Annotated in this window: 47 protein-coding genes; 12 read left to right on the forward strand and 35 right to left on the reverse strand. The window is 74.9% G+C overall.

Features of this window, described 5'->3' with window-relative positions; translation table 11 throughout:
- Positions 1–142: 142 nt before the first annotated feature.
- The 5 genes from ACZ6KO_RS18790 to ACZ6KO_RS18810 all read right to left on the reverse strand — a co-directional run bounded on the left by ACZ6KO_RS18790 (position 143) and on the right by ACZ6KO_RS18810 (position 4,842).
- The gene (locus tag ACZ6KO_RS18790) at positions 143–1,012 is read right to left on the reverse strand and encodes an IclR family transcriptional regulator (protein ID WP_469305704.1); all 870 of its coding nucleotides are present in this window, start codon (positions 1,010–1,012) and stop codon (positions 143–145) included.
- 860 nt (positions 1,013–1,872) lie between these two features.
- Positions 1,873–2,451, reverse strand: a complete 579-nt coding sequence (locus ACZ6KO_RS18795; RefSeq protein ID WP_401451671.1) for an RNA polymerase sigma factor — start codon at positions 2,449–2,451, stop codon at positions 1,873–1,875.
- 327 nt (positions 2,452–2,778) lie between these two features.
- Positions 2,779–3,288: a cupin domain-containing protein gene (locus ACZ6KO_RS18800; RefSeq protein WP_469305094.1), complete on the reverse strand. Its 510-nt coding sequence runs from the start codon at positions 3,286–3,288 to the stop codon at positions 2,779–2,781.
- A 185-nt stretch (positions 3,289–3,473) separates the two neighbouring features.
- Positions 3,474–3,962 carry a DoxX family protein gene (locus tag ACZ6KO_RS18805; RefSeq protein WP_469305095.1) on the reverse strand — a complete coding sequence of 163 codons (489 nt, stop codon included), beginning with the start codon at positions 3,960–3,962 and terminating at the stop codon, positions 3,474–3,476.
- Between the two features lie 250 nt (positions 3,963–4,212).
- Complete coding sequence (locus tag ACZ6KO_RS18810) at positions 4,213–4,842, reverse strand: alpha-ketoglutarate-dependent dioxygenase AlkB (RefSeq protein ID WP_469305096.1); 630 nt, start codon at positions 4,840–4,842, stop codon at positions 4,213–4,215.
- A 134-nt stretch (positions 4,843–4,976) separates the two neighbouring features.
- Between ACZ6KO_RS18810 and ACZ6KO_RS18815 the strand changes: the two genes are divergently transcribed.
- From ACZ6KO_RS18815 to ACZ6KO_RS18830, 4 genes are all read left to right on the forward strand, one after another.
- Complete coding sequence (locus ACZ6KO_RS18815) at positions 4,977–6,650, forward strand: FAD-dependent monooxygenase (protein WP_469305097.1); 1,674 nt, start codon at positions 4,977–4,979, stop codon at positions 6,648–6,650.
- A gap of 174 nt (positions 6,651–6,824) precedes the next feature.
- Positions 6,825–8,150, forward strand: a complete 1,326-nt coding sequence (locus tag ACZ6KO_RS18820) for a L,D-transpeptidase (protein ID WP_469305098.1) — start codon at positions 6,825–6,827, stop codon at positions 8,148–8,150.
- Positions 8,151–8,615: 465 nt separating this feature from the next.
- Positions 8,616–10,457, forward strand: coding sequence for a S8 family serine peptidase (locus ACZ6KO_RS18825; RefSeq protein WP_469305099.1), 1,842 nt, complete (start codon positions 8,616–8,618; stop codon positions 10,455–10,457).
- Between the two features lie 233 nt (positions 10,458–10,690).
- Positions 10,691–13,477, forward strand: a complete 2,787-nt coding sequence (locus tag ACZ6KO_RS18830; protein ID WP_469305100.1) for a helix-turn-helix transcriptional regulator — start codon at positions 10,691–10,693, stop codon at positions 13,475–13,477.
- 55 nt (positions 13,478–13,532) lie between these two features.
- Here ACZ6KO_RS18830 and ACZ6KO_RS18835 read toward each other — a convergent pair whose 3' ends face one another.
- From ACZ6KO_RS18835 to ACZ6KO_RS18865, 7 genes are all read right to left on the reverse strand, one after another.
- On the reverse strand, positions 13,533–15,218 hold the full coding sequence (locus tag ACZ6KO_RS18835; protein ID WP_469305101.1) for a serine/threonine-protein kinase: 1,686 nt from the start codon (positions 15,216–15,218) through the stop codon (positions 13,533–13,535).
- Positions 15,219–15,335: 117 nt separating this feature from the next.
- Positions 15,336–18,581, reverse strand: coding sequence for an amidohydrolase family protein (locus tag ACZ6KO_RS18840; protein ID WP_469305102.1), 3,246 nt, complete (start codon positions 18,579–18,581; stop codon positions 15,336–15,338).
- 111 nt (positions 18,582–18,692) lie between these two features.
- Positions 18,693–18,944: an EF-hand domain-containing protein gene (locus ACZ6KO_RS18845; RefSeq protein ID WP_469305103.1), complete on the reverse strand. Its 252-nt coding sequence runs from the start codon at positions 18,942–18,944 to the stop codon at positions 18,693–18,695.
- Between the two features lie 90 nt (positions 18,945–19,034).
- Entirely contained in the window at positions 19,035–20,453 is a 1,419-nt protein-coding gene (locus ACZ6KO_RS18850) for an amidohydrolase family protein (RefSeq protein ID WP_469305104.1), read from the reverse strand.
- 153 nt (positions 20,454–20,606) lie between these two features.
- Positions 20,607–21,482 carry a helix-turn-helix domain-containing protein gene (locus ACZ6KO_RS18855; RefSeq protein WP_469305105.1) on the reverse strand — a complete coding sequence of 292 codons (876 nt, stop codon included), beginning with the start codon at positions 21,480–21,482 and terminating at the stop codon, positions 20,607–20,609.
- A gap of 94 nt (positions 21,483–21,576) precedes the next feature.
- Entirely contained in the window at positions 21,577–21,966 is a 390-nt protein-coding gene (locus tag ACZ6KO_RS18860) for a hypothetical protein (protein ID WP_401451694.1), read from the reverse strand.
- A 311-nt stretch (positions 21,967–22,277) separates the two neighbouring features.
- Positions 22,278–23,195 (reverse strand): MurR/RpiR family transcriptional regulator, encoded by a 918-nt coding sequence (locus ACZ6KO_RS18865; protein WP_469305106.1) that lies wholly within the window; start codon positions 23,193–23,195, stop codon positions 22,278–22,280.
- A gap of 194 nt (positions 23,196–23,389) precedes the next feature.
- Here ACZ6KO_RS18865 and ACZ6KO_RS18870 point away from each other — a divergent pair, with 194 nt between their 5' ends.
- Positions 23,390–23,683, forward strand: a complete 294-nt coding sequence (locus ACZ6KO_RS18870) for a DUF6225 family protein (RefSeq protein WP_469305107.1) — start codon at positions 23,390–23,392, stop codon at positions 23,681–23,683.
- A gap of 241 nt (positions 23,684–23,924) precedes the next feature.
- Entirely contained in the window at positions 23,925–24,854 is a 930-nt protein-coding gene (locus ACZ6KO_RS18875; protein ID WP_469305108.1) for an ion transporter, read from the forward strand.
- A 21-nt stretch (positions 24,855–24,875) separates the two neighbouring features.
- Here the strand turns inward: ACZ6KO_RS18875 and ACZ6KO_RS18880 are convergent, their stop codons facing one another.
- The 7 genes from ACZ6KO_RS18880 to ACZ6KO_RS18910 form a co-directional block, all read right to left on the reverse strand.
- Positions 24,876–26,633: a thiopeptide-type bacteriocin biosynthesis protein gene (locus ACZ6KO_RS18880; RefSeq protein ID WP_469305109.1), complete on the reverse strand. Its 1,758-nt coding sequence runs from the start codon at positions 26,631–26,633 to the stop codon at positions 24,876–24,878.
- A gap of 18 nt (positions 26,634–26,651) precedes the next feature.
- Positions 26,652–28,550: a TOMM precursor leader peptide-binding protein gene (locus ACZ6KO_RS18885; protein ID WP_469305110.1), complete on the reverse strand. Its 1,899-nt coding sequence runs from the start codon at positions 28,548–28,550 to the stop codon at positions 26,652–26,654.
- Positions 28,547–30,676, reverse strand: a complete 2,130-nt coding sequence (locus tag ACZ6KO_RS18890; RefSeq protein WP_469305111.1) for a hypothetical protein — start codon at positions 30,674–30,676, stop codon at positions 28,547–28,549. The genes ACZ6KO_RS18885 and ACZ6KO_RS18890 overlap by 4 nt, the downstream gene beginning before the upstream one ends.
- The gene (locus ACZ6KO_RS18895; RefSeq protein WP_469305112.1) at positions 30,673–31,899 is read right to left on the reverse strand and encodes a lantibiotic dehydratase C-terminal domain-containing protein; all 1,227 of its coding nucleotides are present in this window, start codon (positions 31,897–31,899) and stop codon (positions 30,673–30,675) included. Before ACZ6KO_RS18895 ends, ACZ6KO_RS18890 begins: the two co-directional genes overlap by 4 nt.
- Positions 31,896–34,745, reverse strand: a complete 2,850-nt coding sequence (locus ACZ6KO_RS18900; RefSeq protein WP_469305113.1) for a lantibiotic dehydratase — start codon at positions 34,743–34,745, stop codon at positions 31,896–31,898. Before ACZ6KO_RS18900 ends, ACZ6KO_RS18895 begins: the two co-directional genes overlap by 4 nt.
- A 121-nt stretch (positions 34,746–34,866) precedes the next feature.
- Positions 34,867–35,043 (reverse strand): thiazolylpeptide-type bacteriocin, encoded by a 177-nt coding sequence (locus ACZ6KO_RS18905; protein ID WP_469305114.1) that lies wholly within the window; start codon positions 35,041–35,043, stop codon positions 34,867–34,869.
- Positions 35,044–35,449: 406 nt separating this feature from the next.
- Complete coding sequence (locus ACZ6KO_RS18910; protein ID WP_469305115.1) at positions 35,450–36,043, reverse strand: ArsR/SmtB family transcription factor; 594 nt, start codon at positions 36,041–36,043, stop codon at positions 35,450–35,452.
- Positions 36,044–36,100: 57 nt separating this feature from the next.
- Between ACZ6KO_RS18910 and ACZ6KO_RS18915 the strand changes: the two genes are divergently transcribed.
- Entirely contained in the window at positions 36,101–37,030 is a 930-nt protein-coding gene (locus ACZ6KO_RS18915; RefSeq protein ID WP_469305116.1) for a S41 family peptidase, read from the forward strand.
- Here ACZ6KO_RS18915 and ACZ6KO_RS18920 read toward each other — a convergent pair.
- Complete coding sequence (locus tag ACZ6KO_RS18920) at positions 37,011–38,792, reverse strand: galactose oxidase-like domain-containing protein (protein WP_469305117.1); 1,782 nt, start codon at positions 38,790–38,792, stop codon at positions 37,011–37,013. The genes ACZ6KO_RS18915 and ACZ6KO_RS18920 overlap by 20 nt on opposite strands.
- On the opposite strand from ACZ6KO_RS18920, the gene ACZ6KO_RS18925 reads away from it, so the two are divergent.
- Positions 38,791–39,015, forward strand: coding sequence for a hypothetical protein (locus ACZ6KO_RS18925; protein ID WP_469305118.1), 225 nt, complete (start codon positions 38,791–38,793; stop codon positions 39,013–39,015). The two genes, ACZ6KO_RS18920 and ACZ6KO_RS18925, sit on opposite strands and share 2 nt — an antisense overlap.
- 87 nt (positions 39,016–39,102) lie before the next feature.
- Here ACZ6KO_RS18925 and ACZ6KO_RS18930 read toward each other — a convergent pair whose 3' ends face one another.
- Positions 39,103–39,480, reverse strand: a complete 378-nt coding sequence (locus ACZ6KO_RS18930) for a hypothetical protein (RefSeq protein WP_469305119.1) — start codon at positions 39,478–39,480, stop codon at positions 39,103–39,105.
- 226 nt (positions 39,481–39,706) lie between these two features.
- Between ACZ6KO_RS18930 and ACZ6KO_RS18935 the strand changes: the two genes are divergently transcribed.
- A complete protein-coding gene (locus ACZ6KO_RS18935) occupies positions 39,707–41,893 on the forward strand; it encodes a SpoIIE family protein phosphatase (protein ID WP_469305120.1) in 2,187 nt (728 codons plus the stop codon).
- Positions 41,890–44,613: a SpoIIE family protein phosphatase gene (locus tag ACZ6KO_RS18940; protein ID WP_469305121.1), complete on the forward strand. Its 2,724-nt coding sequence runs from the start codon at positions 41,890–41,892 to the stop codon at positions 44,611–44,613. The genes ACZ6KO_RS18935 and ACZ6KO_RS18940 overlap by 4 nt, the downstream gene beginning before the upstream one ends.
- 71 nt (positions 44,614–44,684) lie before the next feature.
- Here the strand turns inward: ACZ6KO_RS18940 and ACZ6KO_RS18945 are convergent, their stop codons facing one another.
- Positions 44,685–46,754, reverse strand: coding sequence for a SpoIIE family protein phosphatase (locus tag ACZ6KO_RS18945; protein WP_469305122.1), 2,070 nt, complete (start codon positions 46,752–46,754; stop codon positions 44,685–44,687).
- Between the two features lie 272 nt (positions 46,755–47,026).
- Between ACZ6KO_RS18945 and ACZ6KO_RS18950 the strand changes: the two genes are divergently transcribed.
- A complete protein-coding gene (locus ACZ6KO_RS18950; RefSeq protein ID WP_469305123.1) occupies positions 47,027–47,650 on the forward strand; it encodes a histidine phosphatase family protein in 624 nt (207 codons plus the stop codon).
- Between the two features lie 61 nt (positions 47,651–47,711).
- On the opposite strand, the gene ACZ6KO_RS18955 is transcribed toward ACZ6KO_RS18950, so the two are convergent.
- From ACZ6KO_RS18955 to ACZ6KO_RS18995, 9 genes are all read right to left on the reverse strand, one after another.
- The gene (locus ACZ6KO_RS18955) at positions 47,712–48,338 is read right to left on the reverse strand and encodes a mycothiol-dependent nitroreductase Rv2466c family protein (RefSeq protein ID WP_469305124.1); all 627 of its coding nucleotides are present in this window, start codon (positions 48,336–48,338) and stop codon (positions 47,712–47,714) included.
- Positions 48,339–48,393: 55 nt separating this feature from the next.
- Positions 48,394–49,341 (reverse strand): class A beta-lactamase, encoded by a 948-nt coding sequence (gene bla / locus ACZ6KO_RS18960; RefSeq protein WP_469305125.1) that lies wholly within the window; start codon positions 49,339–49,341, stop codon positions 48,394–48,396.
- A 204-nt stretch (positions 49,342–49,545) separates the two neighbouring features.
- Positions 49,546–50,127, reverse strand: coding sequence for a GNAT family N-acetyltransferase (locus ACZ6KO_RS18965; protein WP_469305126.1), 582 nt, complete (start codon positions 50,125–50,127; stop codon positions 49,546–49,548).
- Positions 50,128–50,219: 92 nt separating this feature from the next.
- Positions 50,220–50,762 carry a hypothetical protein gene (locus ACZ6KO_RS18970; protein ID WP_469305127.1) on the reverse strand — a complete coding sequence of 181 codons (543 nt, stop codon included), beginning with the start codon at positions 50,760–50,762 and terminating at the stop codon, positions 50,220–50,222.
- 36 nt (positions 50,763–50,798) lie between these two features.
- Positions 50,799–51,239, reverse strand: coding sequence for a DUF6463 family protein (locus ACZ6KO_RS18975; RefSeq protein ID WP_469305128.1), 441 nt, complete (start codon positions 51,237–51,239; stop codon positions 50,799–50,801).
- Positions 51,236–51,793, reverse strand: a complete 558-nt coding sequence (locus ACZ6KO_RS18980; RefSeq protein ID WP_469305129.1) for a TetR/AcrR family transcriptional regulator — start codon at positions 51,791–51,793, stop codon at positions 51,236–51,238. Before ACZ6KO_RS18980 ends, ACZ6KO_RS18975 begins: the two co-directional genes overlap by 4 nt.
- Before the next feature lie 96 nt (positions 51,794–51,889).
- Positions 51,890–52,342, reverse strand: coding sequence for a DUF6069 family protein (locus tag ACZ6KO_RS18985; protein WP_469305130.1), 453 nt, complete (start codon positions 52,340–52,342; stop codon positions 51,890–51,892).
- A 212-nt stretch (positions 52,343–52,554) separates the two neighbouring features.
- Entirely contained in the window at positions 52,555–53,442 is an 888-nt protein-coding gene (locus tag ACZ6KO_RS18990) for a DUF2268 domain-containing putative Zn-dependent protease (RefSeq protein ID WP_469305131.1), read from the reverse strand.
- Between the two features lie 84 nt (positions 53,443–53,526).
- Entirely contained in the window at positions 53,527–53,967 is a 441-nt protein-coding gene (locus tag ACZ6KO_RS18995; protein ID WP_469305132.1) for a hypothetical protein, read from the reverse strand.
- Between the two features lie 196 nt (positions 53,968–54,163).
- Between ACZ6KO_RS18995 and ACZ6KO_RS19000 the strand changes: the two genes are divergently transcribed.
- Complete coding sequence (locus ACZ6KO_RS19000; protein ID WP_469305133.1) at positions 54,164–54,433, forward strand: hypothetical protein; 270 nt, start codon at positions 54,164–54,166, stop codon at positions 54,431–54,433.
- 67 nt (positions 54,434–54,500) lie between these two features.
- Here ACZ6KO_RS19000 and ACZ6KO_RS19005 read toward each other — a convergent pair whose 3' ends face one another.
- The 4 genes from ACZ6KO_RS19005 to ACZ6KO_RS19020 all read right to left on the reverse strand — a co-directional run bounded on the left by ACZ6KO_RS19005 (position 54,501) and on the right by ACZ6KO_RS19020 (position 57,410).
- Complete coding sequence (locus tag ACZ6KO_RS19005; protein ID WP_469305134.1) at positions 54,501–54,926, reverse strand: contact-dependent growth inhibition system immunity protein; 426 nt, start codon at positions 54,924–54,926, stop codon at positions 54,501–54,503.
- 57 nt (positions 54,927–54,983) lie between these two features.
- The gene (locus ACZ6KO_RS19010) at positions 54,984–56,087 is read right to left on the reverse strand and encodes a DUF2330 domain-containing protein (RefSeq protein ID WP_469305135.1); all 1,104 of its coding nucleotides are present in this window, start codon (positions 56,085–56,087) and stop codon (positions 54,984–54,986) included.
- 70 nt (positions 56,088–56,157) lie between these two features.
- Positions 56,158–56,691, reverse strand: coding sequence for a chloramphenicol phosphotransferase CPT (cpt, locus tag ACZ6KO_RS19015; RefSeq protein WP_469305136.1), 534 nt, complete (start codon positions 56,689–56,691; stop codon positions 56,158–56,160).
- A gap of 71 nt (positions 56,692–56,762) precedes the next feature.
- A complete protein-coding gene (locus tag ACZ6KO_RS19020; protein ID WP_469305137.1) occupies positions 56,763–57,410 on the reverse strand; it encodes a lysophospholipid acyltransferase family protein in 648 nt (215 codons plus the stop codon).
- Positions 57,411–57,671 lie beyond the last annotated feature (261 nt).

Genomic DNA, 57,671 nt, shown 5'->3' on the forward strand with positions numbered 1-57,671 from the left:
GCCCCCCCCTCATTCCCGGCCACCGGCCCCCCCACCCCCCCCCCCCCCCCCCCCCCCGCCCCCCCCCCCCCCCCCCCGCCGGGCGGGGGGGGGGGCCCCCCCGGGCCCCCCCGGCTCCCGCTCCCGAGCCGTCTGCTCCCCGCTACGACGTGGTCGTCAGCAGCGTGCTCCCCGTCCCCTCGGCGGCCCGGTCCGCCGCCTGCGGTGCCGCCGGCTCGGTGCTGCCGGCGACGAGCAGCGCGAGCAGCACCGCGGCCGCTTCGCTCTGCAGGATCCGGGCGGCCTCCCCCAGGCGGCGCGGATCGGGCGCCGGTACGGACAGCGCCACGCACTCCGGGTTCGGCCCGGCCGTGATGGGCACCGCCGCGCACACGGTGCCCAGCGCGTACTCCTGGAGGTCGAGGAGCGCCGCACCCGGCGCCCGCGCGTCGAGCTGGTGGAAGAGGACCTGCTCGCTGGTGAGGGTGTGGGCGGTGAACGGGGTCAGCGGGTGCCGGGCCAGATGGTCGCGGCGCCCGGCGTGGTCCAGCTGGGTCATCAGGGCCTTGCCGACGGCCGACGCGTGCGCGGTGGCCCGGAAGTCCACCCACTCCTCGACGACGGGCGCGGACGGGCTGTCCGCGTAGTGGGTGACCGCGATCTCCCCGTCGTGGTAGCGGGCCACGTACACGGCCGCGCCGACGGCGTCGCGCACCCAGGCCAGGGTCTGGCGGATCTGCTCCTGCCCGCCGTCGCCGACGGCCGCGGTGAGCCCGAGGGCGCTGCCGGCGACGTACGCGGCCGGGCCGACCGGGGCTGCCAGGTTGGAGCGGACCAGCCGCTCCATGACCCGGGCGAGGGTCAGTTGGGGCAGCTGGGTCTGGCGGGCGATCTGGGCCAGGCTGACGCCCCCCGAGTACCGGTTGACGATCTCCAGGGCGCGCAGTGCCTGGTGTACGGATTCCAGCGCGGCCGGCGCCGGCCGGCCGGGCTGGGCCCGCCGGGCGGCCTGCGTGACGCGCGGCGCGCGCAGGGCGCGGCCCGACCAGCTGCTGGCCTCGTCCGTCAGGTGCAACCGGGTCAGGCGCGCGTGCCGGGCGAGCGCGACGGCGACCGCCGGGCTCGGCAGGACGACCTCGCCGAGGTCCGCGTCGTCCTCCGGTTCCAGCGCGGTGACGGCTGTCCGCAGCCGCTCGGGAAGTCTGCGGCGCGCGGCGTTGCCGCGGTGCCCGTGGGCGGGGGGGAGCGCGGTGAGGTCCTGGGTGGTGATGGGCGGCGAGGTCCAGATGACGGAGGCGCCCAGCGCCCCTTCCAGGTTCGCCGGGAGGTCGGGCAGTTCGGGCAGTTCCTCCTCGGGGGGCATCAGGTCGGCCCGCCGGTCCCAGTGCCGGGCGGTGGCGACCTCGGCCCGGGCCAGGTGGTGCAGGTACAGGCAGCGGGCCGCCGTACGGGACCCCGCGCCGGCGGCGTACTGGAACCAGAACTGGGCGCCCTCACGGCGTCCGCCGAGGTGCAGGACGCAGCCGAACAGCAGCGCCGCGTCCCGGCCGTACGGCCAGGCGCCGTCGGCCAGCGCACGTTGCACGAACGCCTTCTCGTCGACGAGGTGCCAGGCCAGCGTGTCGAGGCCGCGCGCCGCCCGGACGTGACAGGCGGCATCGAGCACGAGGTGGTCGGCCGGGACCGGCAGGGCGTGGCCGGGCAGCGGCACCCGGCCGGCGGAACGCCGGATGCCGCGGGAGCGCATCCGGTCGTTCACGACCCGGCGGGCGATCCGCCGCCGGGCCGCGCCCTCGTCGTAGCCCGCGTACTCGTCGGCCAGTACGGCCGCGTCCTCCAGTGCCGCGTCCAACTCCTCCCCCATCACCGCGTCGCGGTCGCGCGTCATGTCGCTCACTGGCCCTTCTCCTCTCCAGGGACCCAGTCCACCCCGAGCGTCCGGGACAGGGTCCGGCGTGCGCCGCGGATGTGCGAACGGACCGCCGCCGGGGAAATTCCCATCATCCGGGCGACCGTTTCGTAGTCGTTGCCCAGTACGTACGTCAGGAGCACCACGTCGTAGTGCCGCTCCGAGAGGTCGGCGATCGCCGCGTAGAGGCCGAGTTTGGACTCCAGCAGCTCCAGGCGTCCCCTCGAGGGGCGGCGCAGGGCGGCGAACCAGGCCGTCTCCACCATCGCGGCCGGGCGGCCCAGCACCGCCAGCCGCCGCTCGACGTGCTCGCGCAGCGCGGCCCAGGCGAAGCCGTGGAGGCTCTCCTCCTTCAGCGCCTGGCGCCAGACCTTCAGCAGGAAGGTGAACACGTCGTCGACGACGTCCTCGGCGTCGTGCCGGGTGCCCAGTTGCAGGTGCGCGTAGCGCAGGTAGCCGCGGTGCTGCTGGGAGTGGAACGCTCCGAACTCGACCGGCACGACACCGGACAGCTCGCTCGAGACCGCCTGGTCCCGGGATGGGTCGATCTCGCCCTCGTTCACGCACTCCCCCACGGCTGTTCGTCGCCGCTGCCGCAGCCGGCGGATACGTCAAGGGCACACACATGGACCGCGGTGGTCGCTATCAGCACGAGGCGGGCGGCGGCCCCGAAAAGATTCACGTCGCGCGAAACCTTCCAGTGGAGTGAGTGGTTCGGGCGTGCCTGCTCCCGAGTCCGGCAGCCGGGGAGCAGGGCGCGCTCCCCATGCCCCACCCAACCGAAAACGGAGCGTGTTCGTGCACGTCGTCCGCCACTCTTTTCGCCGAGCGGATGCACCCGCTCGGCCGTGCGCCCCCTTACGCTCGCGCACGCCCCCGGAGCGCCCGGGTCACGTGGTGTCGCCGGACGTGCCCGGCAGGGGGCTGCCGCAGCGGCTGCAGAAGCGGGCGTCGGCCTCGATGGCGTGGCGCCGGCACTGCCGGCAGACGCGGTGCAGGGTGCAGTGGGGGGCGCTGTCCGGCTCGGGCGCCGTACGGGCGCGCCCGATCCGCAGCCCGGCGCGGCGGCGGTGGGCGGTGACGAAGACCAGCCCGTCGGCGCCGGGCAGCACGGCGCGCGGGGTGCCGCGCGGCAGCAGGGCGAGGGTGCCGGGGGCCACCTCCTGCTCCACGCCGCCGAGGGTCAGGACGCCGCTGCCCGAGACGACGATCAGGAGGACGTCGACCTGGGGTTCCACGTGCTCCGCCACCGGGGTGTCCGGCGGCAACCGGACGACGTTCGCGTCGAGCTGCCGGTTGCGGGCGCGCAGCCGCCACAGCGCGCCGCGCCGCTCCTTCCCGGCGCCTTCGACTAGGTCGGCGAGGCTGATCCCCTCGGCGCCGGCCGTGCTCGGTGTCAACGTGCCCCCCTCGTCGGATCCCGGTCCCGGACCCATCCATGATCTCCTACCCCGTCGGGGCACGGGCCACGACCTGACGTACGACCGCGACGACGGGGAGCGGGGGCGGGGCCGCCTGCTCGGCCGGGCGCGCCGGAGCGGCGGGCCGGGCCGGAGCCCGTCCCGCCGCGCAGCGATGGGGAGGGTCAGGCGGCGACGGCCTCCCGCGCACGGTCGCCCGGGCCGGCCGGGCCGTCCTCGCCCGCGCCCCCGGCCTGCGGACGGGTGTTCCCGGCGCGCGCGGTGAACACCCGCTCCAGGGCGAACGCGCCGGGGCCGGTGAAGACCAGCAGCACGAAGGTCCAGGCGTACAGGGCGGAGAGCTCGCCGCCGTTCTGCAGCGGGAACAGCGCCTTCTCCTGGTGCATCACGAAGTACGCGTACGCCATGGAGCCGGAGGCGAGGAAGGCGGCGCTGCGGGTGCCGGCCCCGAGCATCACCAGGCCGCCGCCGACGAGCTGGATGACGGCGGCGTACCAGCCCGGCCAGGCGCCGGCCGGCACCGTGCCGCCGCCGTGCGCGCCGCCGAGGACGCCGAAGAGGGAGGCGGCGCCGTGGCAGGCGAAGAGCAGTCCGGTGACGATGCGGAAGAGACCGAGGGCGTAGGGCTGGGCGGCGCTGAGGCGGGTCGGCACGGGTGCTCCTTGGGTCGGGGGACGTGTTCCGCGATGCGGGGGGGCGCAGGGGTGAGTGTGCCCGCGCGGGGCGTGCGGGCTCCCGTCCGCTGGCAGCTTCATGCCGGTCCGGGCCCGCGAAGGCGCGCCGGGCGGGCCCCTCGTGCGCCGGATGGCACCACCCGGCCGCCACGGGCCGGCGCCGGTCCCCCGCGACCGGACGGTGTCCGGACGGCCGCCGTTCCCCGTCCGGGGCGGCCCGGCCCCGAGGTCACGAGACGCCGTGCGGCCGGAACTGCACGCTGATCCGTGGCCCCACGGCCCGGCCGGACTTGGGGATCGCGTGCTCCCAGGTCCGCTGGCAGGAGCCGCCCATCACGGCCAGGTCGCCGTGGCCCAGCGGCAGCCGCAGCGCGGCCGGGCCGCCGCCGCGCGGGCGCAGCGCCAGGTCCCGGGGGTCGCCCACGGAGAGGATGGCGACCAGGGTGTCCTCGCGGGCGGAGCGCCCCGTGCGGTCGCCGTGCCAGGCGACGCTGTCGCGGCCGTCGCGGTAGTAGCACAGGCCGGCGGTGGTGAAGGGTTCGCCGAGCTCGCCGGCGTAGTGCGCGGAAAGGGCGTCCCGGGCCTCCTCCAGGACCGGGTGCGGCAGCGGCTCCCCCGCACGGTAGTGGGCGAGCAGGCGCGGGACGTCGACCTCGCGCTCGTACATCCGGCGCCGCTCCGCCCGCCAGGGCACGCCGGCCGCCAGCTCCTCGAACAGCGCGTCGGCCCCGCTCAGCCACCCCGGCAGCAGGTCCACCCAGGCCCCGCTGCCCAGCTCCCGCCGCCGCAGCCCGCGCAGCGGTCCGAGCCGTATCTCGTCGGCCTGGTCGAAGAGTGATCCCTGCAGTGGCGCGCGCATGCCTCCACCGTACCCCGAGAACCGAACAGATGAGCGATTACGGACGCTCCCGCGCGCGGTGGCCGCGGGACACCGCGCGGGCGACCATGAGGGGCGGGGGCCGGTTCGTGCGGGGGCTCACGACGGGAGACGCCATGGCGCGCACCGGCGCTTCGGACGGAACGTACGGATCGGACGTCCTGGTGGTGGGTGCCGGGCCGGTCGGGCTCACCGCGGCCGTCGAACTGCGCCGGCGCGGGATCGGCTGCCGGATCGTCGACCGGCTGCCGGCGCGGCTGCCGTACGCGAAGGCCGTGGGCATCCAGCCGCGCACCCTGGAGCTGTGGGACCGGATGGGCCTGGTGCGGTCCGCCCTGGAGGCGGCCGTCCCGCTGCGCGGGCAGCTGCTGTACGTCGACGGCGCCGAGCGGGCCCGGATCGACCTCACGCTGCCGCCCGAGGTGCCGTACGGCTTCGCCGCGCTGCCGCAGTACGAGACCGAGCGGATCCTCGAGGAGTTCCTCGCCCGCTTCGGCACGGGCATCGAGCGCGGCACCGAACTGCTGTCGTTCACCCAGGACGACGCCGGGGTCACCAGCACGCTCGTCACCGCCTCCGGGGCCCGGGAGGCGGTGCGGACCCGGTTCCTGGTGGGCTGCGACGGGGCGCACAGCGTCGTCCGCAAGAAGCTCGGGCTCACCTTCGAGGGCGGGGCCTTCCCCGACGAGTACATGCTCGCGGACGTGGCGGTCGACTGGGACCTGCCCGCCGGTTACGGCGTCCGGTGCGTGCACCACGGCGGCGACGGCGCGGTCGACGACCTGCTGGTGTGCATCCCGCTCCCCGGCGACGGCCGGTACCGGATGTCGACGCTGGTACCGCCCGAGCTGCGCATCGCGCCTCCGGCGGACGGCCCCGACTCCGTGAGCCACGGCCTGGAGGGCGGCCGGGCCCCGGAGCTCCACCACGTCCAGGCGACCCTGGACCGGCTCTCCCCGCGGCCCACGACCGCGTCGGCCCTGCGCTGGTCGTCGGTCTTCCGCATCAGCCACCGCCAGGTGGACCGGTACGGCGACGGCCGCGTCTTCGTCGCCGGGGACGCCGCGCACATCCACCCGCCGACGGGCGCGCAGGGCATGAACACCGGGGTCCAGGACGCCGCCAACCTGGCCTGGAAGCTCGCCCTGACCGTCCGGGGCGCCGCGCATCCCCGGCTGCTGGCGAGTTACGACGCCGAGCGCCGTCCGGTCGGGGCGGAGGTCGTCGCCCGGACCGTCCGGCACGCGACCGAGGGCATGGACGCCGACCCGGACGACCCGCGGACCCTGCTGCTGCGCGAGGCCCAGTTGCTCATCGACTACCGGGACAGCCCGGTCGTGGCGGCGCGGGGCCGTGGACCGGGGCCGGACGCCGGCGACCGGGCCCCGGACTGCGCCGGCCTGACGCAGGAGATCGCCGCGTTCCCGCTGCGGCTGTACGACCTGCTGCGCGAGCGCGAGCACGTACTGCTGCTGCACCCGGGAACCGAGGGAGCGGGCGCGCCGGGCGGCCGCGGTGCGGCCGACGGGTTCGCCGAACTCGCCGCCGTCGCCCGGGAGGTGTCGCACGGCAGGGTGACGACCTGCACGCTGCTCCCCGGGCCGGCGGCCCGGGCGCCCGGCGACGGGGGGCCGGTGTACCGCGACAGCGGCGGCGAGTTCGCCCGGCTCTACGCGGTGCGCGGGCCCACCGCGTTCCTGGTGCGCCCCGACGGCTACCTCGGCGCCCGGCTGTCCCCGCCGGACCCGCACGCCCTGGCCGCGCACCTCGCCGCCGTGTTCCGTTCCTGACGCCACCGCCGCGTTCCGTTCCTGACGGAGTCTCACACCCGCCCCACCACTGGTCTGTCCGGGTTCACTTGGGTGCCCGTTCGGGCCCAGCAGCCGAGTTGACGATCATCCTTCCTGCTCAACATTGTTTTCATACTGCCCTCCAGTGCCGCACGGGATCATCAGGAGGAGCGCGTGGCGAGGTCGCGGAGCAGGCAGAGCGTGAAGCGGGGTGCCGCGACCCTGCTGGCCGGGGGGCTGCTGGTCGGCGCCGCCGCACCGGGGGCGCTGCGGATGGCCGACGCCGCCGCGGCGGTGGCGGGCGAACCCGCCGCCGGCACCCCGGTCGCCCTGCTGGTGGGCACGGCCCTGGAGGGGAGCCGGGTGCTGGCCACGGCGTCGGGCGGGCGCCCGACGGTCATCCCGGCCGCGGACGCCGCCGGCCCGCTGCACATCGCCCTCGCCGACGAGGGCCGGCTCACCGACGTCACCGTGCACGACGGGCACGGGCGGCACCTCGCCGGGGAGCTCGGCCGCGAGGGCGAGCGCTGGCTCAACTCCGAGCCGCTGCGGGCGGGTGAGGTCTACACGGTCCGGGCCTACGCCCAGGACGTGGTGGGCCGGCCGGTCGCGGCGACCACCGTGTTCCGCACCTCGCCGCCCGCGGACCGCGACGGCGAACGGCTCACGGTCGAGTTCGGGCCGGGCCCGGGGACGTACGGCGCGGGCCAGATCGTGACCGCCACGCTCAGCGACGGGATCCCGGAGAGCGACCCGGACGTCCGCGCCCGCGTGGAGCAGGCCCTGGACGTGACGTCGGAACCCCGTGTGGAGGGTGCCTGGCACTGGGTGGACGACCGCAACCTGCACTACCGGCCGGTGGACTTCTGGCCCGCGCACACCGAGATCAGCGTCCGCAGCGGGCTCGACGGGGTCGAACTCGGCGACGACCGCTACGGCGGCGCGTCCGAGCCCCTGCACCTGACCATCGGGGACCGCATCGAGGCGGTCACCGACTCCGCCACGCACACGATGACCGTCCGCCGCAACGGCCGGGTCATCCGGACGATCCCGGTCACCACCGGCAAGGCGGGCTTCCGTACGCGCAGCGGCATCAAGGTGGTCCTGCGCAAGGAGTACAAGGTCCGGATGCGCGGGGACAGCGTCGGGATCGCGCGCGGCACCACGGAGTTCTACGACCTGCCGGTCTACTACGCGACCCGGGTCACCTGGAGCGGGGAGTACGTGCACGCCGCGCCCTGGTCGGTGGAGTCGCAGGGCGAGGAGAACGTCAGCCACGGCTGCACGGGCATGAGCACCAGCGACGCCCGGTGGTTCTACGACACCGTGCGCGAGGGCGACATCGTCGAGGTGGTCAACAGCGGCGGGGACCGGATGAGTGCGTTCGACAACGGCTACGGCGACTGGAACGTGGACTGGCGGACCTGGCAGCGCGGCAGCGCCCTCGGTACGGCGCAAGCCGCGTACCGCGCGCCGGGACGGCTGCACCCCAGCGCGTGACCCCCGCGCACCGCTTTTCGGCGCTCCCGACGGGCACTGTCCGGCATCCGTGATATCGCGTCCGGAATTCGGACACATGTGTCTGGCATGTGAACTCTTCCCTTGCCGCGGTTTTTCGCGTTGACAGCCAACTCCCTTTACTATCGCGGGAGTTGAGGCCCGCTGGAGCGGTGTCCGGATGGGGGTCGGGGAGGGTCCCGAGGGGGCGGACAAGGGTTTTCCCTGTATCGGGTTCATCCCGGCGTTGCCTACTGTCTGCCCACCGGCGATCTCTTCCGGCCAAGCGGTTCGCCCGCCACCCCCACAGGGCGGGACCCCGTGCGGCAGGTCGTGTCCCGGTACGCCGTTGCCCCGGGCCCGCCGCCGCGTGAGCCCGGGCAGCGTGGTGCGCGACGGTGCCGGGGAGGGGTTCCCGGCCCCGTGGCCGCCGTAACCTCCCACACCGCACCAACCGGTCATTCCGGCATGTCCGGAAACGGCCGCGAAGGGAACACTGTGCACCCATCCGGACGACGTCTCATATCCGTGGTGGCCGTCTCCGCCGCTCTGCTCGGCGGGACCGCCACCACTTCCCTGGCACAGGAGCAGCCGGCCCCCGTCCCCGGCCAGGCCGCGGCCGCCGCGGGCGTCCCGCTGCCCGCCGCGCCGGTGGAGAACGTGATCGTCGGATACAAGTCGAGCGCCTCGGAGGCCTCCTCCAACGACGCGGCCGCCGGCGACGCCAAGGCCAAGGGCAAGAAGGCCGGCAAGAACGTCGGCTTCGAGCGCCGCCTGGGCACCGGAGCCGCGCTCGTCGACCTCGGCGGCACCCTCACCCCGGCCGAAGCGGCCGACGTGATGGCGCAGTTCCGCACCGACCCGGACGTGGCCTACGTGGAGCCGGACACCCGCGCGTACCCGCTCGCCACCCCGAACGACACCGACTACGCCAAGCAGTGGGACCTCTTCGAGCCCACCGCCGGCATGAACGTCCCGGCCGCCTGGGACACCACCACCGGTGCCGGCGTCACCGTGGCCGTCATCGACACCGGCTACGTCGCGCACTCGGACCTCGCCGCCAACGTCGTGGCCGGCTACGACTTCATCTCCAGCTCCTCCAGCGCCCGTGACGGCAACGGCCGTGACAGCAACCCGGCCGACCAGGGCGACTGGACCGCCGCCGGCGAGTGCGGCATCGGTTCCAAGGCCAGCGACTCCTCCTGGCACGGCACCCACGTGGCGGGCACCATCGCGGCCGCCACGAACAACTCCAAGGGCGTCGCCGGCATCGCCTACGGCGCGAAGGTCCAGCCGGTGCGCGTGCTCGGCAAGTGCGGTGGTGCGACCTCCGACATCGTCGACGCGATCACCTGGTCCTCGGGCGGCTCGGTCTCCGGCGTCCCGGCGAACGCCACCCCGGCCAAGGTCATCAACATGAGCCTGGGCGGTCCGGGCGCGTGCAGCGCGACGTACCAGAACGCCATCAACGCGGCCGTGGGCCGTGGCACGACCGTCGTGGTCGCCGCGGGCAACAGCAACTCCGACGCCGCCGGTTTCTCCCCGGCGAGCTGCAACAACGTGATCAACGTGGCCGCCTCCAACCGGGCCGGCGACCGCTCGTACTACTCCAACTTCGGCACGATCATCGACGTGGCCGCCCCGGGCGGTGAGACCCGCCGCGCCACCGACACGCCCGGCACCGTCACCACCCCCGAGAACGCCATCCTCTCCACGCTGAACACCGGCACCACCACCCCCGGCGCCGAGAACTACAAGCCCTACCAGGGCACCAGCATGGCCGCCCCGCACGTCGCCGGGCTCGCCGCGCTCATGAAGTCGGCGAACTCCGCGCTGACCCCGGCGCAGATCGAGGCGGCCATCAAGGCCAACGCCCGCCCGCTGGCCGGTACCTGCACCGGTGGCTGCGGCGCCGGCCTGGCCGACGCGGCCAGGACCGTCGCGGCCGTGACCTCCGGTCCGGTCACCCCGGCGTTCGAGAACACCACCGATGTGGCGATCCCGGACAACGGCGGCGCCGTCTCCTCCTCGATCGCCGTCACCGGCCGCACCGGCAACGCCCCGGCCGCCCTCAAGGTGAACGTCGACATCAAGCACAGCTACCGCGGTGACCTGGTCATCGACCTGGTCGGCCCCGGCGGTGCCGTCAAGCGCCTGCAGGCCTCCTCGGGCGACAGCGCCGCCAACGTGATCACCACGTACACGGTGGACGCCTCCGCGTGGACCGCCAACGGCACCTGGCAGCTGCGCGTCCAGGACGTCGCCGCCGCCGACACCGGCTACATCGACTCCTGGAGCCTCGGCTTCTAGGTCACCCGAGAACCGCCACCCCCCACAAAAGGTCCGGACCTCCTCGACCAAGAGGTCCGGACCAACTCGGCCCGTGGGTCCGCCGGTACGTCCCTCACCGGCGGACCCACGGGTTTTCCTGCCGCCCGACTGATTTCTGCGTCACAATGCGGACCCGCCACCCCGCCGACCTCGTATTCTCGCGCTCACAGAAGAGGCACAGGAACCGGGGAGCGAGAGGCTGGTGGCAGTGCGTGGCGGCGACGGGGAACGCTGACGCGACCGTCGGACACGGCGAACTGATCGAGGCGGTGGACCGTGCGCTGACCACGCACGGGCGCGCCGTCCTCACCGGACCCGCGGGGGCCGGCAAGACAAGGGTGGCGGACGCCGTCGCGGCCGCCGCGGAGTCCCGCGGCGCATCGGTCCTGCGGCTGGCGCCGGAGGCCGCCGACCGCTGGATTCCCGAAGCCTCCGCCGCGGCGCTGCTGACCTCGGTGCCCTGCGGGGTCCTCGAGGCGCTCGCCGGGCCGCAGCGCACGGCCATCGCGCTGCTGCGCCGCGAGGCCGACGCGCCGGTGGCCGGCCGCGACCACGTCGCGCTGCGGCTGGCCGTCGTCGAGGTGCTGCGTACGCTGGCCGCCCGCAGTCCGGTCCTGATCGTGCTGGACAACGCGCAGTGGCTGGACTCCGAGAGCGCCGACCTGCTGCGGTTCGCGTTCCGCCTGACCCCGCCCGGCGTCCGCGTCCTGGTCGCCGAGTGCGTCCAGGGCGGCCTGCCGGTCGCCGGGTCCCTGTGCGGACCGGACACCCCGGGCATCCGGGTGCCCCCGCTCGGCGCGGACGAGCTGGCCGAACTCCTGCTGCGGCACGGACTGCCGGCCCGCCTCGCCGGCCGCATCCACCAGGCCAGCGGCGGCAACCCGCGCCTCGCCCTGGCCCTGGGACACTCCCTGGCCGAGGCCCGGGACGGCGCCGGGGCCCACCACGCCGACACCCTGCCCGTGTCCGGGCAGGCCCGCGAAGTGGCCCGGCTGCTGCTCGCCGAGGCCCCGGCCCGGGCCCGCCGCACCCTGCTGCTCGCGGCCCTGGCCGCCCGTCCGACCACCGCCCTGCTGCGCCGGGCCGGCCGCCCCGACGCCGAGGGGGAACTCGCCGAGGCCGAGCGGGCCGCGCTGGTCACCGTGGCGGCGGACGGCACGGTGGCGTTCACCGCCGGCGCCCTGCCCACCGCGCTGGCCGCCGACGCGGGCTGGCCGGAACGGGCTGCCGCGCACGCCGCGCTCGCCGTCGCGGTCGACGATCCGGTGCAGGCCGTACGGCACCGGGCGCTGGCCGTGGACGTCCCCGACGAGCGGCTCGCCGCCGAGGTCAGCGGGGCCGCGGCGGCCTGCCGGCGGCGGGGCGACCGGGCGCTCGCCGCCGAACTGGGGCTGCTGGCCGCGGACGTGACCCCGGTGGACCGGCCCGCGGCGGAACTGGCCCGCCTGGTCGCCGCCGCCGAGGACGCGGGCTGGTCCGGGCGGGCCGACCTCGCCCGCCGCGCGGCCCGGGCGGTCCTCGCCCGCGAGGCCTCCCCCGCCGACCGGGTACGGGTGCGGCTCGCCGTCATCGACGCGGCCGGCCAGGCGCTGGCCGATCTGGACGAGACCTTCGCGCACGCCCGGGTCGACGCGGCCGGCGATCCGTCCCTGCAGGCCGCCGTACAGCTGCGGGTCGCGTGGAAGCTCAACCTCAGCGACGGTGACCCGGTGCGCTCGCGGGCCGCGGCGGCCGAGGCCGGGGTGCTGGCCGCCGAGGGCGGCGACCAGGTGGCCGAGGCCATGGCCCTGACCGTACGGGCCCGGATGGGGCGGATCCTGGGCGACGCGGAGGCCGAGGACATCCTGGCCGGGGCGCTGGCGCTGCCCGCGCCCGAGGTGCCGCTCGGCATGCGCAACGCGCCGCAGTACCTGGCCGTGCGCCACGCCCTGTTCGACGACCGGCTCGACGACGCCCGCGAACAGCTGCTGGTGCTGCTGCCCGCGGTGGAGCGCACCGGCTCGGCGGAGGACGTCTTCGAAGTGCTGCGCAGTTTCGCCGAGGTGGAACTGCGGCGGGGCAGGTGCGCGGCGGGCGCGGCGCACGCGCGGCGCGCCCTGGAGCTGACCATCGAGGCGGGGCTCTCGCCCGGTCCCGCCTGGTACGTCGCGGCGACGGCCGAATCCATGGCCGGCAGCTTCGCCCGGGCGGCCGGGTACGCCCGGCGCGGGGTGCAGGCCTCGGAGGAGGAACGCGACCAGGTGTTCCTCTCCCGCAGCCTGTACGCCCTGGGGCTGGTCGAGCTGGCCACCGGGGAGACCGTGAGGGCGGTGGCGACGCTGCGCCGGGTGGCCGGGCTGGAGGCCGCGCAGCAGGTCGTGGACCCGTCGATCCTGCGCTGGCACGGGGAGCTGGCGGAGGCACTGGTGGCCGCGGACGCCCTGGAGGAGGCGGCGGAGCTGCTCGCGTCGGTGCACGCGGTGGCGGCCGGTCTCGGCCGGACCAGTGTGGTCACCGCCCTCGACCGGGCCCGGGGGCTGCTGCTGTCGGCGTCCGGCGACGCCGATGCCGCGGTGGCGCTGCTGCGGACGACGGCCGAGCGGTTCGAGGCGCTCGGGCTGCCGCTGGAGCGCGGCCGCACGCTGCTGGCGCTGGCCCGGGCCGAGCGGCGCCGCCGCCGGCGGGCCCCCGCGCGCGCCGCCCTGTACGGCGCGGCCGAGGTGTTCACACGGGCGGGCGCGCACCCGTGGGCCGAACTGGCCCGCGAGAGCCCGGGGAACCCGGCGGGCGCGGACCGCGCGCGGGCGGACGCACGCGGGTCCGGTGACGACGCGGTCGCGGCCCTGACGGAGGGCGAGGCCCGGCTCGCGGTACTGGTCAGCCAGGGGGCCAGCAACCAGGAGGCGGCGGCCAAGCTGTTCCTGAGCGTCAAGACCGTCGAGGCCCGCCTCACGCGGATCTACCAGAAGCTCGACGTCCGCTCGCGGGCCCAGCTGGCGACGGTCCTGCGGGGCCGGTGAGCCGGGCGCGGGCCGGCCCGGCGCGGACCGGCCCAGCGCCGGGCCGCGGCGGGCGTCAGCCGACCGGATACGTCTTGGTCACCTTGCCGTCGAGGCCGGCGACGAGGTACCCGGACTCGTGGTACTCGTTGCTGATGTAGACCTTCACCGTCGGCACCTTCTTGTCGAAGAGGTCGGGCTCGACGATGAGGTAACGCGTGGTCGGGTCCTTCACGCCGAGCTTGGCCTCGGCCTCCTTGATCAGACCGGGCACGACGTTCCAGTCGACCTTCTCCAGGTCGATCAGGACGGACCCGGCCGGGACCGTGCCGGTGATGATGCTCTTCTTCGCCGCCCCGTCGCGGTAGTCCCAGCTCTGGGTCCCGGTGGGGTGGTCCTTGACCGGGACCGTCGCCGAGGCGTACGTGGGATAGATGACCGCCCGGGTCACGCTCCCGCCGCCGCTCGCCTCCCGGACGGCGGCCACCATCGCCCGCGCGCCCGCCGGGGTGTGCAGGTCGCCCTGCCCGGCGCCGGTGCGCGCCGCCGGCGCGGTGGCCGTGCCCGGCGCGGCCGGGGCCGGGGTACCACCGGTGCCCGTGGTCGGACCGGGGCGGTCGGCGACGACCGCACCGCCCTTGTCGGTGCCGCCCTTGCCCGCGGCGCTGTCCGGCAGCCACGCCCGCACCGCGACGACGGCGCCCGCGATCACGACGGCGGCCAGCAACGCGGCGATGAGCGGCCGTGCCCACGGCCGCGGGTTGGGCCACGGCACCGGTGCCGCGACCGTCACGGCGCCGTGGGGCGCGCCCACGGCGACGGAATGCGGCCCGAAGACCGGCGGGGCCGGGGCGTACGGCGCGGCGGGAGCGGGGGCCGGGCCGTAGCCCGCGGGAACGCCGAACGCGGGCGGCGGCGGTGAACCGGCCCCCACCCCGCGCAGCAGCGCCTCCAGACGCTCGGCGTCCGGGCGGGCGGTCGTGTCGCGGACGAGGAGCTCGCCGAGGACGGGCGCCAGCCCGCCCGAGCGGGCGGGGTAGGGGATCGGCTCGTCGAGGACGGCGACGACGGTGGCCAGCGCCGTCTCGCGGCGCAGCGGATGGGCGCCCTCGGCGGCGACGTACAGGGTCATGCCCAGCGACCACAGGTCGGAGGCGGGGTTGCCCTCCTGGCCGCGCACCCGCTCCGGGGCGATGTACTCGGGCGAGCCGACGAGGTCGCCGGGCGCGGTCAGGCTGGTGGACTCGCGCAGCGCCGCGATCCCGAAGTCCGTGAGGACGGCGCTGCCGTCCGGGCGCAGCAGGATGTTGGCGGGCTTGACGTCGCGGTGGTGGACGCCCGCGGCGTGCGCCGCGCGCAGCGCGGACAGCACGTCCAGGCCGATGCGGACGACGTCCTCGACGGGCAGCGGTCCCTGTGCGATGCGGTCGTACAGGGAGCCGCCCCGGACCAGTTCCATCACGATCCAGGGGTGCGAGCCGTCGTCCGGCTCGATGATCTGGTGGATGGAGACGACGTTGGGGTGGGCGAGCCGGGCCAGGGCCTGGGCCTCACGGACCGCACGCTGGCGCAGCTGACGGGCGAGCTCCGGGTTGGCCTCGGCCATCGCCGGGTCGGCGGGGCGGACCTCCTTGAGCGCCACTTCCCGTTGCAGGCCGATGTCCCTGGCCCGCCAGACCGTTCCCATGCCGCCGCTGCCCAGACGTGCGAGCAGCTCGAAGCGGCCGTCGACGACCCGTCTGCCATCCTCACTGGTGTTCATGGCTGGTCATCGTAGGGACTTCCGGCGCGTGCCGTTCGCGCGGGTGCCGCACAGCCGGAGGCCGGCCGTCGGTCCCCCTCGGTTCCGGTCGTCGCCGCCACTCGTACGGGCGCCGGGTCAGGTTCCGGCACCGTACCAGTCGGGGCAGCAGCTGTCGCGGAGCATCTGCCGGGCGGCCGCGGCCCAGTCCTCGTCGGGGGCGGCCGCCCGTGCGGACGGCGCGGTGAACGCCGCCGTGAGGGCGGCCGCCTCGTGCAGGGAGCCGCCGCGTACGGCCGCCCGTACCCGGACCAGGGACGCGAAGTCCGTGAAGGGGTCCCCGTCCACGAGGGTGAGGTCGGCGATCCTGCCCGCCTCGACGGTGCCGAGCCGGTCCGCGACACCGAACACGCGGGCGGGGGTGCGGGTGACGGTGGTCAGGGCCTCGGCCGGGCTCATGCCGTACCGGTGCAGGGCACGCAGGCCCAGGTGGAGGTGGAGGCCGGCCGGGGCCAGCGGTGCGTCGGTGCCCAGCAGCAGCTGGGCGCCGCCGAGCACGGACTGCCGGTAGATGCCGATCTCCCGTTCCAGGGTGGCCAGTTCGTCGGCGTGCGGCGGCCGGGCGGCGGCGGTGCGGACGGCGGCGAGGTCCCACGGCGGCATCAGGGCGCCCACCCGGGGGTCGTCGGCGAGCGCGGGATCGGCGCCGATCAGCGGGAGGGCGTGGAAGGGGGTGGCGATCAGGTGGAAGCCGCCGCGGCAGTACACCTGGAGGGTGTCCTGGTGGGTGTTGCCCCGCGGGGTCGCGCCGTGGCCGTACTCGGCGCGCTCGGTGGCCACCAGATGGGTGGTCAGGTCCTGTCCGGACTGGATGCCGGGGGCGCACAGGTGCGAGCCGGCCAGTACGCCGAGCCGTTCGTGGGCGAACCGCGCGGCTTCTTCCATCTGCGGGTAGGGGGCCCGGACGTAGGTCTTGACGAAGTCCCAGTCCAGCTCCGCGCCCCGGGCCAGGGACCGGGTGAAGCCCTCGGCGGTGCGGTGGGCGCGGCCCATGCTGTAGGCGACGCGGGAGCCGTCGAGGAGCTCGCCGCCGGCCAGCAGCCGGGCGGCGGCGAGCCGGCCGGCCAGGATGTCCTCGCGCATCCGGGCCTGTTCGTGGGCGGAGCCGCCGAGCGAGACGGTGGTGGTGATGCCGTAGGCGAGGTACAGGGCGCCCTGACGGGCTCCGTAGGTGTACGGGTAGGTGTGGACGTGGGAGTCCCACAGGCCCGGCAGGACGGTGCCGGCGGAGGCGTCGACGTGGCGGCCGGCCCGGCGCCCGCGGCGTGCGTGCGGTTCCACGGCGGTGATCCGGCCGCCGCGGATCAGGACGTCGACGTCGGCGCGGGGCGCGGAGCCGGTGCCGTCCCAGAGCAGTCCGGCGTGCACGACGGTGTCGACGGGGGCCGGCCGCCGCAGGGTCAGGGTGACGGGGACGGTCCGGGCGGGGCCGGACGCGGTTCCGTCGGCGTCGAGGGCGAGCAGCCGCAGCCGGGCGCCGGACTGGTAGAGCAGGGTGCGGGAGTTGCCGGACCAGGAGGGGTGGTCGGCGGGTTCGTCGGTCAGGCGGCGGGCGGGACCGGCGGGGGTTCCGTCGGGGGTGACGGGCAGCAGCCACAGCGCGGACTCGCCGACGCAGGCCAGGAAGCGGCCGTCGGGCGACCAGACGGGGCCGGACGCGTAGCGGTCGGAGAGCGAGGCGTGCGGGGCGAGCGCGTACAGGCGGTCGGCTCCGGTGGCGGCGTCGACGATCCGGATGAGGTTGTGGCCCTCGCGGAAGCGCTGGTTGAGCCGGTTGCGGTCGCAGAGGGCCAGGTACCGGCCGTCGGGCGACCAGCTGGGCGCGCCGGGCAGCCCGCCGCCGCCGAGCGCGGCCACCAGCGGGGTGTCCGTGCCGGTGGCGAGGTCGCGTACGAGGAGCCGGCCGGCGAGGTCGAGGGCGGCCAGCCGGGTGCCGTCGGGCGAGAGGACGCCGTACACCCGGCCGCCGGCGGCGAGGACGCGGTCCCGGCCGCCGGTCAGTTCCCGGCGGCGTACGGCGTTCAGCCCCTCGCGGTCGTCGGTGTAGAGCAGGGCGGTGCCGTCCGGGGTCCACACCGGTCCCTGGACGTAGGCCGTGGCGGGGGCCTGGACGATCCGGCGGGGGGCTCCCCCGGTGACGGGGGCCACCCAGAGCGCGTTGAGCGCGGCGAAGGCCACCGCGCGGCCGTCGGGCGAGAGGGCGGGCAGGTGGATGCCGCGCACCGGCCGGTCGTGTTCGGCCTCCAGGGCGTACTCCTTGACCCGGTAGCGGGGCCGGCGTACGTCGAGCGTGGCGTCGAGGGGGATCGCGCGGCCGGTGTCGTCGCGGTGCGGGCGGATGATCCGGAACCGGCCGTCGAGGGTGATCAGCAGCCGGTCGTCGCCGAGCCACCGGGGCGGGGCGGGTGCGAGGTCGCCGTCGAGGGCGACGGGCTGGCCGTCGACGACGAGGGTCATGGTCTCGGTCCTGCGTACGGCGGGCCTGGCGTGCAGCCAGGCGGTGCGGCCGGCCGGGGAGAGCGCGGGGGCCAGCAGGTTCCCCTCGGTGACGGTGTGCTCGGTCCGGACGGGGCCGGTGCCGTCGGCGGCGACGGAGGCGAGCGTGCGCGCGACGAGCCGGGGGGCGGCGGGCTGGGTGCCGGCGGGCTCTGTGCCGGTGCTGGTGACTGTGACGGTGCCGCGGACGAACAGCACCCGGGTGCCGTCCGCCGACCAGGTGGGGTCGAAGTCCTCGAAGGCACCGTCCTGGCCGGGGCCGTCCTGGCCGGGCAGGCCGGTCAGGCGGCGGGGACGGCCGCCGGACACGGGCAGGGTCCAGATCCGGTACGGGGTGCCCGAGACCGGGTCGCCGTCGCGCTCGGAGCTGAAGGCGAGCGTGCGGCCGTCCGGTGACCAGGCCGGGGCGCGGTCGTCGTAGGGGCCGTCGGTGAGGGCGCGCAGTCCCGAACCGTCGGTGTGCATCACCCAGATGTGGAAGGCGCCGCCGCGGTAGGCGTTCATCGCGACCTGCCGGCCGTCGGGCGAGAACACCGGGCGGGTCGGTTCCAGGTCGGGCGGGGTGAGCGGGACGGCCGGCGCGCCGTCCGGGGGTACGGACCACAGGACGTTCTGCACCTCGGCGACGATCCGGTCGCCGGCGGCGGTCGCGGTGGCCGCGCCGTTGGTCGCGGCGGTCAGACGCAGCCGCACCATGCCGTCGGGGGCGTCGGGTGCGCCTGCCGGGGTCCCGGCGCCGGCCGCGGGTGCGGCGGGCGCCGGGGCCAGGCCGAGCAGCGCGGTGACCGCGCCGCCGGGCACCGCCCGCAGAATCGTCCTGCGTGCCATCCGCATCCCCGTCGCTCGCTTCCCGTTGGACGACTGTCGTGTCAGCCATCTGAACGATCAAGAGCGGGGCGGGGCAACGGGCACGGGCGCCGGGCGGGGCCCATTGCGGGTCTACCAGCCGAAGCGGCGGTCGATCTCGCGGGCGAACTCCTCGTAGCTGAGCATGTTGTCGCCGTTCTGGTCGGCGGCGTCGAAGAGCGCGGAGGCGGCGTCGGCGTCGCCCAGGCCCCAGAACGGCAGGTGCCCGCCGGCGGCCAGGGTGGGGCCCTTCTCGCGCAGGGCGGTGATCACCTCTATGCGGGTCAGGGTGCCGTCCTGGTTGAGGTCGAGCGCGTCGAACAGCCTGCGGGCCTTCTCACTCATCACGTGCGTCCTTCCGGGAGGGTCGGCAGGAGCTGCCGACCCCCAGCCTACGGGCAGGTACGCCGTGTCCCCGGCCGGGGCTTGGCGGGCTCAGGCGGCGGTCGGCGTGTTCAGGAGGTACGCGCGCGAGGCGTGCACCTCGGCGCGCAGGGCGGGCAGGTCGACGTCGAGGACCCGGCCGTTCCATTTGCGGGGTTCGCCGCCCACGAGGACGGCGCCGATGTTGCGGGCGTCGCAGCCCAGCACGAGGGTGCCGATCGGGTCGTTGAGCGGCATGGTGTTGAGGTCCTCGGCGTGGACGACCAGCAGGTCGGCCTTCTTGCCGGGGGTGAGGGAGCCGGTGACGGCTCCGAGGCCGTTGGTGCGGGCGCCCTGGAGGGTCGCGAAGTCCAGGACGTCGTGGGTGGTGATGCGCGAGGGCTGCCGGCCGGTGCCGTGGACGGCACCCACCGCGCGCATCCGCTGGATGGCGTGCAGGGCCCGCATCTGGGTGAACATGTCGCTGGCCAGGGCGACTTCGACGTCGATGCTCAGGCCGGGCCGGATGCCCGCGGACAGCGCCTCGTCGACGGCGGGCACCGCGCTGTCGAGCCCGATCTGGGCGTCGGAGGTGGGGGCCAGGGCCACGGTGGTGCCGGTCTCCCCCATGGCCCGCCAGGCCGCGGGGGTGAGGCCGGTGGCGTGGATGAGGGTGACGCCGGGGCCGAGGAGCCCGTCCTCGGCCCAGTCCAGCACGGCCGCGGAGGAGGCCGTACCGAAGACGGCGTCGACGCTCACCCCGATGCCCAGTTCCCGCGCGGTGCGGGCGAGCCGGGGCCCGTAGGCGAGGGCGGGGCCGGCGATCTCCTCGGTGGCCAGGGCCGCCAGGCGCAGGGTCAGCAGCTGGTCGTCACTCGCGAAGTACCGGTCGCGCAGGCGGGTCAGATCACCGGGCCACTGGCGGTCCCAGGCGCCGAAGTGCGGGCCCATAGAGGCGTGCACGCCGCGGATACCGGTGTCGAGGAGGGCTTGGACGGCGGCGTCGGAGTGCTCGCGGGTACGGGAGTTGTGGGAGAAGTCGAGCATCGTGGTGATGCCGCTGTCGAGGGCGGTCAGGGCGGCCAGCCGGGTGCCGGTGTACATGTCCTCGGGCCGGTAGACGGTGGCGTAGCCGGCCAGGGTGGCCTCGACGTAGCCGCCGAGGTCGTCGACGTCGGGCATGATCCGGCGCAACTGCGCCTGCCAGGCGTGCCGGTGGGTGTCGACGAATCCGGGGGCGAGAATCGTGCCGGTCGCGTCGACGACCACCGTGTGCGCGCCGCGGCCGGGGTCCGGGCCGAGGTCCGGGCCGACCGCGGCGATGGTGTCGCCCTCGACCAGGAGGTCGCCGCGGTCGATGACGCCGAGGCCGGGGTCCATGGTGACGATGGTGGCGCCGGTGAACAGGATGCGCCGCCGGGCGGCGGGCAGGCGCCGGATCCGTTCGAGGACGGCGTCGCCGGTGGTGTCGGGGAGCTGCTGGAGCCGCATGGGAGGTCTTCCTTCGGTGGTCCGGCGGCGGCCTCGGGCGGCTGCCGCCCCACCAGGCTCCCCGCGCGCCGGAACCCGGACCAGGCCGCGCTGTCCCCGGGTGCCGGACACCCAGGCTGCGCGGGGGCGGGGGGCACGGGCAGGAGTCCCTGGTCAGGGGGCCGGGGCCGACGCCGACCGCGCGGGCGAGGGGCCTGCGGCGAGAGCGCCGAGGAGGGCGAGCGCGTCGGCGGACGGGCTGCCCGGTTCTGCCTGGTAGACGACCAGTTGCTGGGTCGGGGCGCTGTTGAGGGTGAACGTCTCGTAGCTCAGCTCCAGGTCGCCGACGTCGGGGTGGTGGAAGAGCTTGGCGTCGCGGGTCTTGCCCCGTACGTCGTGGCGGGCCCACAGCTCGCGGAAGTCGGCGCTCCTGAGGGAGAGCTCGCCGACGACCTCGCGCAGCCGCGGGTCGTCGGGGTCGATGCCGGCCGCCCGGCGCAGTGCGGCCACGCCCGCCTCGGCGGCCCGCCGCCGGTCGCGGTGGAAGGCGTCCGCGGCCGGGTCCAGGAACGTCATCCGCAGCAGGTTGTCGGTGTGCGTGAAGCCCCCGTACAGGGCCTCGGCGAGCCGGTTGCGGGCCAGGACGTCCAGGGCGTGGCCGACGACGAGGGCGGGCGTACCGCTCCAGGCCTCCAGGAGCCGCCGTACCCCCGGGTCGACGCGTTCGGCGCGCGGCGCCTGGCGGGTGCCGCGCCGGGCCGGGCCGGCCACGCGGTACAGGTGGGCGACGGCGTCGTCCTCCAGGCGCAGCGCCTGGGCGACGGCTTCGAGGACCTGGGCGGAGGGGTGGCGCTCGCGGCCCTGCTCCAGGCGCATGTAGTAGTCGGCGCTCACCCCGGCGAGGGCGGCCACCTCCTCGCGGCGCAGCCCGGGCACCCTGCGGCGGCCGGATGCGGGCAGCCCCATGTCCTCGGGGCGGAGCCGGGCACGCCGGGCACGCAGGAAGCCGCCGAGCGCGTTCCCGGCGGCGGGGTCCTTGGCGGGGTCCATGCAACCAGGCTAGGGCTCCGCGGTGCCCGGGCGGGGTCGTGAAGGGGGGTGCGCCGCACCCGGGAAACGGCTGGCCGGCGGCGGCCGAGAACCGCTACCGGCGGCGCTGGGCGCCGATCGCCGGGGTGCGCAGGGCTTCGGTGATGAGGCGCACGCCGCGGGCGAGGCGGCTCAGCTGCTCCAGCTCGACGGCGTACATCCGGATGGTGTTCTCGATGACGGCCTCGGCCACGCCCAGCGTCGGCAGCTCGGCCCGGCAGGTGTGCAGCGCCACGCGCACCGCGCGCATCTCGTGCTCCAGCTGGAGCTGGGCGTGCCGGGCCAGGATGGCGTGGTGCCGGGTCAGGGTCGGGTATCCGGCGTAGCGGGCCGGGAGGAGGTCGCGCAGCCAGCGGATGGCCGTGCGCTCCCAGTCGTGCGATCCGGGGGCCTTGACCTGGCAGGGCCAGTCGGGGCTGAGCGTGGTGGTGGCGGTCTGAGACATTCTCATCGCTTCCGAAGGTGCGGAGCTCGGGTCGAGAGGGTGTGGCGGCCCCGGCCTAGGGGTCGACCGAGGCCGCCATGGGCGCTGACGGGATGCGAAGGCCCGGATGAACACCTCTCGTACGACGCAAGGAGGAGGGGAGCGTCGGGCGGGAGCTGTTCCGAAGGACGTGGGGAGGTGCCCTCCGTGGCATCGGGTGATCCGTGCGCCATCAGCAGTAAATATATATACCGTCGAGTAAGCAAGGGAATGAAAAATTTCATGCCACCGCCGCGTGAAAATCGCCCGCGCAAACCGGACGATGTCATTCCCTACAGGAAGAAACGGTGCTGCTCGGCGACCTGCTCGTAACCCTCGAGCCGGGCCTGCGTCCGCTCGGGATCGGCGTCCGCCATCGCCTGGAGCAGCGCCGCGGCCAGCATCCCGGGCGCCGCGTAGGAGTCGAAGACCAGCCGCGAGCCGGTCCCGGCGGTCAGCGCCACGTCCGCCTCGTCCACCAGCGGCCCCAGAGTGAGGTCCGTGATCAGCGCGATGCGCAGCCCCGTGCTGCGGGCGGCGCGCAGGGCGGCCAGGGTCTCCTGGGCGTGCCGGGGCATGGCGAAGGCCAGCACCCAGCTCCCGCCGGCGGCCCGCGACTGCAGCAGGGCGTCGTAGGCCACGCTGCCGCCACGTGTCACCACGCGTACGTCGGGATGGATGCGGCGGGCGGCGTACGCGAAGTACTCGGCGAGCGAGACGGAGATCCGCAGGCCGAGCACGGTCAGCGGCACCGAGCGCGCCAGCTCGCGGCCGATGTGGAGGAGCTGGTTGGTGTCGGCGAGCAGGCGCCGCACGCTCTCCAGGTTCTCGATCTCGGCGTCGACGGCGGCCTGGAGCTCGTTGCGGCGGATCTCCTCACGGCTCTCCGGCGACCCCGCGACCTTGCTCAGGGCGATGGGCTGGAGCGCGTCGCGCAGGGCGGGGTAGCCGCTGAATCCGAGGGACGTGGCGAAGCGGGTCACGGACGGCTGGCTGACGCCGGCCCGCTCCGCGAGTTCGGTGATGGAGAGGAACGCGGCCTCGGTGAGGTGATCGATCAGGTACTGCGCGATGCGGCGCTGACCGGGCGAGAGCCGGTGGCCGTCGAACATCGCACGGACCCGGTCCGCGGGGGCGCGTTCCTGCTCGGACGCCTGCCCTCCGGGTGTGATCGCAGCCGCCTGCGCGCGTGCCTGCTGCCCCGATGGCACCGGTGCGCCTCCTTATCCTGCTGCTCGAGTTCCAACATAGCTCACGCGCTGTGGCCGGTCCGCCACCAGTTCACCGGCACCGCACCCCGCCGCGCGGTCGCCGGTCACCACGCTGGCGGCCACTCGGGGTGCGGGTCCGGCGCGGCGCGGCGCGGTGCGGCACCGCACCCTGGTACCGCCGCTAGCCTCGGCACATGGCTGACACCTTCGAACACACCCCGCAGGTGTGGACCGCGGCCCGACTGCGCGCCGCGCTGCAGGACCTCCCCGACGAGACCCCCATCCACATCGGCGTGGCGGACGGGCCGGGCGACTTCGGCGGCTACGGCGAGTACGCGCTGGTGAACCTGGAACCGGTGGAGGTGGACATGGACACCGCCCTCGAGGGCACGGCCCCCGAAAGCGCCGTCCCCGAGGCCCGCACCGCCGTCGAGTACACGCTCTTCGCCGACTTCAAGGCCGGTACGTACCACTGCGACCTGGACTGACAGGAGCCCCTCGCGACGGTGCGGACCGCCGCGCCGCACCCCCCGCCGACCACGCACCAGTTCGGCTCCGGCACGCCCGGCGTCCCCTATCGGGGGACCTTGCGGCGTCGTGCCGTCCGTACGGCGGGCGGGGGGTGTTACAAGGGCGGTCGGACGCGTGATCAACCGCCCCACGGGGGCCGGGACCAGGCCGGGCGGCCGGTGCGCGTCGGGAACACCGTACGAGGGGCGAGCAGCAACGATGACGTACATGACGACGGCCGGGCCCGGCCGTACACGGCTGGCGGCGCGCTGCCGGGCGGTGACCGACGACCCCGCCTTCGGGCTGATGGTCTTCGCGCTGATCCTGCTCAACGCGGCGCTGCTGGGCGCGGAGACGTACCACGGCCTGGCCTCCGAGTACCGCCGGCTGCTCGAAACCGCCGAGCGCTGCTGCCTGGTGGCGTTCAGTCTGGAGATCCTGCTGCGCCTCGGGGCGCACGCCGACCGGCCCAGGGTGTTCTTCCGGGATCCGTGGAACCTGTTCGACCTGGCGGTGGTGGTCGCGGCGTTCGTGCCGTTCGTCCGGGAGAACACCACCGTGCTGCGGCTGCTGCGGCTGGCGCGCGTGCTGCGCAGCGCCCGCTTCATGCCCCAGTTGCGCGTCCTGCTCGTCGCCGTGGGGCGCAGCCTGCCCGGCACGGTCAGCTTCCTGTTCGTGGGAGCGCTGGTGCTGTACGTGTACGCGATGGTCGGCTGGGTCTGCTTCGCCGGTTCCGACCCGGAGCACTACGGTTCGATCGGCCGGGCCGCCCTCACCCTGTTCCTGCTGACGACCCTGGACGGGTTCGGGGACGCGGTGCACGCGGGTCTGGAGATCTCCCGGCTGTCGCTGCTGTACTACTCCTCCTATGTGCTGCTCGCCTCGTTCGTGCTGGTCAACGTGCTGATCGGGGTGGTCCTCACCTCGCTCGACGAGGCGCGGGAGATGGAGAAGGAGCGGCAGCGGGAGGAGCTCGCGGCAGGCGTGCCGGGCGTCGGCGCCGACCGGGCGGCGTCCGATCCGGCGGGTGAGCTGCGCGAGCGGATCGACGAGGCCCGCCGGGTGCTGGACGAGCTGGAGGCGGGCCTGTCCCGGCTGGATCCGCGCGACGAACGGCAGTTGGAGGGCTCCGGCGGCCGCACGCGCTGACGGCCGCCACGTCCGGGTGGGCTATCCGCCGGAGCCGGGTCGGGCATTGGCGGGTCCGGCTTCCGCGGGTCCTGCTTCCTGTACGGCCTTCCGCGTGCCCAGCGGCAGCAGGTACTGCAGGGGCTGGTCGGTGGCGTCCAGGCCCAGCAGTTCAGCGGCCAGGTCGTCGTGGAACCCGCTGACCGGGATGGTGGCCAGCCCAAGGGCGGCGGCCGCCAGGAGCAGCGTCTGGGCCAGGTGGCCGGATTCCAGCAGCCCCAGGCGCAGGGCGCGCAGCCCGTAACGGCGGCGCAGCACGCCGAGGTCGAGGTGGAGGGCGAGCAGGGCCGGGGTGTCGTCCACGACGATGCCGTCGGGGTCGTCGGCGGGCTGGGAGAAGTAGTTCGACAGCGCCCGGACGGCCTCCCGGTCCGGGGCCGGGCCCAGCGGGCGCAGGACCCGGCGTTCGGGTACGACCTCGTAGGTGGCCGGTGCCAGGCCGTCGACGCCGAGCGCCAGCAGCCGCAGCCGGGCCGTGTACAGGGCACCGGCGCTGGGGTACGGGCGGTGGACCGTCGTACGGACGTCGCCGTCCGGCAGCCGCAGTTCGCCGACGTGGCTCTCGGCCAGGGCGCCCCACAGCAGGGTGCCCAGCGTACGGGCGTCCAGCGGGCCGGCCAGCCGGGTGCGCGCGGAGGTCCGGGAGGTCAGGGCGGCCGCCAGGGACACGTCGGGCAACGGGCCGTACGGCAGGGCGCGTTCGTGGGCGGAGGGCGCGGGAACGGCCGAGCCGGTACCCGGGCGGACGGCGGTGCCGTCCAGGGCGCCGACGGCGTACTTGCTGTGCTCCAGGTAGCGGCGGTCGGGGGCGTCGTGCCCGTCGGCGAAGAAGGATCCCGGGCCGTCCGGCTCCATGGCGGTGCGCGCGGCCAGCCGGCACACGGCGCGCTCCTCGTCGGGACTCACGCCCAACCGGTTGAGAAGCATGTGCAGTTGGGAAGCCCACACCCATGGCAGCGGGGTGTCGTGGAGGGCGGTCAGCCGGTCGGCGGCGGCGGTGACGGCGGCCGCCCAGTCACGCTGCCAGGGGGGCGCCGTCCCCCGGTCGAGGCCCTCGCGCAGGGCGTCGGCGCGGCGGCGCAGGGCGGTGTGCTGCGCGGCGAACACCGTGTTGACGCGGGCGTGGACGGTGCGGCCGGGCAGGAGCGGCACCTCGGTGATCCAGCGCCAGCCGGCGGCGTGCGCGCGCAGCAGCCGGCCGGCCCGCAGCGGGTCCAGGCCGAGCGCGTGCACCGTGGTGTGCACGGCGTCGGCGGCCAGGGTGAGCCGGTCGGCGCGCGGGCCTGCGGCCAGGGCGCGCAGGGCGGCGACGGCCGCCCTGGTGGAGGCCACGAAGACGTCCTCGGCGACGGGGAGGGCGAGCGGCCCGCCGTAGCGCTCGGTCTCGGGGACGTAGGGGACGTCGCGGACCTCGGCGTGCGCGGAGGGCCAGGGACCGCTGGTGGCCGGGCGGGCGGCCGCGGCCCGGGAGAGGGCGCCGGGCAGCTCCCGCAGTACGCGGGGGTGCGGGTCGCGGACGCGGACGCGCAGGTGGGGGCCGCCCTCGCCGTAGCGGATGAAGAACCAGGCGGCCGCCTCGCCCCGGGCGACGAGGCCGTCGAGCAGGGGCGCGAGGTCCTCGGTGAGGAAGGCGTCGGTGGTCTCGGTGTCGCCGTGCAGGTGGACGTGCAGGCTGGCCCAGCCGGTCTGCTGGTGGCCGGGGGCGGCGGTGCGGGCCGTGGACGGCTCGGCGGTGGGCATCGGGGCTCCTCGGCCTCGTCAGGGGAACGGGTGCGGGTACGGGGCCAGGTCCGCGTGGCGCAGCGGGCGGGCGGTGCGGCCGAGCCGGTACGGGACCTCCAGCAGCCGGGGCAGGCCGCTGATCCGGCGGTTGTGGTGGCCGAAGGTCATGGGCAGGGTGCCGGGCACGATCACCTTCGCGCAGTGCAGGCCCAGGCGGTCGCGGATGCCGGGCTCGTCCTGGCCGACGGCGATGACCTCCAGGCCGAGGCCGGCCAGCCGCCGTACGGTCGTCTCCAGCAGCCCGGTGAGGTCGGCGACCGGCTCGGGGGCGCCGGGCCAGACGTCGTTCCAGGGCCGTTCGGGGGTGGGGGCCAGCAGGAACTCCAGGCGCGGCCGGGCCTCGGGCAGGGTGTTGACGCCGACGTGGTCGTCGAGGGAGAGGACCAGGTCCGGGTTGTCGAGCAGGGGGCGCAGGCGGTGCGGGTCGCGGGGGCCGCCGGCGGCCAGGGAGCGGTGCGGGGCCTCGTGCACGTTGGTGACGACCTCGGCGACGGCGGAGCGGATGGCGGCGCGCGGGTCGTGGTGGGCGCCGGCGGCGACGAAGGCGCGGGGGGCGTCGGGGTGGCTGCCGCGGTAGTGGCAGACGGCGACGACGGCCGGGACCCCGAGGTCGTTGGTGGCGTCGAGGAGGATCAGCTCGTAGCCCATGAGGGCGGCGCGGTCGGCGAGTTGGACGCTCTCGGCGTCCTCGGCCGGGAGGGACACGCGGCGCAGCGGGGCGGCGGCGTACCAGGCCATGAGGAAGGCGTCGCGCTCGGCGACCTCGAACAGGCCGTAGAGGACGGCCTCTTCGGGGCTGTTGCCGAGGCCGCAGCCGTTGGAGGACTCGTAGACGATGCGCGGGCCGGTGCCGGGCACGTCCCAGTAGGCGACGTGTTCGGGGACGGCGACGGCGCGCTGGTGGGTCAGCGACCAGCCGTGCACCCAGTCGAGGGCGAGGCCGGGGTGGTAGGGGACGGTGGTGGCGGCCGGGTGGGTGTGGGCGTCGGGCTCGGGCAGCCCGAGCCGGCGCGGGTCGAGGGCGCGGTCGGGGCCGAGCTCGGCGAAGGAGGCGCGCAGGGCGGTGCGGCGGCCGGTCGGGCGCATGCCGGCGTACCGCTCGACGGCCTCGAAGAGCGCGACGCGGGCGCTGTGTTCGTAGTCGGTGCCGCGGCCGTATCCGCCGTCGTCGACGGGTCGGCCGTCGGTGACGAGGGCGGTGGTCAGGGCGAAGGCGGAGTCCTCGGAGCGGGTGAGGCGGCGGACCGGGCCGAAGCGTTCGTCGTGCAGGGCGGCGCGCAACGCGGCGGGGGCGGTACGGGGGTTGGGCGTGCGCAGGACATACGGGTCGGGCAGCGGGCGGGGCCCGAGGGACAGGCGGGCGGCGGCCGCGGTGTCGGGCGGCAGGGGGCGGCAGACGGCGCAGCCGCCGATGGGGCGGACGCGGTGCGTGGACCAGGTGGCGCGGCCCTGGTGGAGGAGGTGGACGGTGGCACCGTCGGGCGCCCCGGCGGCGGGCGGCGGCTCGTCGAGCAGGTCGCGGGCGAGGGCGGCCAGGGCGGGGGCGAGGGCGGGGGTGAGGGTGCCGGCCAGCCGCATGCGCGGGCTGAGCAGGGGGACCCGGCCGCCGGTGGTGGCCAGCCGCTGGTACTCGGCGCAGCACGGGCAGGCGGCGGCGCCGGGGCGCAGGACCGGGCCGAGGACGGCGAGCGGCCCGTCGCAGCGGACGGGCAGAAGGGTGACGGGGTGGGCCAGGGCATGCCGGGTCAGCTCCTCGGCGAGGCCGAGGGTCCAGTCGTCGAGCAGCACGACGGCACGGCCACGGACGCGACGCAGCGCCGCGCGGGCGTCGAGTACGGGGACCCCGTACGGGTCGAGGGCGGCGGCAAGTGTCACGGGGTCCCTCCGGTGGGCCACAGCACGGTGAAGCCACAGGCGATCAGGGCACGGACGAGGGGGTGCGGGGGCTCGGACCCAGGGTCGTCACCGTCCGGGCCGGCGGCCGGGGCCGCGCCGGGGTCGGTGGCTGGGTCGGCGCCGGCCCGGTCAGCGCCGGGGGCGGTGGCCGAGTCGGTACGCGGTGCCACGCCTGGGTCGGTGGCCGCGTCGGTGCCCGGGGCCTCCGAGCCGGTCGGTTCCGTCGCCCAGGTCGCCCCGGACGGCCCGGCGAGCCCGGATGCCCCGGGCGTGCCGGAGGACCCCGAGGACCCCGAGGACCCAGACGACCCGGTCGGCACCGTCAGCCCGGCGGCCTCCGCGGGCTCGGTCGGGCCCGTCTGGGCAGACGTCCCAGGGAGTCCGGTCAGGCCGGTCAGGAGGCGCAGGGCGTGCTGGAGGCCGGGCTCACGGGCGGCCAGGGCGGCCTGCCAGCCCGCGCGGCTGCCCTCGTCCTCCCAGGTGGCCAGCGGCTCACCGGCCGCCGCGAGCGGGGCGCAGGCTCCGTCCGGCACAGCGCGGACGGGGCCGGCCGCCACGGCCCGGATACCCGCGCCGAGCGCGGCGAACGCGGCGGCATCGCCCGCCGTGGCCTCCACGGCACGGGCGACGATGCGCCGCCCGGCCGGGTCGAACGCGTCGACGCGGGCGCTGAACAGCGGCTGCCCGGGATCGGGTTGACGTACGGTCATGCACGCCTGAAGTCCCAGACGTTCGGTGAGGGTCCGCCACCAGTGCGTGGCTTGCGGATGCGCCTGCCACACGTCATGGGAGATCACCTCCCCCTTCAGTCCGTACGGAAGGCGGGCGAGCCGGGCCAGTGCGGCCCGGCGCAGGGCCCGGCCGGTGGCGTGTCCCGGGTCCGCACCCACCACCACCGGGCCGCCACCGAGGCGCAGTTCGGCGGCACGGCACAGTGCGTCGAGGCGCGCGAGATCGGTACGCGCCCCGCCCGCGACGAGGGTCCCGTCCGGGGTGGCGCAGGAGACCAGGGCCACCGGCAGCTGGGGCAGCGCGCCGGGCAAGGGCGCGTCGAGCAGCCCCAGGTGCCGGTCCGTGAGCGCGTCGAGGCGGCGCAGGGCGTCGGCCAGGGTGACCGGCGGCGGCAGCGCCTCGCGCGCGCCGCCGGGCCAGGGGCGGTACTCGGCGCGCGGCGGTTCGGTGGTGGCGACCAGAACGGCGGGCAGCCCGTCGATCAGACGCGGGTCGTCCCCCTCGCCGGCCGGATCCGGCCGCCCGTCGACGGCACACATCAACCGGTGCACGGCGGCGGCCCCGACGAGCGCGGCGAGCATGGAACCGGCCGCCGCGGCTCCGCCCTGGGCCGTGGGCGAGTCCGGGACGGCGTGCGAGCGGGCTGCCGGGGCTGCGGTGTCGGGAGCGGCGAGCCGGGCCGTCAGGGCGGCCACGTCGGCGCGGACCCGGTCCGGGGTGCCGGGCTCCGTGACCACCGCGAGGCCACCCACCATGCTCGCGGCGACGGCCAGACGGCCGTCCACGGTCTCCAGAACGACCTGCCCCGCCGGGGTGTCCGGATCGACGGTGACGCGTGCCGTACCAGCGGGGGTATCGGCAGCCGGATCTCCGGTCGCGGCAACCGTATCGGCCGCGAGGAAGGAGCCCGGAGGAGCGTCCGCCGGAGCTGAGGCAGCGGACGACGGCTGCACGGGGGCGACGGGGGGTGTGGGGGTGGCGGTGGGGTGGGAGGTCAGGGCTGCGGCGGCTGCCTGGGGCAGGGGGGCGTCCGGACGGCTGGCCAGGACGCGGACCGGGGTCGGGGGGTGGGGCTGGGGGGCGGCCTCCGGTACCAGCAGGTCGTGTTCGTCGAGGTGGGCGGCCAGGACGCCCAGGGCCCGGCGGGCGGCCGAGCCCACCGGCGCGCGCTCCTCCAGGGCGGCGAGGTCGCCCGTACGCAGGGCCTCGGCGAGCAGGTTCCACAGCGCGGGCAGCGCCCGGCTGCCCTCCAGCGTGACGTGCGAGGCGCGTCCGCGCAGGTGCAGGCCGTCGGTGAGCGGGGTGACGGCCGTCCCCGGCCGCAGCCGGCGACCGGCGAGGGCGTCCCTGAGCGTGTCCTGGTCGGGGCTCACCGCCGGTGCTCCATGACGTCGATGACACCGTTGATCACCTGGCGCCAGTCGCAGCCCGTGACCTCCTTGACCGCCCGCGTGACCAGGTGGGCGGCCAGATAGCGTTCCAGCGGCCGGATGTCACAGATCATCAGCAGCTGGTACAGGGCGTTGGTGCAGGCCCGGTAGACCAGGTACTCGGGGCGGCTCCACATCCTGCCCTCGGGATCGGAGCGGCGCAGCAGCTGGTGGAACTCGCTGTAGTCCGTACGGATGTCCTGGTTCCAGCGGACCACCGCGTCGGCGTGGCCGGTGGCGGCCGCGCGGACCCGGTACTCCAGCGGCAGTCCGTGCAGGTCGGCCCCCGCCGTCAGCCGGTCCTCGGTCAGCCGCCAGGCCTGCGCGGACCAGTGGGCCCACTCCTGCTCCCAGGGCGTGGTACGGCCGTCCGCGATCCGTGCGACCAGCGCGGTGACCGCCCCGGACGTGCGCTGCCAGCGGCTCTCGAAGGCGGCGCGCAGGGTGCCGTCCGGATCGTCGTACAGGAGGAAGTCCTCCAGGTGGGACACGTAGCTGAAGTGGCCTCCGGGCAGCCCCTCGCCGGGGTAGACGCAGGCGTGGGCGGTCAGGACGGCGGCGGCGAACTGCACGCGGGCGGCCGCGCCGTCGTCGTGGGCCCCGAGGAACGCGGACCCGGCGCGCAGGGCCGGGCGGCCCAGCCGCAGCAGGTCCCCGCGCAGGGCGGTGCCGTCGACGCCGATCAGGCCGCGCAGGGCGGCGAGGTCGACGCGTTCGACCCGTACGGTGTTGTCGGCGACGATCGGCCCGTAGGGCGGGGCGATGAGCTCGGCGCGGCCGGCCCGGGCCGACTCGGCGAGGAGCTCGTCGGTGCCGGGGCCGCCCTGGGAGGGGTGGTCGGCGATCCAGGCGCGTACGGTGCGTGCGGCGTCCTCGGCGGCCCGCGCCACGTCGGTGGCGCGCTCGGGCGGCCCCTGGAGGCGCAGCCGCAGGTGCGGGCCGTAGAGCCAGTGGCGTTCGACGTGGGCGGTGAGGCCCTCGGCCTCGTACCGGTCGGCGAGCGGCAGGATCGCGCCGCGCAGCAACGGGCCCTTGCGGTCCTGGTGGTAGTAGGCGACGACGTCACGGGCGCGGGCGTCCATGCGGGCGCGGGCGTCCATGCGGGCGAGCCCGTCCGCGGGGGTGGGCCCGGGCGTGGGCCGGGGGGACGGGGTGGGGCGGGTCATGCGGGGCTCCCCTCGCGGTAGGTCTCGACGACGAGTTCGACGGCCCGGGCCGGGCGGTCACGGCCGCCGGGGGCGGGCAGGGCCTCCTCCAGGACGGCACCGTCGGTGTGCCGGGCGAGCCATTTGCCGAGGCAGCGCAGGTGCAGGGCGTTGCCCAGGTCCAGGAACTGCGGTTTGGGCCGGCGCAGCCCGGCCAGGAAGGTGTCGGCTGCCTTGCCCGAGGGGGCGATGACGGGCGCGGGGCACAGGAAGAGCTGGTCGGGCAGGTCCAGCAGGGCGCGCCAGCGGGCGACGGCAGCGGCCGGCAGGGCGGCGGCGTCGGCGGCGAGTTCGGCCCGCAGCCGCGCCAGCACCCCTGCGTTCAGGTACCAGCGGCGCCGCCGCAGGACGAGGTGGCGGTGGCGCAGCCGCGCGGTGCGGACGACGTGGCCGCCGGGGGCGGTCAGGGTCCGCGCGGGGACGAGGGCACTGAGGTCGACGACACCGCACGGGTGGTCGCTGAGGTACGGGGCCAGCCGGTGGGGCAGCATGACGGGCGCGAGGAAGCCGAGGTACAGGACGTCGAGCAGTTCGCCGGTGGTGCGCAGCCGGAGCCGGACGTCGTCGCCGGCCGGGTCGTGGACGAGGTCGACGTCGGACTCGGCGAGGGAGGTCCAGCGCCGGTCGGGGCCGATCTCGTCGGGGACGAGCAGCGGGTGGAGGTTGGCGTTGAAACCGCCGACGGGACGTACGGCGGCGGCGCGGGCGCGCTCCCCGAGGCCGGTCCGGATCCGGGCGGCGACCTCGGCGGTGGCGCCGGGGTCCATCGCGTCGAGGAAGCGGCTGGTGAAGCGGCCCCAGCCGCCGTAGACGTGGTTCACGCAGAGCAGGCCGTCGGCGGTGTCGCGCTGGACGAAGTACGCGTAGCTGGCCGGGCGTCGCCGGGCCCAGCGGGGCAGCCGGTCCCCGAGGTCGCGGACGAGCCCGGCGGGGAGCGTGACGTCGTACGCGCCGGGGGCACCGGTGGCGCTCTCGCGTACGGCGTCGGTCACGGTACGGCGCAGCGCGGCGAGTTCGGTGAGGCCGGCGGGCCCGGTGCCGGGGGCGGCGGGTTCCCCGGCGGTGAGCCGGGCGGCCTCCTCCCAGGCGTCGGCGATCTCGGCGCCGAACTCCCAGGGGTTCGGACAGGTGCCGCCGGCGCCGTAGCGGGCGACGAACCGGTCGCGCGTGACGCGCCGCATGACGTGACCGAGGTCGAACACCTCGGCCAGCGCGGTGACTTCGGCGAGCGCGGCGTGGTCGGCCGGGCCGAGGAGTCCGTCGAGGTCGAGGGGGGCGGTGGCGACCACGTCCTCGGTGAGGACGTCCGGGCGGGCGGTCGCGGTGGGGACGGGCTGCCCGGCCGCGGTCAGCAGGGTGTCCCAGCGTGCGGCGAGCGCGGTGAGGGCGGCCGGGCGTTCGGGAGCGGGTAAGGAGGCGAAGGCGGCGGTGTCGCGGGCGATCTCCTCGACACGGTCGGCCAGCTCGGCGTCGACACCGGTATCGGGGGCCGGGGCGGAAGCGGGTGCGGCACCGCCGGCGGACGCGGAGGCGGGTGCGGCAGCGTCGGCGGACTCGTCAGTCGTGGGCGACGTGGTCCGCAGCCAGGCGGCGAGCGCGGTGAGCGGGTCGGCGTGCTGGGGGTCCACCGGGTCGGTGGGAACCAGCAGTCCGGCGTCGAGGAGACGAAGGAGGAAGGCGGCGGCCGCTCCCCCGCCCTCCGTCTCCGGCCCCGCCGCCGGCGCCGTCGGGCGGCCGAGCGCTGCGTTCAGACGGCCGGTCAGCTCCCCCAGGGACGAGGGGGTGTCGGTCGCCGCGGCGATCAGGCGCAGCGGGGCGGAGGCCGCCAGCTCGATCTCCTCCTCGGTGGTCGTCAGATGCCGCCCCCCGGTGAACACCAGGCGCCCGCCGGTGTGGGCCGCGCGGCCGTCGCGGATCCGGGCGGTGCTGGTCATCCGCAGGAGCAGGGCGGCACGGCGGGCGGGATCCGCCACGAGGGCCGCCACGAGCGCGGTGACCAGGGCCCGGTTGGCCCGCACGACGGACGTGAACGGCATCCCGCCGGGCCCGCCGTCCCCCCAGGCGGCCGTGGCCAGGTCGGCCGCGGCTGCCCCGCGCGCGACGACATCGGCCGGATCGGCCGGGGAAGGGGCCGTGGGTGCGGGGGTGTGGGCCCAGGCCACCGCCGTGAACCAGGACAGCGGGCTGGTCTTGGTGCTCGCCCGCAGGGCGTAGCGCAGGACGCCGGGTTCCTCCTTGCGGGCCCTGCGGTCGGCGGCTCCCGCGCCGGCGCGGGTCACGGCCCGCAGCAGGTCGGGGCTGATCAGCGCCACGGCCCGGGCGAGCGCCGGTTCCCGGCACAGTGCGGACAGCGCCGTGCGTTCGGCGGTCAGGGCGGGTTCGGCGGCCCGTTCCAGCGCGGCGTACAGGGCGGCCCGCTGCTCGTGCAGGGTGAGCCAGGCGGCGAGCGCCGGCACCCGGAGCGGCAGGTCGCCCAGGCGTTCGAGCAGGGCGGGCTGCGGCGGGCGTCCGTTGTGCAGAGCGCGCCGCAGGGGCAGTACGACCCCCTGGTGGAAGGCACGGTCGTGGCCGTCCCGGCTGTCGTACAGGGCGTCGCAGAGACCGGGCACCAGCTCCGACTCCGCGGCCCACAGCGAGGTCAGCCCGTCCAGGGCCGCGCGGAAGTCCACGGCGGACGGGCTCTGCGCGGGGTGGCGCAGGACGGTCGCGCGGGCGAGGGCGAACGGCGCGCCGCACACGCGGTAGCGGGCGGGCGCGGGGCCCTGGTCCCCGGGGGCGGCAGCGCGCGGCGCTGCGGAGTGCGGCATGGCGGAGGTCTCCTCGACTGCGGTCGACGCGGCCCTCCCGGCCCGGGGCGGTCCGCCGCCGCGGGCGCCGCGGGACGGGAGGGGTGGTGCGCGGGTGGTGATGACGGCGCGACGGCTCCCGTTACACCGGGTACGGGTGCGGGTGCGCGCAGGACGAGGACCCGCAGGAGCAGGAGCTGCCACTGTTGGACGCGCCGGTCTCCGGAAGTGCGACGGTGTCGCGCATGGAGGTGACGGTCAGAGCGCCGAGGTCCAGGTCGTTCTCGTCGAAAGTCATCGTGTCGATGGTGTCACCCATAAATACCTCCTGAGATTCATTCGGGAAATGGAGTGGTGCCGGCGACCCGCCTCGGAGGACCGGCCGCTGAAGAAAGCGTAGAGGGATTATTGAGCGATTCTGCGGTCGCTCACGAAATGGCTTTGAGTCGATGACGACCCCAACACCACCAGGGGCCGGAACGACATGGGAATTCGAGCGGAATTCCAGCCGGAGGCGGTCGCTATTCGTCGGGAAGACCGGCGGAATTCCAGCCTGAAATCGACGACGTGAAACCGTGGAGAATGGGAAGGGGACCGGGGGTCCGGGTGGATCGCCGTCACGCGGATACGACGGTGCCCGCCACCCCGGTGGGGGCGGCGGGCACCGTATGCCGTGTTCGGAATCGGTGAATCCGATTACTTCCCGGGTTTCCCGACGCGCCGCCTCACACGGAGGGCGACGCCTGCTCGTACATCGCCACGAGGACGCCGTGCACGGGTTCCTCTTCAGCTTCCTGTTCCGCCTCGTCGACCAGCCGGGTCAGGGTTTCGCCGAGTGCGCGCGCCCGGTCGGGGCTCAGCCGCAGGTGACGCAGGCGCAGGGTGTGATCGCCCGTCGAGCGGTCGAGTTCCTGCGCGAACGCGCCGAGCATGGCGGCGGTGCCGGCCGCCTGGGGTTCGGCGACGAGCATGCTGCGGGCCGTGCGCTGATAGTACTGCTCGGTACCGCCGCGGACCTGGCGGGTCGCGGCGATGCGGATCAACCCGGCCTCGCGCAGCACCTTGAGGTGGTGGGCGAGGTTGCCCTTCTTCGCGTCGAGCTGGACGGCCAGCTGGCTGACCGTCGCCGGGCGCTGGCCGAGGGCGAAGAGCAGTCGCTGGCGCAGCGGGTGGGCGAGGGCGGCGAACTGCTCGGGCGTGGCGATGTGCAGCACGTCCTCGGTCGGTTCGGGGGCCGGGTCCGGGGGCGGAGCCGTGCCGGCCGGATCTGCTGCGCCCACTGCGTCTGCTGCGCCTGCTGTGTCTGCCGCGTCTGCCATGGGGAAAGTGTCTAACGCTCTTGACGCTTTCGCAAGACCGATGATCTACTCCTCGCCATGCCGAACCCGACTGATCTGCAACCCGCCCGCGTCATCGACGAGTTGGCCCGCCTGGTGGCCGACCACTACGTGTTCCCCGACGTCGGCCTCGACCTCGCCGACCTGCTCCGCCGCCGGCTCGCCGAGGGCGCGTACGACGTACCGGCCGCCGAGGAGCTCGGCCGGTTGGTGACCGCCGACCTCCAGGCCGGGTGCGGCGACCGGCACCTGCGGCTGAAGTACCACCCCGACGAGGTGCCGACCGGCCAAGGGGAGGCGGTGGCCGCGCAGATGCGCCGCGAGTACGACGCGTCGCTGGGCGGCGTACCGCGGCTGGAGCTGCTGGAGGACGGGGTGGCGGTGCTGGAACTGGCCCCGTATCTCTTCCCGTTGGAGTGGGCCGCCGAACCGGTGGGCGCCGCGCTGTCGCTGGCCTCCCGCGCCCGGGCACTCGTCCTCGACCTGCGCCGCAACCTCGGCGGCTCGCCCGACACGGTCGCCTTCGTCTGCGGCCACCTGCTGGACGAGCGGACCCACCTCAACACGATGCACTGGCGCAAGGGCGACCGCCAGGAGCAGTCCTGGTCGCCGCCGTACGTGCCCGGCCCGCGCTTCGGCGGCCGCAAGCCCGTGTACGTGCTGACGAGCGGGCGCACCTTCTCCGCGGCCGAGGAGCTGGCGTACGACCTTCAGCAGCTGGGCCGGGCCGTCGTGGTCGGCGAGGTGACGGGCGGCGGCGCGCACCCCCGGGAGGGCTGGACCCTGCACCCGCACCTGGAGGCCACGATTCCGGTGGGCCGGGCCGTCAACCCCGTCTCGGGCACGAACTGGGAGGGCACCGGGGTACGGCCGGACGTGCCGTGCGCGGCGGCCGACGCCCTGGACCACGCCCTCGGCCTGGCCCGCGCAGCCGTCGCGGACCGCCCCCTCACGGGCGCCCCAGCTTGACCCATTTCGCCGTGCTGGGCACGCCCTTGGCGTCGAGGAGGAAGAGCATGTAGTACCCGGGCGGGGCGTCGGCGGCCGACGCGGGCGCGATCAGGTCCAGCGCCTCGCCCGTACGGCGGTCGATGCGCAGGTCCAGGTGCCGCTGGCTGGTGTTCACCGAGTGCGTGACGGTGGTGGGCGCCAGGAGTACGGCCCGCCGGACGGCGGCGGGGGTGGAGGTGGTCACCGTGAAGCGCGCGCCGTGGCCGAGGGCGGTCCCGGGGACGGTGTCGAGGACGGGGCGGGGGCCCTGGTGGAGGTAGGGCGGCTCGTAGATCTCGATGCTGCCGTCCATGTCGTCGGTGATGTCGGGGTCGTTGGCGATCTGCTGGAGCTCGTCGCCGGTGATCATGACGCGGCCGTCGGGGAGCACCAGGGCGTTGGAGTGGTAGCCGCGCGGCAGCCGCTGGGCCGGGCCCAGCCGCCAGCAGCCGCGGGCGTCGCGGGCCTCGGTCCGGCGGTACTTGAGATCGGCGGCGGGGTTGAAGGGGCCGCTGCCGTAGTCACGGGTGTCCAGGGCTCCGTTGACGGTGAGGAGGGTGGCGTCGGGCAGCAGCAGGGTGTCGTCCTGGGTGCGGCCGAAGGCACGGGGCTGCTCGGTGGTCCAGCGGCGGCCCGAGAGCCGGTAGGTGTTCGGATCGCGCGGGTCGCCGCCGAGGACCAGCACGGAGTCGGGGCCGCGCAGGCCCGCCGGGAGCGGCACCGCGGAACCGTAGTTGCGGTAGTCGCCGGGACGCCGGGGCAGGGTGGAGCGGAGCTCGGTGAACGGGCTGAAGACCCACTGCTGGTCGGCGTCGCGGCCCAGACCGTAGATCTTGCCGTCGCGCAGGGAGAACAGGTGCGGATAGTCGTTGCGGAACGGCGCGCTCGACCAGAAGCGGTCCGTGCCGAGGTTGCGGGGGATGTCGCCCTTGCCCCGCGGCACCGGATGGACCAGGGCCGGGAACCGCTCCACGACGGGGGTGGGGGTCCCGGTGCCGAGCTCGGACTGGCCCGACATGATGAGCTGGCGGCCGTCCGCCCCCGTGACGACGGAGGGGTACCAGCGGCCCACGGACATGTCGCGGTTCTGGTACCAGGTCTCGGTCCACGGGTCGAAGACGAAGGACAGCTTGGCGCCGCTGCCGCCCTTGCCGCCGCGGTTGCCGCCGAAGACCGCCAGCATGCCGTTGGGCAGGTAGGCGTGGCCGGAGCAGAAGAAGGGCGCGGGGCGGGGGATGCCGGTGCCGTCGGGGATGACGATGCGCGGCGGCGCGACGTTCGTGAAGGAATCCGGTCCGGTGCCGCGGGCCGGGTCCCACAGGAACGCGCGTCCGGCGTTGGTGCGGCCCACGATGTCGGTGGGGCCGGTCTCCTTGAAGGGATTGGTCTCCACGCGCTCGAACGAGAAGAGCAGCACCTTGCCGGTGGGCAGCTGGGCGACGTGGACGCCGAAGTCGGGGGCGGGAAAGTAGTCCGTGAACCGGCCGTACGCGGCGGCGGCGAGGCCGGCGTTCGCCTCCCGCTGGGAGGCGGCCAGCGCGGCCAGGCCGGCGGTGCGCCTCGACTGCGGGTACTCGTCGGCCTCGGCCACCGCCCGCCGCTGGAGGGCGTGTTCACGGGCGTGCCCGGCGCCGAGGGCCCGGGCCTCGCCGGCGTCGGGGGCCACCTCGCCCTCCGCGTCGTGGTGTGCGGCGGAACCGGGGGGCACGGCCCGGGCGGGTGCGGCGGCCAGGGGGCCCATGACCACCAGGGCGGCGCACAGCAGCACCCCCGCGGACAGCGAGGTGGCCCTGCCGGTCCCGCTCGTCCCGCCGGCCCTGCTCGTCCTGCTCGTCCTGCTCGTCCTGCTGGTTCGTCTCGTCCCGCTGGTCCGTCTCTCCCGGCTGGGCTTCATCTCGGCACCTTCGATCGTGCGCGTGGCGAACACCGAGGCTCAGATTAAGAGACGATCAGGACATATCTGATCATTGACGGTACGGGCGGTGCGGGCGGTGCGGGCGCGTGACCGGTATCGCCGGTGCGTGCCCGCCCGTACCCGTCGGACCGGTGTGTCAGACCAGCCCCAGTGTCCGGGGCGGCAGGAACAAGTGCCCCGCGCGGTGCTGGGCGGACACCAGACGGGCACCGGCCGACCCGGGGTCCCGGGCCAGCAGGGTCCGCCGGTGGGCGCAGTGCTCGCAGCCGGGCGTCCAGCCGGGCAGCAGGTCCGTGTGGACGTCGGCGAGGTGCCGGGCCAGCCGGATCTGTGAGCCGGGACCCATGTCGAACGGGTCCCAGTCCACTCCGCGCTCCCCCGTCAGCCACAGCTCGGCCGTCACCGCCTGGATGTCCTTCATCCGCTCGTACAGCCGATGGCACTCGGCACACGCGAACATCCAGGCCGGCGGCAGCGGCCACACGCTGTCGGGGCTGAGGTCGTCGGCGCTCATGCCGTCCACGGTAGGTGGCGCGGCACCGCGCCGGCAGCAGATCGGCCGAACCGGTGGGCCGGTGGGCCGCGGGGCGGAGGGTGCCGCCCGGGGTGCTCGCCCGGCCCGCCGCCCCGCGGGCCGCACCGGCCGCGATGCCCTACGCGCACCCCGGGGGCAGCATGGAAGTACCACCCGCCTGCGGCGAGCGGTCGTGCGATGTGCCGGTGAACGGAGGGAGTGGCGTGTGACAGCCGAATCCTTCCGTGCCGAGGGATGCGGGGCGAGCCGGACGGGATGGCCCGCGGCGGAACCCGGGCGGCCGGAGGAGGCACGAGGCCTGCTGGACGTGCTCGGCGTCGCAGCCGTGATCCTCGACGCCGAGGGGCGGATCCTGTTCTGGAGCCCGCAGGCCGAGCAGCTGTTCGGCTACACGGCGGCGGAGGCGCTCGGCCGGTACGCCGGGCACGTCCTGGTGGACGAGGACCACCTGGAGATGGTGATCCAGCTCTTCGCCGAGGTGCTGCAGAGCGGCGAGAGCTGGGCCGGGGCCTTCCCGATCCGCCACAAGGACGGCAGCACCCGCCTGGTGGAGTTCCGCAACATGCGGCTGACCGACGGTCTCGGGGACGTGTTCGCCCTCGGGATCGCCGCCGACCACACCACCGTCGAACGGGTGGAGACCGACCTGGCGCTGTCCGAGCGGCTGGTCTCGCAGTCCCCCATCGGGCTGGCCCTGATGGACACCGACCTGCGGTACGTCCTGGTCAACCCGGCCCTGGAACGGGTCGACCGCATTCCGGCGCGGGAGCACATCGGGCGGCACGTGCGCGACACGCTGCCCTTCCACGACGTGGACCGGGTGGAGGCGGCACTGCGGCGGGTCCTGGCCACCGGTGAACCGCTGGTCGACCGGTACGTGGTCGGCCGCGCCCCGGGCCCCTCCCCCGGGTCCCCCGAGTCCCCCGGACCCTCCGGGGCCCCGGACGTCGGCTCCGGGGCCGCGGGCACCGCCGGATCCGGCACCACCCCCGTCACCGAGCAGGCCTGGTCCGTTTCCTGCTACCGCCTGGAAGGGCCCCGGGGGCGCGTGCTCGGGGTCGCCATCTCCGTCATCGACGTCACCGAGCGCCACCGCGCGGCCACCGAGGCCGACCGGGCGCGGCGCCGGCTGGCGCTGGTCGCCGACGCCTCCGCGCGCGTCGGCACCACCCTGGAGGTGGACCGGACCGCCCACGAGCTGGCCGAGGTCACGGTGCCCGCGCTCGCCGACGTCGCGGCAGTGGACGTCCTCGACTCCGTCCTCTCCTGCCGCCGCCCCGGCGCCCCGGACAGCGGGCCGGAGCTGTTCCGGGCGCTCGCGGTCAAGGCCGCCTACCCGACCGAGGCTCTGGAGGCGGCCGACCCGGCCGGCGAGGTCTGCATGTACGGCGCCGACCGGCTGGTCACGCGGTGCGTGCACACCGGCCGCCCGGTCCTGGTCGGCCAGGTGCGGGAGGCCGACCTGGCCTCGATCGCCCGCAGTCCCGCCGCCGCGGCCTTGCTGGCGCGCGCCGGCCTGCACTCGTACCTCGCGGTGCCGCTGATCGCCCGCGGCGAGGTGCTGGGCGCCCTGGACCTCAAGCGCGCCCGCAATCCGGAACCCTTCGACGAGGACGACGTGATCCTCGCCGTCGAACTGGCCGCCCGCGCGGCGGTGAGCATCGACAACGCCCGCTGGTACCAGAGCGTGCGCAATTCGGCGGTCACGCTCCAGCGGAGCCTGCTGCCGGGGCACCCGCCGCACCCGGCCGGCCTGGAGATCGCCTCCCGCTACCAGCCCGCCCACGCCTCCAGCGAGGTCGGCGGCGACTGGTACGACGTGATCCCGCTGGCCGGCGAGAAGACCGCGCTGGTCGTCGGTGACGTGATGGGCAGCGGGATCGACGCCGCCGCCACGATGGGCCGCCTGCGCACCGCCACCTGCGCGTTCGCCGACCTCGACCTCGATCCGGAGCAGGTCCTCCAGCACCTCGACAAGATCACGGCGGGGCTGGAGCACTACATCGCCACCTGTCTGTACGCCGTGCACGACCCGGGGGCCGGACAGGTCCGGATCGCCAACGCCGGCCATATGCCCCCCGCCCTGCTCCGCGTCTCCGGCGGCCCCGCCGGACTCGTCGACCTGCCCACCGGTGTGCCGCTCGGGGTCGGGGGCGTGTCCTTCGAGACGATCACCGTGCCCTTCGGCGCCGGTGACCAGCTGGTCCTCTACACCGACGGGCTCGTGGAGACGCGTCACGACCCGATCGACGAACGCCTGGACGCACTGCTCGGCCTGCTGGACGACGTCCACCGGCCGCTGGAGGAGACCTGCGACGTGCTGCTCGACGCCCTGCGCCGTGCCGACGACTTCGACGACGTGGCGCTCCTGATCGCGCGGAGCCGGCCGTGAGCCCCCGGCCGGACACGCGCAGCCTGGCCGGACAGGTGTTCCTGCTCCAGGCGCTGATCGTGGTGCTGCTCGTCGCCGTGGGTTCGCTGGCGCTCGTCCTCCAGGCGCGCAACGACAGCGAGCTCGCCGCGCGGCAGCGCTCGCTGGCCACCGCCGAGGCCTTCGCGCAGGCCCCCGGCCTGGCGCAGGCACTGGCGGCTCCCGATCCGACGGCCCTGCTGCAGGCGCGCGCCGAGGCCGCCCGGCGTGCCGCGGGCGTGGACTTCGTCGCGGTGATGACCACCGACGGCATCCGCTACACCGACTCCCGGCCGGAGCTGATCGGCCGGCGTGCCACCGGTGACATCGCGCGGGCGGCCGCCGGCGAGTCCTTCACCGAGCTGTTCCGGGGCGAGCCGGGCGACGCGGTCCGGGCCGTCGTGCCCGTGCGGGACGCGAGCGGCGCCGTCGTCGGACTGGTCGGTACCGGGATCGAGATCGGCAACGTCTCCGAGGTCGTGGAGAACCAGCTGCCGCTCCTGCTGGGCGCCGCCGCGGGCGCGCTGGTCCTGGCCACGGGCGGCGCCGCGCTGGTCAGCCGGCGGCTGCGGCGCCAGACCCACGGTCTGGGCCCGGTCGAGATGACCCGGATGAAGGAGCACCACGAGGCGGTGCTGCACGCCGTGCGCGAGGGCGTGCTGATCATCGGGCCGGACCAGCGGCTGGTGCTGGCCAACGACGAGGCCCGGCGGCTGCTGGACCTGCCGGCCGATGTCGAGGGCCGTCCGGTGACCGGGCTGGGTCTCGATCCGCGCACCACCGAGCTGCTGGTCTCCGGGCGGCCCGCGACGGACGAGGTGCACCTGGCGGGTGACCGGCTGCTGGCCCTGAACGTGCGCCCCACCCAGCCGGACGGCCGGCACCGGCCCGCCACCGTCATCACCCTGCGGGACTCCACCGAGCTGGCCGCGCTCTCGGGCCGCTCCGAGGTGGCCCGCCGGCGGCTCGAGCTGCTGTACGACGCCGGGGTGCGCATCGGGACCACGCTGGACGTCCGGCGGACCGCCGAGGAGCTCTCGGAGGTCGTCGTCCCGCGCTTCGCCGACTTCGTCACGGTGGAGCTGCTGGATCCGGTGGTGCGGGGCGAGGAGCCGACGGGTGTGCAGACCCAGATGCGCCGGATCGCGCTGTCCGGCGTACGCGACGACCCGCCGCTCCAGCCGCCGGGCGATCTGATCAGCTTCCACGTCGAGGCCACGCCGATGGCCGCCGCGCTGTCGTCGGGGCACGCGGTGCTGGAGCGCGACCTGACCACGGCTCCGGGGTGGCGGGAGCAGGACCCCCCGGGGGCCGCGAAGACCCTGGCGTACGGCATCCACTCGCTGATCGCCGTGCCGCTGCAGGCCCGCGGCGTGGTGCTGGGCATGGCGAACTTCTGGCGTGCGGGCACCACGGATTCGTTCGGCGAGGAGGACCTCTCCTTCGCGGAGGAGCTCGCGGCGCGCGCGGCCGTCTCGATCGACAACGCCCGCCGGTACACGCGCGAGCACGACATGGCCGTGACGCTGCAGCGCCGGCTGCTGCCCCGGGTGCTGCCCGAGCAGACGGCGGTGGAGGTCGCGTTCCGCTATCTGCCGGCGAAGGCCGGGGTGGGCGGGGACTGGTTCGACGTGATCCAGCTGCCCGGTGCCCGGGTGGCGCTGGTGGTCGGCGACGTCGTCGGGCACGGCCTGCACGCCGCGGCCACGATGGGGCGGCTGCGTACGGCGGTGCACAACTTCTCCACGCTGGACCTGCCGCCCGACGAGCTGCTGGGGCACCTGGACGAGCTGGTGGACCGGATCGACCAGAACGAGGACCGCAGCAGCGGGGAGCGCGGCGACGGGGAAGGGGGCGGCGAGGGCATCACCGGCGCCACCTGCCTGTACGCGGTCTACGACCCGACGTCGGGGCTGTGCACCATGGCCCGCGCCGGGCATCCCGGCCCGGCGCTGGTGCACCCGGACGGGGAGGTGGAGTTCCCGGAGGTGCCGGCCGGTCTGCCGCTGGGCCTGGGGCTGGGCGGGATGCCGTACGAGGCGGTGGAGGTGCCGGTGCCGGAGGCGAGCCGGCTGGTGCTGTTCACCGACGGACTGCTGGCGGACCGGGCGCGGGACATGGATGCCGGTCTGGCGCTGCTGCGGCAGGCGCTGGCCCGGCCGGGGCGCAGTCCGGAGCAGACCTGCGCGGACCTGCTGCGCGAGCTGCTCTCGCCGGCGCCGACCGACGACATCGCCGTGCTGGTGGCCGGGACCCGGCGGCTGGACGCCTCCGCCGTCGCGGAGTGGGGGGTCACGACGGACCCGGCGGAGGTCTCCCGGGTGCGCAACGCGGCCGCCGACCAGCTCACGGCCTGGGATCTGGACGCGATCGCCTTCACCACCGAGCTGATCCTGAGCGAGCTGATCACCAACGCCATCCGCTACGGCGGCGAGCCCATCCGGGTCCGTCTGGTCCGGGACCGCACGCTGATCTGCGAGGTCTCCGACAGCAGCAGCACCTCCCCGCACCTTCGGTACGCCGCCACGACGGACGAGGGCGGCCGCGGCCTGTTCCTGGTGGCCCAGTTCGCGGAGCGCTGGGGCACCCGCTACACCGAGCGCGGCAAGGTGATCTGGGCGGAGCTGGCCCTGACCGGCGAGGGCCCGGGCATGGCGCCGCTGGTCCCGAGCCTGGACGGGCTCGAGGACCTCGCCTGGTGAGACGCCCGGCGGTGGGTGGGGACCCGCGGGCCGCCCGGTGAGGCCCGGCGGCCGCCCGGTGAACCGTTCCCTCAGGTGCTTCCCAGGTCCCGGGGGCGGGCCAGCAGGACGGCCACGTCGTCCTGGGCGGGGTCGGGCAGGAGGTGTTCCAGGACGTCGTCGCAGATGCGGTCCAGGGGGCGGGCGAGGGCGCGCAGGGCCAGGGCGAGCTCGCTCATGCCCTGGTCGAGATCCCGGTCGCGGGACTCGATGAGGCCGTCGGTGTAGAGCGCCAGCAGGCTGCCCGGGGGCAGCGGGACCGTTTCGGCGCGGAAGTCCCGGCCGCCCGTGCCCAGCGGGGTGCCGGCGGGGCCGTCGAGGAAGGTGACGGTGCCGTCGGGGGCGACCACGGCGGGCGGGGGGTGGCCCGCGCGGGCCACGACGCAGCCGCCGGCCGCCGGGTCGTGGACGGCGTAGACGCAGGTGGCCATCTCGTCGTCGCCGATCTCGGCGACCACGTCGTCCAGGGAGCGGAGCATCTCCACGGGCGGGACGTCGTGCCGGGCGAGGGTGCGGACGGCGGTGCGCAGCTGGCCCATGACGGCGGCGGCGTGGATGCCGTGTCCCATGACGTCGCCGATGACCAGCCCGGTCCGGCCGTCGGGGAGGGCGATGACGTCGAACCAGTCCCCGCCGACGTCGTGGTCGCTGGCCGGAAGGTAGCGGCCGGTGAGTTCGAGGTCACGGACGGCGGGCAGGGCGCTGTTGGTGAGGCTGCGCTGGAGGGTGAGGGCCGCCTCGCGCTGGCTGGTGTACATGCGGGCGTTGTCGATGTTCAGGGCGGCGCGGCTGACGAGCTCGTCGATCAGGACGCAGTCCTGCTCGTCGAAGGGCTCTCGGTTCTTCATCCGGGTCACGACGACCGCGCCGAGTACGGTGCCGCGGGCGACGAGCGGGACCAGGCGCGCGGAGCCGACGTGGGCGACGAGGTAGGACCGCAGGGCGTCGGCGCGCGGGTCGGTGATCAGGTGGGGGACGTCGGCGTGGGTCAGGTTCATGGGCCGTCCGTCGGCGATGACGCGCTCGTACACGGAACCGAGCGGGACTTGGAGGGTCATGCCGGGCACCAGCTTCGCGGTCGGGGCGGTCGGATCGGGGAAGGTGGCGGCCATCCGCCGCACCAGGCCCTGCCGGCTCGCGCCCGGGTCGTCGGGGTCGAGGACGTCCTCCAGCAGCTGTACGTCGGCGGAGTCGGCCAGGCGTGGGACGAGGATCTCGACCATCTCGTGGGCGGTCTGGCGCAGGTCCAGGGTCGTGCCGATGCGGGCGCCGGTGTCGGCGAGCAGCGTCAGGCGCTGGCGGGCGGCCTGGGCCTCGATGAGCGCGTGCTCGCTCTCGGTGATGTCGATGATGGAGGCGATCAGGCCGAGGGCCCGGCCGGAAGCGTCGCGCAGCGGTGCGTAGGAGCAGGACCAGGTGTGTTCGTGGTCGGGGTCGGCCGGGGTCCGGCCGGTGCGGCGGGCGTCGATGACGGGCGTACCGAGGTCGAGGACCTGGCGCATCATCGTCTCCAGCACCGTGGCGTTGACGCCGGGCACCACCTCGGTGAGGCGCCTGCCCACGTGGTCGGCGGCACTGACGCCGTTCATCTTGGCCAGGGCCGCGTTGACGCGCAGGAACCGCAGGTCGGGGCCGAGGGTGGCGAGGCCGATGGGCGACTGGGTGAACAGGCTCTCCAGGGCCGCGAGGGCGTCGCGCATGCGCAGGACCTCGGAGGTCTCCACGGCCACCAGGAGGGCGCCGGGGCGGCCCTGCGGGTCGGTGGCGGGCACGATCCACATCTCCATGGTGACCGGGTGACCGTCGCGGTGCCGGGCGGACAGGGTGCCGACGACGGTCTCGCCCGCGTGGACGCGGCGGGTCAGGTCGTCGGCGAGGTCCCGGTTGCCGTCGGGAACGAGCATCTGCGCGGCGGGCCGGCCGAGGACCTCGTCGGGCAGGTGTCCGAGCAGGTCCTGGGCGGCGAGGGACCACTCCACCACGCGCCCCTCGGCGTCCTCGCGCCAGAGGGCGATGGGGAGCAGCTCACTGAGCACGCCCGCGTACCCGACGGCCCGCCGGGGCTGCTCGGTGGTCCCTTTCGCCCACTGATGTGTGTCCAAGGCAACGACCTCAACCGAATGGGCACATTTCCTATCGAAAACACATTATCGGAGAGCTTTGGGCGGGGCCTCGCGGCGTGGCGGCGGGAGGACCGGCCGGGGATGCGGGTGGCCGGGCCCGGGAACCGGTCGGGCGGGCCGGGGCGTCACCCGAGGTGTTCGTGATCATCGACATTCCGACACCACGGCATCACGACACCACTGCATCACCGCACCGCAGCACCACCCCATCACCGCCTCACCGCATCACCGCCGTCACGGAGGGTTCCCGTATGACCACACAGGCCGCCCGCTACCTCTACCTGGCCCGGCACGGCCAGGCCACGGCCGACGAGAGCGAGCTGACCGCCGACGGCCGCCGGCAGGCGAAGCTGCTGGGCGAGCGGCTGCGCGGCGTACCGCTCACCCGGATCTGGCACGGCCCGCTCCCCCGGGCCGCGCAGACCGCCGCCCTGGTCGCGGGCCGGCTCGACGGGGTCCCGCTGCGGGAGTCGGAGCTGGCCGGCGACTACGTGCCCTACGTACCCGGGCGTGCGGAGCTGCCCGCCGAGGCGGCGGACGCGCTGCTGGACCGGGTGGCCCAGTTCCCGGCGGCGGACCGTGAGCGGGGGCCCGCGCTCGCGCGGGCGGCGCTGGCGCGTTTCACCGGTCCCGTCCCCGGTGACGAGCCGCGCCACGAGCTGGTCGTCACCCACGCCTTCCTCGTCGGCTGGCTCGTACGGGCCGCCCTCGACGCGCCGGAGTGGCGCTGGCTGGGGCTCAACCAGGGCAATGCCGCCCTGACGGTGATCCGCTACGCGCCCGGGCGGCCCTCGTCGGTGCTCGTCTCCAACGACATGGCGCACCTGCCGGCCGAGCTGCGCTGGACGGGCTTCCCGCCCGAACTCCGGGCGTGAGGGCGTAAGGGCGTAAGGGCGTGCGGCAGGAGAGGGAGAGGAGTGCGGGGGCCGTCCCCCGTCAGTCGAAGTTCAGGCCGCCCGTACGGGTCCGCTTGAGCTCGTAGAAGTCGGGGTAGGCGGCCAGCGTGCGGGCCGCGTCGAACATCCGGGCCGCCTCCTCGCCGCGCGGGATGGAGCTGAGGACCGGGCCGAAGAAGGCGACACCGTCGATGTGGAGGGTGGGCGTGCCCACGTCCTCGCCGACCGGGTCCATGCCCTCGTGGTGGCTGCGCCGCAGGTCCTCGTCGTACCGGTCGCTGTCGGCCGCCTTGATCAGCTCGGCGGGCAGCCCGGTCTCGGCGAGCGCCTCCTTGGCGACGGCGAGGAAGTCCTTGTTCCCGCCGTTGTGGATACGGGTGCCCAGGGCCGTGTAGAGCGCGGGCAGCTCCTTCTCGCCGTGCTGCTGCGCGACGGCGGTGCAGATCCGGGTCAGGGCGAGCGAACGGTCCACCAGGTCGCGGTACCAGTCGGGCAGCTCACGCTTCTCGTTGAGCACGTAGAGGCTCATGACCCGGAACCGCAGGTCGAGTTCGCGCAGCCGCTCCACCTCCAGGATCCACCGGGAGGTGATCCAGGCGAACGGGCAGGCGGGGTCGAAGTAGAAGTCGACGCGGGCGGGCGGCTGGTCAGGTCGATTCGTCGTCACGCGTCCGACTCTGCCCGCTCGGCCGCCGCCCCGCCAGCCCGTTCCAACCTTCGGGTCAACGCAAGTGATGCTCCACCAGTTCGGCGGCCTTCGCGACGAGCGGGTTGTCGGCGGGCGCGTCCGGGCCCGCCTCCGGCTTGGTCGTCAGGACGGCCAGGACGACCGGGGAGCGGCCGGGCGGCCAGCCCAGCCCCACGTCGTTGTTGGTGGCGTACTTGCCGCCGCCGGTCTTGTCGGCGATCCGCCAGTCGGTGGGCAGCCCCTTGCGGAAGCGCTCGACGCTGGTGGTGTTGGCGAGCAGCCAGTCGGTCAGGCGGGTGCGGTCCGCGCGGTCGAGGGCGTTGCCCAGGACCAGGCGCGCGTACGTCCGGCCGATGGCGGACGGGGTGGTGGTATCGGTTTCGCGGCCGGGCTCTGCGGAGTTGAGGTCGGGCTCCCAGCGGTCCAGGCGCGTGACGTCGTCGCCGGTCGAACGGCAGAAGGCGGTGACGGCCTGCGGGCCGCCCAGTTCGCTCAGGAGCAGATTGGCGGCGGTGTTGTCGCTGTAGCTGATGGCCGCCCCGCACAGTTCCTCGACGGTCATGCCGGTGGCCACGTGGTCCTTGGTCTTCGGTGCGTACCCGGACCGGTCGACGTCGTCCTGGGTGTAGTGGATGCGGCGGGCCAGGAACTCACCGTCCCGGTCGAGGTCGCGCAGGACCGCCGCGACCGCCAGCGTCTTGAACACCGAGCACATCGGGAAGCGCTCGTCCGCCCGGTACCGCACGGCCCGTCCGGTTCCGGTGTCGTAGGCGTACACGCCGAGGCGGGCGCCGTGTTCCGCCTCCAGGGCGCGCAGCGCGCGCCGGATGCCCGTCTCCCGGTCGCGGTCCTCGCGGGTACGGTCCTGGCGGCCGGGCGTCGCGGCGTGGGCGGCCCCCGCCATCGACACGGCGGCGAGCACCGCTCCGGCCCCCAGGGCCAGCGCGGTGCGGCGCGGCGGGCGGCTTCCCGTGGTCTCCACGATGACGTCCTCTCCTCGTGCTTCTCACTCGTCACTCGGCACGCGCCGCGCGGGGCCGGCGACCGCCGGCCGGCACCGGCAGTGACCCACTCGTGGCGGGCGGCTGGTGTCGGGCTGTCGTGGCCGACGGCTGGTGTCCGGCGCGTACGCTCGTCAGACAGGACGTCACATTCGCCCCTCTGGTTCCCTTCAGCCCCTCTCGCCCTAGCTGGGGTGGTTTTCCGTCCCGGGTTCGTCGTCCCAGTCGGGGGCGGTCACGGTGCCGGCGAGCCAGTCGCGGCGCAGGACCGCGTAGCTGACGGCGTCGTGGACGGCTCCGTCGACCCCGGGCCACGCGTCGCGGTAGTGGGCCTCCTTGACGTAACCGCCACTGCGGAACGTACGGCGCATGGCGACGTTGTCCTGGCGGGTGGTGCCCTCGATCCGGGCGATCCGCGGGAGTTCGGTGAACAGGTGGCGGGTCAGCCACGCCAGCGCCTCGCCCCCGATTCCCCTCCCCCGGTACGCCGGCGCGACCCGCAGGTCGAACAGCGGGGCGTTGTCCGGTGCGTCCGCCAGGTCCATCAGCCGGACGAGTCCGACCGGGTCCCCGGCCCGGCCGGGGAGGGTGATCCAGAAGGTCCGGCTCTCGTCGCCGTCGAAGGCACCCGCGGCGAGCGACCGCCGGACCGCGTCCTCGTCGAGGACCGGCGTGGCGTGGAACGGCCAGGTCCCGGCGGTCAGGAAGCGGACGAGGGCGGCGGTTTCGGCGTCGGAGGGTACGTAGGGCCGGTAGGTGATCTCCATGGCCGCACTCTAGTAGTGGCCGTATGAGGGCTGGGGAGCTTACCGCGGTTCGGTGCCGCGACCGCCCCCTGCACCACGGCGGGCCGGAGGCTCTACTTCGGGGTCCCGGCCTCGGGGCCTGGCGCCCTGCCGGTGGTCCGCCGGGCGTAGTCCCCGGCGACGAGGAGGACGAGGAAGCCCCAGGCCGCGGCGGGCAGGTACAGGTAGGTCACCCACGCCGCGGGCTGTTCGTACTCCCTGTCCTGGTGGATGAGCTGCGGCCCCTGCTCGACGAATCCGAAGATGCTGTTGAGCGCGCCGTACAGGGTGATGAGGACGAGCAGGACACCGCCGGCCCGTGCGATCCGGGTTACGGCACGGGCGGGAACGGGGCGCCCGGCGGCGCCGGGGATCCAGCGGGGGAACGTCTCGCCCCAGCTCTGGACCAGGCCGACGGTGAGGAAGGCGAGGGCCACCGTCACGCAGCTCAGCACCGCCATGTATGTGATCTCTGTGGGGTTGTGTCCGTCGGTGAACGCGACCGTGACGCGCCAGACGGAGGAAGGGAGGAGGCCCAGCGGGGCGGCCCAGGCCGCCCGGACCGCCCAGCGCGCCGGCGGCAGGACCGGCGGTCGGCCGGTGGGTGACGTCGTCATGGACTGCGTTGCCTTTCCGTCGTGGTCCTGGAGGGGTCAACCGCGCGGAGCTGCGGAGCTGTTGTCCGTGCCGTAGGACATCTGCCCTGACCGCGGGGTTCCGGTACGGCGGGCGGCCACGAGGCCGAGTACGCCGATGGCGAGGACCGGCCAGCCGCCCGTGACGGGGAAGTAGAGGACGCAGAGGACCACGCCGACGCCCAGGAGGTACCACCCGATCTGCGCGGGCAGGCGGCCGGTCGTGCGGACGACGTGCCGTGCCAGTGTGCCCAGCGCGAGGAGCGCGACGCCGGCGACCATCCACCAGACGCTGAACTCGCGCAGGAAGTAGTCCTCGTCACCCGTCTCGACGACGCTGCGGAAGAGGCCGTCGCGGGCGATCGCGCCCCAGGCGTGGGGCTGGGCCAGGCCCCACACGAAGTGAAGGGCCGCGGTGGCGATGATCAGCCGGGGAACCCAAGGAGCGAGGCGGCTCATCCGGAGTGCTCCCGGTCCGGCGGGGCCAGGCGCAGGGCCAGGCCGTAGACGTCGCGCAGGTCGGATGCCGGGATGGGCGGGACGACCTGCTGCGCGCCGACGAGCACCAGATAGAGCAACCTGGCCATGGGCTCGACCTCGGCCTCCGGGCCGCCGAGCTCATGCCAGAGGGTACGCAGATAGTCGGTGCGCGACCGATCCACCCGCTCCTGCAGGGCATGGGCCTCGGGATCCTGCAGGGCCCAGGAGCGGATGGCGATCTCGACTTCGTCACTACCGCTCTTGTCGTCGAGGACGAGGTCGAGCAGCTGCTGCAACCGCTGCCGAGGAGAGCCACCGGCCCTCTCGGCTTCGGCGATGAAGCGGCTCGTGTGCTCGGCCTCGAAGTGCGCGAGCAGGTCCGTCTTGAAACCCGCGATGCCCTTGAAGTGGTGGTAGAAGGAACCCTTGGTCAGGTCGAGTTCGCTGCACAGCCGCTCGACGGTCAGCGCCCGCGCGCCATCCTGCCGCAGCACGGCGAACCCGGTCTCCAGCCAGTCCCGTTTGCTTGCCATGACGGGACCGTACCATACGGAATGGTATGGAGCCCGCTCGACCAACGCACCGTCAGTCACGTGCCGACCCCGCGCGAGACCTGGCGGCGCTGAGGCTCAATGGCGGCGGCGGTGGAGCTCCAGGGTGGTGACGACCGCCACGCCGAGGGTGATGTGCATGACGGACAGTGCCGCGACGGTGCCGCCGTCGGCTCCGGACGACAGCGGGCCGGCGACCGACAACAGCGCCAGCCCACCGCCCACGTACTGCGCGATCCGCAGGAAGACCGGCTTCCACAGGGCCAGCAAGAGGGCAGCGCCCGTCCCGACGACCAGCGGCACGACGGAGGAGCCGACGACACCACCGACCGTGATCGCGTGCTCTGCACCGCCGTCGACGACGACGAGCGAGGCACCGGCCAGCCTGGCGACGGCAAGAACGATCAGATTGACCACGGCCGCGCCGAACGCGCCGGCGACCAGCACCTTCCACCAGCTGAGGCCGGAACGGTGGACCGAGGGTGCGGCAGGCACGGTGGGGCCGGAGTTCGGAACGGCACTGCTCGACATGAGACTTCCTCCAATGTGTGAAGTGCTGCGCTGCCCGCTGCCGTGCGGCCAGCGGCACATGAAGAAGCCTCCAACCTGAACCTCACTTGAGGTCAAGCCCCGCCCGATGGGGGCGGACCTCGTGCACGTACGGGGCGAACGGGGCGTCTCCCGGGCACCCTCGAGGCGGTCGAACAGGGGTGGACTCCGGCTGGCTCCCCTGCGCACATCCGTCAGGCTGTCGCCCGTATCCCCGCGTTGGCCAGGATGGTGCGGGCCGGCAGCGCGACGCTCTCGGCGGCTGTCAGGCCCGTGGCCGCCAGGTGGGCGTCCACGATCCGCAGCCCGACCGCATACCCGGCGAAGTCCGGCAGCCCGATGGGCTGGGCACCCATGAGCCGGGCCGTCGCGTCGCCGTACACGTACGGGGGCAGCCGGTGCATCCCGGCCACGCCCAGGCCCGCCGTGACCTTCTCGTACGCCTCGTCCAGCTCGGCACCCGTGAGGGCCGTCGCCCACGGCCCCATGGCCTCCTCGCCCGCCAGTTCACGGACGAACGCCTCCGCCAGCCCCTCGGCGACCACCTGCTCGCCGACGGTCACCGCCGCCGGGTCCCAGACCACGTTGGCGTACCGCACGTTGTGGTGGAGCTCGTGCGCGGCGGCGTGACCGATCTTCGCCAGGCTGGTCTCGGTGGGCCACATCGCGAGGTGGATGGCGCCCGGGATGCCGCCCGTGCCGAAGTAGCCGGCGCTGCGGACCGTGAGGTGCTCGTCGTCGGGGTCGCCGAGCACCAGGACGACGTGCACGTCCGCGGCGGTCGCGGCACCGGGTGCGGCGGCGCCGAGGCGTTCTCGCGCCGCGCCGAGGCAGTCCTCGACGCGGGCCCACACGCCCGCGTCCCGCATGCGGTGGACGGCCTCCGCCAGGCGGGGATCGTCGTGGTCGAGCGGGAATCCGCTTCCGGTCCGGTGCAGCTGCACGAGGTCGGGGATGCCCACGGCGGACATCGTCTCCTGGAGCGGGGCGAGCAGCTGTGCAAGGGCGGCGGGGCGGTCCGCCGCCGGGCGCTCCAGCAGGTCGAGCATGGCGGAGGCCGTGTCATGAACGATGATCTTCATGGCCGCGACCGTAGGACCTCCCGCCGCGTGAGGTGCAAACGGTGCAGCGGCAGAGCCGACGTCCGGCGCAAGCCGCTGGCAGCGTCAATCGCGCCATCTGTCGCGCAACAACCAGGCCAACCGCTCCGTGAAGTGGTGCCGCCAGAGCCACCACGGAAGCCGCCGGTGGGCGACGAAGGACCAGAGGTCGTCATCGGCTTCGTTGCCACGCGGGCAACCGCGCAGGAGATCAAGACATCGTCGATCAACGGTCCTGTGCAGCCGGGCGACGTGGGCCAGAGCGATGACACCTTGTCGGCGGACCTCCGGGTCCTCCGCCTCCAGCGCCTTGCCGATCCGGGGCAGAACCGCTTCCGCGTCCGCATGGTTGAGAGCGAGCGCGATCACAGCCACCCCGACGAGCGGCTCGCCCCGGCTGAACGCGGCATCGACCTCCTCGGGCCGGTCGGTCCAGCGCAACGTGGAGCCGTCCTGCCAGTTCAGGACAGGTGCCGGATCGACAGGATCGCTCTCATCAGGGTGCACGGCACGACCCTACCGAGCCGCACTCGCAGGGACCTTCGATAGACGAGCCACCCCTCGCACGGCGAATGACCGGACCGCCCCGCGCCCGGCAGGCCATTTCCGGTCAGTTACGAGGGCGGTGTACGCCATTCCCGCTGATGGGACGGCCTGTTCGACGGAAGCGGCGGCGATCGAGTTCTCCTCCTGTGCACGGCAGGTGTACACGGACTGCCCGGCCTCCCACCAGAGCCCCCTCACCGTCGTGACGGGCTACGACTACGGGACGGTGGACGTGGAAGAGGGAGCCACCGTGCAGGGCATGCGCGTTGAATACCCCTCCCACGGCACCTACCACAACCACTTGTTCGGCGTGGGCCGCGACGGGGAAACCGTCACGCTCATCGAGTGGGAAAGCAACTGGAGCGCCCCGCCGGTCGACTACTTCAAGAACACCACGGTGAAGAACGTCGTGAACCGCCTCTACTGACCGCCTCCGCCCGCGGCGTCCACGCACCGACGACCAGCACGCCATCGGCGGATACTCCACGATCCGGTCAGCGAAGCGACTCAGGCCGGGCGACGAAGCGGGCGAGCTCCTCGGCGCCGCCGCGGGGCAGACCAGCCACCACAGCCTCCGGCAGGGCCATGACGACGGTGCGCAACCGTGCCCCGAGGTCCGGGAACAGGGCCCAGGCTGAAGCCGGGACGTCCACTGCGGCAAGCAGCAGGTCGCCCTCGTAGAAATAGGCGTCGAGCATCGGCTCATCGAGCAGCAAGCGCACGGCAAGCGGAAGAACGTAGGGCAGTGCCACCTGCTGGGAAAGGAGGGTTCGCAGGCCCGCCGGACCGAGTTCGCCCAGCGGAACCTGCCGCAGCTCATGCACCTTGCGCACCAAACCGGTCGCGTCAGGGCCAGGAGGCGCCCAGCGAGGCGGGTCCAGCTCATCGAGCGTACGGTCGAAGTGCAGCAGACGGTCCATGGTGTTCATTGTTGCTGGAACAGCAAGAGAATTTCTGACTCAGGTCACCAGGGACCGTCAGGCGGCCGGTACGGCGTCTGCGCCGCCGCGCCCGCGCAGTCGCCCGCGCCGCCGCAGGGCGACGATCGTGCCGGTGACCGCGAGCAGCACGCCACCGACCGTCAGGAGCCAGACGGGGATGCCGTCGCCGACGGTGAGCAGCCGGCCGGTGTAGGTCACCCGGCGGTAGGGGGTGTCGGCCGCCGTCGCCCTCAGCTCGTGGTCGCCGTCGATCCGGCCCGGGTCCGGGAACCGCTGGTCGAGCGCGGTCAGGAAGGCCGGCCTGCCGCCGGTGAGGTCCGCGAGCGCGCCCTCGGGCTCGATCCGCCCGGCGAACAGCACCTCGGGCCGGTCGCCGCCGATCGCGGTGACGGGCTCCATGCGGTGGTCGGCCAGGACGTACAGGCCCAGCGACTGCGGGGTCCTGGCCAGCCGGGACAGGCGCATGGGGTAGACGAGGCGGTCGCTGGCGAACCGGATCCGCAGCGGGTCCAGGGTCCCGGTGAGCGTCGTGCCCTGCCGCTCGGGAGCCAGGCGTACCGCGACGTACTCCCACTTCTGGTCGACGTACGGGCGGACTTCGGCGGCGAGCCGGTCGGGCAGCTCGAAGCCGTTCGCGGTCAGCCAGGTGCGCAGGGCGTCGGGGTCGGTCGCGGTCAGGCGGGCGACGTCGAAGTCCCCGAGCCGCTCGCGGCCCACGACACCGACCCCGCCGCCGGCCGCGCCGGGCGCGGCGCCGGCGAAGCCGTCGCGGTCGCCCCAGGTGAAGGGCCAGTCGTCGCCCCGCGGCCAGAAGTAGTGGCGGGTCCTGCGCTCGGGGCGGACCGCCGCGGCGAGGTCGTCGAACATGTCGGCGTCCGCGAGCTCGACGCTCGCGCGGCTGGGCACCGGCATGATCCAGGCGGCGCGCGGCGCGTTGCCGTTGACCGTGAACCGCATCACGATCTGCTCGGTGGCGCCGTCCCACTGCACGACGGAGGTCTCGCGGTCGACACCGATGCTGGCCATCCGGTCGGTGACCATCGCACCACAGCCGCAGGCCCAGGCCGGGTTGACGAGTGAACCCAACTGCAGCGCCAGCAGCGCGAAGACCAAGGTCAGGACTCTGTGTTTCTTCTGCACGCGGTCACAGACGTGTGAGGCACGACTCCGGTTCCGGGCGGCGGCGTACGTCGGGCTCGCGGGAGGCCCGTCACACGACGTGCGCGGCGATGGCGCGGGCGCACTCCATCGACTCGGCGCGGGAGGTGTCCACCTCCAGGTCGTAGACCACGCCCCGGTGGACCAGTTCCGCCTGGGAGGCGGCCATGCCGATGGCCCGGTCGCCCCGTGCGACCTCGCGGCCCGCGGCGACCGCGGGGTCGCACCGGATGCCGACCCACAGGACCGGCAGGCCACCCAGCGCCCGCTGCCAGCGCCGCTGCGAGTCCGGGCCACCGAGGAACACGTCGTCCACGATGATCCGGGCGCCCGCCCGGGCCATCGCGGCGACGCCCTCGGCCCAGGCCAGCTCCAGCGTCCGGAACTCCGGCCCGATGACCACCTCGCCGTCCGCGGCGAACTCGATGCCGGTGTCCGACTCCCGCAGGGACGCGGGCATCGCGTCGACGAGGGTGTCGACGCCGAGGGCCAGCCACGGGTCGGGCAGGACCGCCTGGAGGCAGCGGACGATCCCGGACTTCCCCGAACTCGATCCGCCGTTGAGCACGATCACTTGAGTTGTCACCGCGCCACGGTAGGGGCCGGGTGCGGCTGCCCCGAAACGGATTTCCGGGACGGACTTCCGGAACGGTATGGCTACGCCTGGCGGGCGAGGGTGTCGACGGCGGTGCGCCAGGCGGCGCACACCGCGCCGTGGACGTGGGCGGTCGCGGCCGGGACCTCACCGGGAGGCAGGTGCACGGGGGCGCCGACGTGCACGTGCAGGTCGGGCCGGCGGGCGGGTGCGGTGAGCGCACCGGCCAGCTGCTTGGCCCGGCTCCCCGAACTGATCCGGCGGGCGCCGGCCTGGCCGACGGGCACCACGGGAGCGCCGGTCCGCAAGGCGAGCCGGGCCACCCCGCTGCGGAAGGGGCCGGGCGGCGCCTCGCCGGCGTCCCGCCGTGCGGGCAGCCGGCCCTCGCCGTACAGCAGGACGCAGCGCCCGGCGGCGAGCGCGTCGGCGGCGTCGTCGAGCGACTCGGCGGCGCGCTCGGTGCCCCGGTGCACGGCGATGTGCCCCTCGCGCCGCAGGGCGGCCCCGAGCACGGGAACCCGCCAGAGCCCGGCGGTGGCCATGATCACGGGCTCGGTCCCGAGCCGGCGCAGCGCGGCGACGACGACGGCGGGGTCGGACAGGGAGGTGTGGTTGGCGACGAGGATGCTGCCGGGCCGGGGCCGTTCCGCTCCGGACACGGTCAGGTTCCCGAAGACGGGGAAGAGGGTGGCGGCGATACGGCTGAGCACGGGCGGCCTCGCTGGCGGACGTACGGTCGGTTGACGCTCCCCATGGTCGGCCCGCCCGCGGCCGCCGTCCTGAGTCACCGTACTCAGCCCGCTCACCGCACACGGACGGCCGTCCTGAGTACGTCGGCCGGCCCGGCCGACGCGAAGCCGCATGACGACGCCGTCAGCGTCGGCCCGCATCCCTGGCCCCACGGGCCGACACGGACCCGGCAGCCGCCCTGCCCGGCACGGCCGGCACCGGCAGCACGGCACCGCGGCCGA

The sequence above is a fragment of the Streptomyces sp. NPDC042102 genome, assembly GCF_055582305.1.

Coding starts and splice junctions, on each gene's coding strand:
- ACZ6KO_RS18810 (WP_469305096.1), bottom strand. CDS start 4,842: ATGCGCGCGCCACTGCAGGGATCACTCTTCGACCAGGCCGACGAGATA.
- ACZ6KO_RS18815 (WP_469305097.1), top strand. CDS start 4,977: ATGGCGCGCACCGGCGCTTCGGACGGAACGTACGGATCGGACGTCCTG.
- ACZ6KO_RS18825 (WP_469305099.1), top strand. CDS start 8,616: ATGTCCGGAAACGGCCGCGAAGGGAACACTGTGCACCCATCCGGACGA.
- ACZ6KO_RS18835 (WP_469305101.1), bottom strand. CDS start 15,218: ATGAACACCAGTGAGGATGGCAGACGGGTCGTCGACGGCCGCTTCGAG.
- ACZ6KO_RS18840 (WP_469305102.1), bottom strand. CDS start 18,581: ATGGCACGCAGGACGATTCTGCGGGCGGTGCCCGGCGGCGCGGTCACC.
- ACZ6KO_RS18845 (WP_469305103.1), bottom strand. CDS start 18,944: ATGAGTGAGAAGGCCCGCAGGCTGTTCGACGCGCTCGACCTCAACCAG.
- ACZ6KO_RS18850 (WP_469305104.1), bottom strand. CDS start 20,453: ATGCGGCTCCAGCAGCTCCCCGACACCACCGGCGACGCCGTCCTCGAA.
- ACZ6KO_RS18855 (WP_469305105.1), bottom strand. CDS start 21,482: ATGGACCCCGCCAAGGACCCCGCCGCCGGGAACGCGCTCGGCGGCTTC.
- ACZ6KO_RS18860 (WP_401451694.1), bottom strand. CDS start 21,966: ATGTCTCAGACCGCCACCACCACGCTCAGCCCCGACTGGCCCTGCCAG.
- ACZ6KO_RS18870 (WP_469305107.1), top strand. CDS start 23,390: ATGGCTGACACCTTCGAACACACCCCGCAGGTGTGGACCGCGGCCCGA.
- ACZ6KO_RS18875 (WP_469305108.1), top strand. CDS start 23,925: ATGACGTACATGACGACGGCCGGGCCCGGCCGTACACGGCTGGCGGCG.
- ACZ6KO_RS18880 (WP_469305109.1), bottom strand. CDS start 26,633: ATGCCCACCGCCGAGCCGTCCACGGCCCGCACCGCCGCCCCCGGCCAC.
- ACZ6KO_RS18895 (WP_469305112.1), bottom strand. CDS start 31,899: ATGACCCGCCCCACCCCGTCCCCCCGGCCCACGCCCGGGCCCACCCCC.
- ACZ6KO_RS18900 (WP_469305113.1), bottom strand. CDS start 34,745: ATGCCGCACTCCGCAGCGCCGCGCGCTGCCGCCCCCGGGGACCAGGGC.
- ACZ6KO_RS18905 (WP_469305114.1), bottom strand. CDS start 35,043: ATGGGTGACACCATCGACACGATGACTTTCGACGAGAACGACCTGGAC.
- ACZ6KO_RS18910 (WP_469305115.1), bottom strand. CDS start 36,043: ATGGCAGACGCGGCAGACACAGCAGGCGCAGCAGACGCAGTGGGCGCA.
- ACZ6KO_RS18915 (WP_469305116.1), top strand. CDS start 36,101: ATGCCGAACCCGACTGATCTGCAACCCGCCCGCGTCATCGACGAGTTG.
- ACZ6KO_RS18925 (WP_469305118.1), top strand. CDS start 38,791: ATGACCACCAGGGCGGCGCACAGCAGCACCCCCGCGGACAGCGAGGTG.
- ACZ6KO_RS18920 (WP_469305117.1), bottom strand. CDS start 38,792: ATGGGCCCCCTGGCCGCCGCACCCGCCCGGGCCGTGCCCCCCGGTTCC.
- ACZ6KO_RS18930 (WP_469305119.1), bottom strand. CDS start 39,480: ATGAGCGCCGACGACCTCAGCCCCGACAGCGTGTGGCCGCTGCCGCCG.
- ACZ6KO_RS18950 (WP_469305123.1), top strand. CDS start 47,027: ATGACCACACAGGCCGCCCGCTACCTCTACCTGGCCCGGCACGGCCAG.
- ACZ6KO_RS18965 (WP_469305126.1), bottom strand. CDS start 50,127: ATGGAGATCACCTACCGGCCCTACGTACCCTCCGACGCCGAAACCGCC.
- ACZ6KO_RS18970 (WP_469305127.1), bottom strand. CDS start 50,762: ATGACGACGTCACCCACCGGCCGACCGCCGGTCCTGCCGCCGGCGCGC.
- ACZ6KO_RS18975 (WP_469305128.1), bottom strand. CDS start 51,239: ATGAGCCGCCTCGCTCCTTGGGTTCCCCGGCTGATCATCGCCACCGCG.
- ACZ6KO_RS18980 (WP_469305129.1), bottom strand. CDS start 51,793: ATGGCAAGCAAACGGGACTGGCTGGAGACCGGGTTCGCCGTGCTGCGG.
- ACZ6KO_RS18985 (WP_469305130.1), bottom strand. CDS start 52,342: ATGTCGAGCAGTGCCGTTCCGAACTCCGGCCCCACCGTGCCTGCCGCA.
- ACZ6KO_RS18990 (WP_469305131.1), bottom strand. CDS start 53,442: ATGAAGATCATCGTTCATGACACGGCCTCCGCCATGCTCGACCTGCTG.
- ACZ6KO_RS19005 (WP_469305134.1), bottom strand. CDS start 54,926: ATGGACCGTCTGCTGCACTTCGACCGTACGCTCGATGAGCTGGACCCG.